The 57215-nt window shown below is 71.5% G+C and carries 54 protein-coding genes (1 of these 54 only partly in view); 14 read left to right on the forward strand and 40 right to left on the reverse strand.

Annotated elements, in window-relative coordinates:
* Positions 1–832, forward strand: the 3' portion of a protein-coding gene (locus BN1197_RS06550) for a class I SAM-dependent methyltransferase (RefSeq protein ID WP_040157476.1). Its footprint begins 446 nt before the window's first position; only the last 832 of its 1278 coding nucleotides appear in the window; its start codon lies beyond the left edge, outside the window; it ends in the stop codon at positions 830–832.
* Between the two features lie 54 nt (positions 833–886).
* On the opposite strand, the gene BN1197_RS06555 is transcribed toward BN1197_RS06550, so the two are convergent.
* From BN1197_RS06555 to BN1197_RS06565, 3 genes are all read right to left on the reverse strand, one after another.
* The gene (locus tag BN1197_RS06555; protein WP_052466125.1) at positions 887–1939 is read right to left on the reverse strand and encodes an o-succinylbenzoate synthase; all 1053 of its coding nucleotides are present in this window, start codon (positions 1937–1939) and stop codon (positions 887–889) included.
* A gap of 117 nt (positions 1940–2056) precedes the next feature.
* The gene (locus BN1197_RS06560; RefSeq protein ID WP_040157478.1) at positions 2057–4087 is read right to left on the reverse strand and encodes a phosphate acyltransferase; all 2031 of its coding nucleotides are present in this window, start codon (positions 4085–4087) and stop codon (positions 2057–2059) included.
* A gap of 124 nt (positions 4088–4211) precedes the next feature.
* Positions 4212–4712: an NUDIX hydrolase gene (locus tag BN1197_RS06565; RefSeq protein WP_040157480.1), complete on the reverse strand. Its 501-nt coding sequence runs from the start codon at positions 4710–4712 to the stop codon at positions 4212–4214.
* A gap of 131 nt (positions 4713–4843) precedes the next feature.
* Between BN1197_RS06565 and BN1197_RS06570 the strand changes: the two genes are divergently transcribed.
* Positions 4844–5836 carry a 1,4-dihydroxy-2-naphthoyl-CoA synthase gene (locus tag BN1197_RS06570; RefSeq protein ID WP_040157484.1) on the forward strand — a complete coding sequence of 331 codons (993 nt, stop codon included), beginning with the start codon at positions 4844–4846 and terminating at the stop codon, positions 5834–5836.
* 25 nt (positions 5837–5861) lie between these two features.
* Positions 5862–7028 (forward strand): acyltransferase family protein, encoded by a 1167-nt coding sequence (locus BN1197_RS06575; RefSeq protein ID WP_176489720.1) that lies wholly within the window; start codon positions 5862–5864, stop codon positions 7026–7028.
* Between the two features lie 106 nt (positions 7029–7134).
* Here the strand turns inward: BN1197_RS06575 and BN1197_RS06580 are convergent, their stop codons facing one another.
* Both BN1197_RS06580 and BN1197_RS06585 read right to left on the reverse strand, forming a co-directional pair.
* A complete protein-coding gene (locus tag BN1197_RS06580) occupies positions 7135–7971 on the reverse strand; it encodes an alpha/beta fold hydrolase (protein ID WP_040157488.1) in 837 nt (278 codons plus the stop codon).
* 96 nt (positions 7972–8067) lie between these two features.
* The gene (locus tag BN1197_RS06585; protein ID WP_040157492.1) at positions 8068–8808 is read right to left on the reverse strand and encodes an SDR family NAD(P)-dependent oxidoreductase; all 741 of its coding nucleotides are present in this window, start codon (positions 8806–8808) and stop codon (positions 8068–8070) included.
* Between the two features lie 29 nt (positions 8809–8837).
* On the opposite strand from BN1197_RS06585, the gene menE reads away from it, so the two are divergent.
* From menE to BN1197_RS06600, 3 genes are read left to right on the forward strand one after another with little or no spacing between them, the layout of a single operon-like run.
* Positions 8838–10067 carry an o-succinylbenzoate--CoA ligase gene (menE, locus tag BN1197_RS06590; protein WP_052466126.1) on the forward strand — a complete coding sequence of 410 codons (1230 nt, stop codon included), beginning with the start codon at positions 8838–8840 and terminating at the stop codon, positions 10065–10067.
* Between the two features lie 3 nt (positions 10068–10070).
* On the forward strand, positions 10071–10361 hold the full coding sequence (locus tag BN1197_RS06595) for a PLD nuclease N-terminal domain-containing protein (protein WP_040157495.1): 291 nt from the start codon (positions 10071–10073) through the stop codon (positions 10359–10361).
* A 3-nt stretch (positions 10362–10364) separates the two neighbouring features.
* Entirely contained in the window at positions 10365–11249 is an 885-nt protein-coding gene (locus BN1197_RS06600) for a 1,4-dihydroxy-2-naphthoate polyprenyltransferase (RefSeq protein WP_040157498.1), read from the forward strand.
* 110 nt (positions 11250–11359) lie between these two features.
* On the opposite strand, the gene BN1197_RS06605 is transcribed toward BN1197_RS06600, so the two are convergent.
* From BN1197_RS06605 to BN1197_RS06715, 23 genes are all read right to left on the reverse strand, one after another.
* Complete coding sequence (locus BN1197_RS06605) at positions 11360–11632, reverse strand: DUF4229 domain-containing protein (RefSeq protein WP_052466127.1); 273 nt, start codon at positions 11630–11632, stop codon at positions 11360–11362.
* Positions 11632–12747 (reverse strand): c-type cytochrome biogenesis protein CcsB, encoded by a 1116-nt coding sequence (ccsB, locus tag BN1197_RS06610; RefSeq protein WP_040157501.1) that lies wholly within the window; start codon positions 12745–12747, stop codon positions 11632–11634. Before ccsB ends, BN1197_RS06605 begins: the two co-directional genes overlap by 1 nt.
* Complete coding sequence (gene resB, locus BN1197_RS06615; RefSeq protein WP_217991164.1) at positions 12744–14459, reverse strand: cytochrome c biogenesis protein ResB; 1716 nt, start codon at positions 14457–14459, stop codon at positions 12744–12746. Before resB ends, ccsB begins: the two co-directional genes overlap by 4 nt.
* Before the next feature lie 158 nt (positions 14460–14617).
* Positions 14618–15391, reverse strand: coding sequence for a cytochrome c biogenesis CcdA family protein (locus BN1197_RS06620; RefSeq protein WP_040157504.1), 774 nt, complete (start codon positions 15389–15391; stop codon positions 14618–14620).
* 4 nt (positions 15392–15395) lie between these two features.
* On the reverse strand, positions 15396–16016 hold the full coding sequence (locus BN1197_RS06625; protein ID WP_040157507.1) for a TlpA family protein disulfide reductase: 621 nt from the start codon (positions 16014–16016) through the stop codon (positions 15396–15398).
* A complete protein-coding gene (locus tag BN1197_RS06630) occupies positions 16013–16621 on the reverse strand; it encodes a histidine phosphatase family protein (RefSeq protein WP_040157510.1) in 609 nt (202 codons plus the stop codon). Before BN1197_RS06630 ends, BN1197_RS06625 begins: the two co-directional genes overlap by 4 nt.
* Entirely contained in the window at positions 16618–17976 is a 1359-nt protein-coding gene (hemL, locus tag BN1197_RS06635) for a glutamate-1-semialdehyde 2,1-aminomutase (protein WP_040157512.1), read from the reverse strand. Before hemL ends, BN1197_RS06630 begins: the two co-directional genes overlap by 4 nt.
* Positions 17977–17991: 15 nt before the next feature.
* Positions 17992–18546, reverse strand: coding sequence for a MarR family winged helix-turn-helix transcriptional regulator (locus tag BN1197_RS06640; RefSeq protein ID WP_082043695.1), 555 nt, complete (start codon positions 18544–18546; stop codon positions 17992–17994).
* Between the two features lie 22 nt (positions 18547–18568).
* Positions 18569–19636, reverse strand: a complete 1068-nt coding sequence (gene hemB / locus BN1197_RS06645; RefSeq protein WP_082043696.1) for a porphobilinogen synthase — start codon at positions 19634–19636, stop codon at positions 18569–18571.
* Entirely contained in the window at positions 19636–21261 is a 1626-nt protein-coding gene (locus BN1197_RS06650; protein WP_052466213.1) for a bifunctional uroporphyrinogen-III C-methyltransferase/uroporphyrinogen-III synthase, read from the reverse strand. The genes hemB and BN1197_RS06650 overlap by 1 nt, the downstream gene beginning before the upstream one ends.
* 32 nt (positions 21262–21293) lie before the next feature.
* On the reverse strand, positions 21294–22301 hold the full coding sequence (gene hemC, locus BN1197_RS06655; RefSeq protein ID WP_052466129.1) for a hydroxymethylbilane synthase: 1008 nt from the start codon (positions 22299–22301) through the stop codon (positions 21294–21296).
* Positions 22298–23623, reverse strand: coding sequence for a glutamyl-tRNA reductase (locus BN1197_RS06660; RefSeq protein ID WP_040157518.1), 1326 nt, complete (start codon positions 23621–23623; stop codon positions 22298–22300). Before BN1197_RS06660 ends, hemC begins: the two co-directional genes overlap by 4 nt.
* Before the next feature lie 230 nt (positions 23624–23853).
* Entirely contained in the window at positions 23854–24129 is a 276-nt protein-coding gene (locus BN1197_RS06665; RefSeq protein ID WP_040157995.1) for a glutaredoxin family protein, read from the reverse strand.
* Between the two features lie 184 nt (positions 24130–24313).
* Positions 24314–25270 carry a lysophospholipid acyltransferase family protein gene (locus BN1197_RS06670; RefSeq protein WP_040157521.1) on the reverse strand — a complete coding sequence of 319 codons (957 nt, stop codon included), beginning with the start codon at positions 25268–25270 and terminating at the stop codon, positions 24314–24316.
* Positions 25267–26310, reverse strand: coding sequence for an NAD-dependent epimerase/dehydratase family protein (locus BN1197_RS06675; RefSeq protein ID WP_052466130.1), 1044 nt, complete (start codon positions 26308–26310; stop codon positions 25267–25269). Before BN1197_RS06675 ends, BN1197_RS06670 begins: the two co-directional genes overlap by 4 nt.
* 174 nt (positions 26311–26484) lie before the next feature.
* A complete protein-coding gene (locus BN1197_RS06680) occupies positions 26485–26583 on the reverse strand; it encodes a 30S ribosomal protein bS22 (protein ID WP_003792170.1) in 99 nt (32 codons plus the stop codon).
* A gap of 325 nt (positions 26584–26908) precedes the next feature.
* On the reverse strand, positions 26909–28099 hold the full coding sequence (locus tag BN1197_RS06685) for an acetoin utilization protein AcuC (protein ID WP_040157523.1): 1191 nt from the start codon (positions 28097–28099) through the stop codon (positions 26909–26911).
* A 75-nt stretch (positions 28100–28174) separates the two neighbouring features.
* Positions 28175–28684, reverse strand: a complete 510-nt coding sequence (locus BN1197_RS06690; protein ID WP_040157526.1) for a GNAT family N-acetyltransferase — start codon at positions 28682–28684, stop codon at positions 28175–28177.
* Between the two features lie 126 nt (positions 28685–28810).
* A complete protein-coding gene (gene proC, locus BN1197_RS06695; protein WP_052466131.1) occupies positions 28811–29641 on the reverse strand; it encodes a pyrroline-5-carboxylate reductase in 831 nt (276 codons plus the stop codon).
* A gap of 204 nt (positions 29642–29845) precedes the next feature.
* Positions 29846–30415: a proline dehydrogenase family protein gene (locus BN1197_RS06700; RefSeq protein ID WP_082043697.1), complete on the reverse strand. Its 570-nt coding sequence runs from the start codon at positions 30413–30415 to the stop codon at positions 29846–29848.
* Positions 30390–30824 (reverse strand): hypothetical protein, encoded by a 435-nt coding sequence (locus BN1197_RS06705; protein WP_052466133.1) that lies wholly within the window; start codon positions 30822–30824, stop codon positions 30390–30392. Before BN1197_RS06705 ends, BN1197_RS06700 begins: the two co-directional genes overlap by 26 nt.
* A 131-nt stretch (positions 30825–30955) precedes the next feature.
* Entirely contained in the window at positions 30956–31756 is an 801-nt protein-coding gene (locus tag BN1197_RS06710; RefSeq protein WP_040157528.1) for a sugar phosphate isomerase/epimerase family protein, read from the reverse strand.
* Positions 31757–31781: 25 nt separating this feature from the next.
* A complete protein-coding gene (locus BN1197_RS06715) occupies positions 31782–32756 on the reverse strand; it encodes a Ppx/GppA family phosphatase (protein ID WP_052466214.1) in 975 nt (324 codons plus the stop codon).
* Between the two features lie 186 nt (positions 32757–32942).
* Here BN1197_RS06715 and BN1197_RS06720 point away from each other — a divergent pair, with 186 nt between their 5' ends.
* From BN1197_RS06720 to BN1197_RS06750, 7 genes are all read left to right on the forward strand, one after another.
* Positions 32943–33749 (forward strand): DUF3109 family protein, encoded by an 807-nt coding sequence (locus BN1197_RS06720; RefSeq protein ID WP_040157531.1) that lies wholly within the window; start codon positions 32943–32945, stop codon positions 33747–33749.
* A 188-nt stretch (positions 33750–33937) separates the two neighbouring features.
* A complete protein-coding gene (gene radA, locus BN1197_RS06725; RefSeq protein ID WP_040157534.1) occupies positions 33938–35344 on the forward strand; it encodes a DNA repair protein RadA in 1407 nt (468 codons plus the stop codon).
* 110 nt (positions 35345–35454) lie between these two features.
* A complete protein-coding gene (disA, locus tag BN1197_RS06730; RefSeq protein ID WP_040157537.1) occupies positions 35455–36525 on the forward strand; it encodes a DNA integrity scanning diadenylate cyclase DisA in 1071 nt (356 codons plus the stop codon).
* Between the two features lie 58 nt (positions 36526–36583).
* Positions 36584–37492 carry an HhH-GPD family protein gene (locus tag BN1197_RS06735; protein WP_245851844.1) on the forward strand — a complete coding sequence of 303 codons (909 nt, stop codon included), beginning with the start codon at positions 36584–36586 and terminating at the stop codon, positions 37490–37492.
* A 329-nt stretch (positions 37493–37821) separates the two neighbouring features.
* Positions 37822–38616 (forward strand): ABC transporter permease, encoded by a 795-nt coding sequence (locus BN1197_RS06740; RefSeq protein WP_040157541.1) that lies wholly within the window; start codon positions 37822–37824, stop codon positions 38614–38616.
* 1 nt (position 38617) lies between these two features.
* Complete coding sequence (locus BN1197_RS06745) at positions 38618–39439, forward strand: ABC transporter permease (protein WP_040157544.1); 822 nt, start codon at positions 38618–38620, stop codon at positions 39437–39439.
* Complete coding sequence (locus BN1197_RS06750) at positions 39436–40440, forward strand: ABC transporter ATP-binding protein (protein WP_040157547.1); 1005 nt, start codon at positions 39436–39438, stop codon at positions 40438–40440. Before BN1197_RS06745 ends, BN1197_RS06750 begins: the two co-directional genes overlap by 4 nt.
* 5 nt (positions 40441–40445) lie before the next feature.
* Here the strand turns inward: BN1197_RS06750 and BN1197_RS06755 are convergent, their stop codons facing one another.
* The 5 genes from BN1197_RS06755 to BN1197_RS06775 form a co-directional block, all read right to left on the reverse strand.
* On the reverse strand, positions 40446–41273 hold the full coding sequence (locus BN1197_RS06755) for a siderophore-interacting protein (protein WP_052466134.1): 828 nt from the start codon (positions 41271–41273) through the stop codon (positions 40446–40448).
* A 336-nt stretch (positions 41274–41609) separates the two neighbouring features.
* Positions 41610–42071 carry a hypothetical protein gene (locus tag BN1197_RS06760; RefSeq protein ID WP_052466135.1) on the reverse strand — a complete coding sequence of 154 codons (462 nt, stop codon included), beginning with the start codon at positions 42069–42071 and terminating at the stop codon, positions 41610–41612.
* A complete protein-coding gene (locus BN1197_RS06765) occupies positions 42068–42565 on the reverse strand; it encodes an amino-acid N-acetyltransferase (protein ID WP_040157550.1) in 498 nt (165 codons plus the stop codon). The genes BN1197_RS06760 and BN1197_RS06765 overlap by 4 nt, the downstream gene beginning before the upstream one ends.
* 59 nt (positions 42566–42624) lie before the next feature.
* Positions 42625–43461 (reverse strand): ammonia-dependent NAD(+) synthetase, encoded by an 837-nt coding sequence (gene nadE / locus BN1197_RS06770; protein WP_040157553.1) that lies wholly within the window; start codon positions 43459–43461, stop codon positions 42625–42627.
* 441 nt (positions 43462–43902) lie between these two features.
* Positions 43903–46500: an ATP-dependent Clp protease ATP-binding subunit gene (locus BN1197_RS06775; protein WP_040157554.1), complete on the reverse strand. Its 2598-nt coding sequence runs from the start codon at positions 46498–46500 to the stop codon at positions 43903–43905.
* Positions 46501–46802: 302 nt separating this feature from the next.
* Between BN1197_RS06775 and BN1197_RS06780 the strand changes: the two genes are divergently transcribed.
* On the forward strand, positions 46803–47048 hold the full coding sequence (locus BN1197_RS06780; RefSeq protein WP_040157555.1) for a DUF6767 domain-containing protein: 246 nt from the start codon (positions 46803–46805) through the stop codon (positions 47046–47048).
* A gap of 17 nt (positions 47049–47065) precedes the next feature.
* On the opposite strand, the gene BN1197_RS06785 is transcribed toward BN1197_RS06780, so the two are convergent.
* From BN1197_RS06785 to ku, 7 genes are all read right to left on the reverse strand, one after another.
* A complete protein-coding gene (locus BN1197_RS06785; protein WP_040157557.1) occupies positions 47066–48073 on the reverse strand; it encodes a bile acid:sodium symporter family protein in 1008 nt (335 codons plus the stop codon).
* Between the two features lie 102 nt (positions 48074–48175).
* Entirely contained in the window at positions 48176–51580 is a 3405-nt protein-coding gene (lysX, locus tag BN1197_RS06790; protein WP_082043699.1) for a bifunctional lysylphosphatidylglycerol synthetase/lysine--tRNA ligase LysX, read from the reverse strand.
* Between the two features lie 141 nt (positions 51581–51721).
* Positions 51722–53041 carry a TrpB-like pyridoxal phosphate-dependent enzyme gene (locus tag BN1197_RS06795; protein ID WP_040157559.1) on the reverse strand — a complete coding sequence of 440 codons (1320 nt, stop codon included), beginning with the start codon at positions 53039–53041 and terminating at the stop codon, positions 51722–51724.
* A gap of 128 nt (positions 53042–53169) precedes the next feature.
* Complete coding sequence (gene panC, locus BN1197_RS06800; protein ID WP_040157561.1) at positions 53170–54042, reverse strand: pantoate--beta-alanine ligase; 873 nt, start codon at positions 54040–54042, stop codon at positions 53170–53172.
* Positions 54039–54875, reverse strand: a complete 837-nt coding sequence (gene panB, locus BN1197_RS06805; protein ID WP_040157564.1) for a 3-methyl-2-oxobutanoate hydroxymethyltransferase — start codon at positions 54873–54875, stop codon at positions 54039–54041. The genes panC and panB overlap by 4 nt, the downstream gene beginning before the upstream one ends.
* Before the next feature lie 38 nt (positions 54876–54913).
* On the reverse strand, positions 54914–55786 hold the full coding sequence (locus tag BN1197_RS06810) for an Fpg/Nei family DNA glycosylase (RefSeq protein ID WP_040157567.1): 873 nt from the start codon (positions 55784–55786) through the stop codon (positions 54914–54916).
* A 2-nt stretch (positions 55787–55788) separates the two neighbouring features.
* Positions 55789–56847 carry a non-homologous end joining protein Ku gene (gene ku, locus BN1197_RS06815; protein ID WP_040157570.1) on the reverse strand — a complete coding sequence of 353 codons (1059 nt, stop codon included), beginning with the start codon at positions 56845–56847 and terminating at the stop codon, positions 55789–55791.
* Between the last annotated feature and the right edge of the window lie 368 nt (positions 56848–57215).

The following is a 57215-nucleotide window of genomic DNA, read 5'->3' on the forward strand; positions in this document are numbered from 1 at the left end:
GGGCCGCGAGGAGGCGGGGCTCTGCTCGCACGACTCCCCGGCCGTGACTCACCGAACCGCCGAGGATGCGGTGGCGCACGTCGAGACGACCGACGGAGTCTGGTTCGACCCCGCCCGACGCACTCCCGGTCGCACCGACGCCCGGGGACGCACGCGCCGAACCTTCCGTCTGGAGGATCTGACGCCGTCGTGGGACCTCGTGGTCGCGACCGCCGATCGGGCGCCGGCGACGGCCGCCAAGCTCTCCCCCGGCTTTCCACACCCGGCGATCCCGGCCGGTACCGAGGCCGAATGGGTCTCGACCGCAGGGGATCTCGTCGAGTGCGCGGTGTGGTGGGGTCCGCTGGTCGGCACCGCGGGCCGGACGGCGACGATGCTCCGGCCGGCAGCGGATCTGGTAGGTGTGACGGAGGCCGACGCGGTCGGCGCTCCCCCACCCGGCCTGATCGGGCCGACTCCCGGCGGGCTGGTCTACGAGCCGGACCTCGCGGTGCTGCAGGCCGGGCTCGTCGGAGCCCTCGCCCGGGCGGTCGACGGGTCGGAGCTGGCGCCGGGCGTCGGTTACGTCGCCGCCGAGCGCGTGACGGACGTCGAGTTCGCGCGTCGTCACCGCGTCGTCGAGGTGCTTCCTGCCCAGGTGAAGGCCGTGAAGGCGTGGGCGAGGCGCGAGGGCGTCACGGGCCTCACCCTCAAACGACGTGGCGGCCCGATCGATCCCGACGACTTCAGGCGTCGCCTCGGCCTCGGCACGAAGGGTGGGGATCAGGCCACCCTCCTCCTCACCACCGGCCCCGAGGGCCCCCTCGCCCTCGTTCTCGACCGCGACGACTGATCTCGGCGCGAGACCGGAAAACGACGGCTGTCTCGGCGCAGACGCCGGCTTCGTTCAGGCTCCCGACCGGAGAACGGCGTGACAGCGAGCCAGGCGGACGTGCCACCATCGCGTCCGCTCCGGGGGCGCGGCGTGTGCCGTGACGAGCTCGTCGCTCACCTCGGGCGTCGCGGCGGCGGGCAGGACTCCGTGCTCGGGCAGCAACGAGTCGACGACGACATCGCCGTCGAGGAGCGCGAGGGTGCCGAGCCCGCAGGCGTACGGCAGCTCGGGAAGGGCGCCCGCGAGGGCGAGGCCGGCGGCGATGCCGACCGACGTGTCGATCGCGCTCGACACCACCGCGGGCAACCCGACCCGCTCGATGACGTCGAGCGCCGCTCGTACTCCCCCGAGTGGGGCGACCTTGACGACCATGACGTCCGCTGCCCCGAGGCGTCGCACGCGTTCGGGGTCCTCGGCCCGGCGGATCGACTCGTCCGCCGCGACCGGCACGTCGATCCCCGCGCGAGCCAGTCGCGTTCGCAGCCGGGCGAGATCCTCGACGGCTCGGCACGGCTGTTCGACGTACTCCAGCTCGAACCGTGCGAGGGCCTCGACGGCGTCGATCGCGTCGTCGATGCTCCAGGCGCCGTTCGCGTCGACCCGAACCCGTCCGGAGGCGCCGAGGACCGCCCGCACCGCCGCGACCCGCGCGACGTCGTCGGCGAGCGACTGGCCGGCCTCCGCGACCTTGACCTTGACCGTCGTCGCCCCGGGGTATCGCGTGAGGATCTCCGGTACCTCGTCGGGGGTCACGGCGGGCACGGTCGCGTTGACGGCGACGACCTCGCGCACCGGCTCCGGACGCCCCGCCCACGCCGCCTCGATCGCGGCAGCGAGCCACCGGGACGCCTCCCGGTCGTCGTACTCGGGGAACGCCCCGAACTCCCCCCAACCGGCCGGCCCGCGGAGCAGCACGGTCTCGCGCTCGGTCAGGCCGCGGAACCTCGTCCGCATCGGGATGCGCACGACCCGGGCCGTCGACAGCAGCTCCTCCTGGCAGGGCAGCTCGCGGCCGGTCGACACCGGCGGCACCTCGTGTTCACAGGGGCGTTCGCGCGCGCTCATCGCTCCAGTATCGGACCCGCTCGTCGGCCCCGCCCGTCACTCGCCGTCCGTCACGCGCCGCCCGTCACGCGCCGCCCGTCACACACCGTCCGTCACTCGCCGTCCGTCACGCCGGCGTCAGCGCAGATGCCCCACCTGGGTGGCGGTGCCGACGATGACGTCGGACACGTCGTACGCCGTCGCCGTCGGAGGAAGGAGGTTGACGGGGTGCCGGAGGCCGAGCAGCACCGGGCCGTAGACCGACGCCCCGGAGCTGCGGCCCACGGCGCGGATCGTCACCTGGGCGGTCGCGTGGTCGGTGAACACGAAGATCGTCGCGTTGCCGCCGGCGTCCCCGCCGGCCGATCGCCTGGCGGCCGCCTCGAGGAGGACGGGGCCCTCGACGGCGAGATCGGGGCGCCGGTCGCGGATGCGGTCGCCCGCCGCGGCGATGCGCTCGTGCTCGTCGCTGCCGGCCTCGGTGCGGCGGCCGGTGACGAGCGCGACGCGGGGGGTGATCCCGACGTTCTCGGCGGCCTCGACGGCGTTGAGCGCCATCGTCACGAGCGTGTCGGTGGGACGCTCCTCGTGGAGCAGGCAGTCGGTGTACAACACGGTCTCGTCGGGCAACGCGAGCACGTGCGCCGAGGTGATGACGGGAACGTCCTCACGGAGTCCGACGATCTTCTCCGCGAGCCCGATGACCTCCTGTTCGCTGCGCCCGAAGCCGGTGACCAGCCCGTCGGCCACCCCGCGGTCGACGAGGTCCAACGCCACGACGAGCGGATCGGCCGGATCGACGTCGGCGGCCCCGGATCGCGTGAGGATCTGTTCGAGCCGGCGCCGGTCGGCCGGCTCCTGGGCGGCGGGGTCGACGATGCGGATCCCCAGCGGCAGCGTGAGGTCGAAGGTGGCGGCGACGGATTCGATGTGCCCCGGGTCGCCGACGAGCAGACACTGCTGGACCCCGCGTTCGTACAGCGCGCACACCGCGCTGAGCACCCGGGGATCCTCGGCGTCGGTGACCGCCATGCACGTGTCCAGCCGCGTCGCCTCGCTGACGAGCCGTAGCCGGAAACCGGCCGGGGTGACCCGCTGAACCCGTTTGATCCGGGGCACCTCGTCGAGCCACGCCTCGTCGAACGCCGCCGCGGCGCCCTGCATGACGAGTCGCGCGCGGTCCTCGTCGTCGGCCGGGATGTCGGGGTCGAGGCCCACGACGAGTCCCGTCGCCTCGAACGTCAGCTCGTCGGTGAAGAGCAGGGGCAGGCCGTTCTGCAGGGCGGGACGGCAGAGCCGCAGCACGTCGGGGTCGGGACGCACCCCCGCGGTGATCAATAGCGCCGCCAGACGAGTGCCGTTCTGTTCGGCCAGTGCCGCCGAGAGCAGCACCTCGTGGCGGTCGCCCGGGACGATGACGAGCCGCCCGTCCTCGAGGTGCGGCAGGAAACCGGGAATGCTCTGGGCCGCGACGACCGATCCCGTGACGCGCCGGCGTCCGTCGCCGGGATTGAGGACCTCGAACCCCAGATGATGCACGAGGTCGGTGACCCGCGGGTGGGTGAACTCCGGGCGCTCCCGCAGGACGGCGACGACGCGGTGCCCGGCCTCCTCGAGTGCCTGCTCGAAGCGTCCGTCGTCCTCGCCGGCGGGCACGCGGTTGAGCATGACCCCGAGCACCCGGGTGCCCCCGGAGACGCGGTAGTCGTGCGCCACGGCCGACACCTGCTGCACGAGACGATCGGGGGTGAGGCCGGCCGTGGAGACGACGAGGACGACGTCGGCGTCGAGCGTGCGCGTCACCTCGACGTTGAGGTGCCGCGCATGCACCTGGCGCAGGTCGGGCGCCACCCCCTCGACGACGACCACGCGGTGGGCGCCGAGGGTGTCGGAGGCCATGGCGAGGACCTCCTCCATGAGCTCCTCCTCGCGCCCGTCGGCGAGCATCTCCTCGACGTGGGAGAACGGGATCGGCGGCACCGGCCGCAACGGCGTCGCGAGCCGGAACAGCTCGGCGGCCGGATCCTCGCCACTCGTCATCGACCGGCCGAACGGCTTGACGTACCCGACCGACACCCGACGCAGATCGAGCGCGTGGGTCAGGCCGAGACAGGCCGTGGTCACCCCCGCGTTGTGGTTGATCGGGACGACGACGATGCGCAGCGACATGTGGCTCCTCCCGCGCCGGAACGCACCGGCACGTCGACGGACATCCGCGAGCACCCCGGCGCGGCCGGCTCGCGAACACCTGGTCGATGCCCTATCGACCGCGAAGAGCCCGGTCGTAGCCGACTCACCGCTGCGCGGAACGGAACTCCACGTGCGCGGGCGGGTCGAGTGCGAGGCGCACGGTCTCGGCCTGACGGGCAGGCATCGGCGGCAACGCGTCGACCGGCCACCACCCCGCCTCGGTGGACTCGTCGTCGCCGACGCGGGGCTCGCCTTCGACCCAGCGGCAGCGGAACGCGTGGTCGAGGTAGTCGGAGACGTCGCCGTTGGGGTAGGTGACCGGACCGACGACGCGCACGGCGACGAGTCGCTCGACCTCGATCCGCACGCACGCCTCCTCGGCGGCCTCGCGCACCGCGGCCTCCGACGGCAGCTCGCGCGGATCCACCAGGCCCGTGATCGGCGTGTAGGTGCCGTCGTCGCTCCGCCGGACGAGCAGCACGAGCGGCGGGCCGTCGGGACGCTGCGGATCGTCCCTGAACACCACCGCCGAGGTTCCGATGAGCCACAGCGGCGCGGTGCCGACGTGCGATCGCAGCCAGGCGACGTACTCGGGGATCGGCATGACTCCACCTTAGGACCGGCTCACCCTCGGGCCCGGCGTCGACACCGCGCGCTCGCGACACCACGTGCACCCGACACCCGCCGGTGCCGCGGTCGGACCGGGTGTCGGTGCCCGCTTGTACGCTGAGGCCCATGGACACCACCCCTGCCGACGAACCCTCGATCAACCCGTTCGATCCGCAGGCGTGGCAGCAGGTGCCGGGGTTCGATTTCACCGACGTCACCTACCACCGCAGCGTGCTCGAGGGCCCCGTGCCGGGGCGCACACTGGGCGCGGTGCGTATCGCCTTCGACCGACCGGAGGTGCTCAACGCGTTCCGCCCGCACACCGTCGACGAGCTCTACCGGGCGCTCGACCACGCACGCATGACGCCCGATGTCGGTGTCGTGCTCCTCACCGGCAACGGGCCGGGCCCCGAGGGCACGGGGGCCGCGGGCCAGTGGGCCTTCTGCTCGGGTGGGGATCAACGTATTCGTGGGCGCTCGGGCTATCAGTACGCTTCGGAGGAGGCCACGGCCACCGGTGACGAGACGGGCAGCAGCGTCGACGAGGCCCGGGCCAAGGCCGAGGGCGGGCGGCTGCACATCCTCGAGGTGCAGCGCCTCATCCGCACGATGCCCAAGGTCGTCATCGCCGTCGTCCCCGGCTGGGCGGCCGGGGGCGGTCACTCCCTGCACGTCGTGTGCGACCTCACCATCGCCAGCCGCGAGCACGCCCGGTTCAAGCAGACCGACGCCGACGTGGGCAGTTTCGACGCCGGGTACGGCAGCGCCTACCTCGCCCGCATGGTGGGGCAGAAGTTCGCCCGCGAGATCTTCTTCCTCGGCCGCTCGTACTCGGCCGAGCACATGCACCACATGGGAGCCGTCAACATCGTCGCCGACCACGCGGCGCTCGAGACCGAGGCCATCACCGTCTCCCGCGAGATCCTCGGCAAGTCGCCGCAGGCCCAGCGCATGCTCAAGTTCGCGTTCAACCTCGTCGACGACGGGCTCATGGGCCAGCAGGTGTTCGCCGGGGAGGCGACCCGTCTGGCGTACATGACCGACGAGGCCGTCGAAGGTCGCGATCAGTTCCTCGAGAAGCGCGACCCCGACTGGTCTCCGTTCCCCTGGTACTTCTGAGGCCCGAAGTCCGATGCCGTCGGCGATGGAGCCCAGGAAGGCGCTGAAGACCCGCCGTTCGCGCGATTCACGGCTGGCCCGCCTCGAGTCGTTCGGCCGCCCGAGCCCCCGGCCGGGGTCCACCAGCGCCTCCCGCCTCGACTGGATCGACGCCGCGCGCGGACTCGCGATCGTCGCCGTCGTGCTGCTGCACGTGAGCATCGGGCACTACTACGCGCTGCCGCAGGCAGAATCCTGGGTCGTCCCTCGCTGGGACCGCATCAACCAGGTCGTGTCGGTCATCCGGATGCCGTTGCTGTTCGTCGTCTCGGGCATGCTCGCGGCCGGCAAGATCAAGCGGGGGTTCCTCGGCGGCAACGCGATCCTGTCGATCGTCACCAACTACTACCTGTACCTCGTGTGGCTCGCGGTGTACGGGTTCCTCTTCGTGGTCTCCGGCCCCGTGGTCGTGCCGTTCCAGCCGGCGCGGGTCGAGGACTTCTTCATCCAGATCGTCCAGCCGCGCACCCCGCTGTGGTTCGTGTTCGGGCTCGCGGGGTACACCCTCGTCTTCACCGCGCTACGCAGAGTGCCGTCCGGCGTCATCCTGGCCGCGACGGCCGCGATCACCGTCTGGTCGGGAATGACGTGGACCGTGGAGTCACCGTTGTGGACGCGCATCTTTCTCTACGTCTTCTACTTCGCGGTCGGTGTCCACGCCAAGCGGGTCATCGTGCGCGAAGCGCGCTCGTGGTGGTACCTGCTCGTCAGCGGCGTGCTCACCGTCGCGTTCTTCCAGACCCTCGGCCTGGTGACGCTCATGACACCTCGCCCCCTCGCGTTCGGCGACTCGGTGGTCTCCCTGCTGCTGCAGCTCGCGGCGAGCGTCTTCGGCATCACCGCCTCCGCGCAGCTGTGCCGGTGGAAGCCGTGGAGCGCGGTCGCCACGTGGATCGGACGGCGCACCCTCGGCATCTACGTCATGCACGTGCCGGTCATCGTCGCCGTGCACTTCGCCGTGGAACTCGGGCCACTCGCGGTCGTCGAACAACTCACGGCCCGGTCGTTGTGGTTCGATCTGCTCTACCCCGTGGGCCTGACGGCGTTCGTCATCGTCGTCTGCGTGTGGATCGAGAAGCTGCTCGGCATGGTGCGACTCGGCCACCTCTTCCGGCTGCCCAGCCGCTACCGCCGCCGCCTCTATCGGCGCTGACCGGCGCCCGCTCGGGCCGGCCACTCACACGACCCCTCGATGCGGACGCCACCCCCGGCACGACAGAGCCCGGGCCTCTCGTCGAGGGCCCGGGCTCCACGGCGCGTCAGTCGCGGCAGAAGTCGACGAGCAGCGTGTTCACGGTGCTCGCGTGGCTCACGCCCAGCCCGTGCGGTCCCTGCTCGATAACCTCCAGGCGGCTGCCCGGGAGCGCCTCGTGCGTGCGCAGACCCGAGCCCTCGAACGGCACCGCGGCATCGCTGTCGCCGTGGACGACGAGCGTCGGCACGGTGACCGAGGGCAGGTCGCCGCGGAAGTCGGTCGTGCCCCACGACTGCATGGTGGCCAGCGCCGCCGCCTTGTCCGACAGTTTGGCCAAGGCGAACGCCTGCTGACGCTCCTGTTCCGTCACCATGAACCGGTCGCCGGCGGAGAAGAACATCGTCGTGAACTCGTCGTAGAAGTCGTCCTCGTCCTTGGTGAGCTTGGCACTGAACTCGGCGGCGAGCTCCGGCGTGAGCGGGCCGTCGGGGTTGTCGGGACCCTTCATGAGGTACGGCGGCACGGCCCCGAGCAGCACGGCCGAACGCACACGCTCGGTGCCGTGCCGGGAGAGGTAGCGCACCACCTCACCGCCGCCCATCGAGAAGCCCACGAGGGTGACGTCACGCAGGTCGAGATCCTCGAGGACGGTGGAGAGGTCGTCGGCGAGCGTGTCGTAGTCGTAGCCCTTCTTGGGCTTGTCGCTGCGCCCGAACCCGCGGCGGTCGTAGGTCACGACGCGGTGCCCCGCCTCAGTGAGCGCCGGCACCTGCGGAGCCCAGGACGCACCCGACAGCGGCCAGCCGTGGATGAGCACGACCGGCCGACCGGATCCGCCGGTGTCGTCGACGTGGAGCCCGACCTTGGAGAACAGGCCGTCCTTGGTGGTCACTTCGGTCATCGTGGTCGCCTCCGAGGGTCTCGATGAGCAGAGCACCCCGAGCGGGCGCCGTGCCGTGCGTGTGTCCCGTTCCCACGAGGCCCGGAGGCCAAACCCTCAGGACGTGCGGTGCACCTTGTACGACGCGGCCTGCGCCACCGGCTTCACCGTGAGCTTGTCGACGTTGACGTGCGCCGGAAGGGAGACCACCCACCGGATGCACTCGGCCACGTCCTCCTCGGTGAGCGGGTTCTCGACGCCCTCGTACACCGCGGCGGCCTTCGCCTCGTCGCCGTCGAACCGCACGAGGGAGAACCCCTCGGACTCGACCATGCCCGGGGCGACGTCACAGATGCGGATGGGCTCGCCGTTGAGCTCGAGCCGCAACGCGTCGGAGGCGAACCGCTCGGCGGCCTTGACGCCGCAGTACCCGGCGCCGTTCTCGTAGGCCGCGTCTCCCGCGATGGAGGTGACGGTGACGACCGTGCCGCCCCCGTTCGCGCGGATCGCGGGCAGCAGCGCCTTGGTCACGGCCACGGTGCCGAGGACGTTGACCTCGTACATCTCACGCCACTTGTCGATCGCCGCGTCGGCGACCGGCTCGAGCCCGAACGCGCCGCCGGCGTTGTTGACGAGCACCGCCACGTCGTCACCTGCCTCCGCGGCGAGCCGTTCGACGTCCTCGGGCTTCGTCACGTCGCACGTGACCGCCACCCCGCCGAACTCCTGCGCGATCCCGGCGAGCTTCTCGCCGCGACGCGCGGCCAGCACCACGCGGTATCCGTCCCCCGCGAGGGCCCTCGCCGTCGCCTTGCCGATGCCGCTGCTCGCACCCGTCACCACTGCCGTTTTCGTCATGATCCGAGTATCGGGGTTACGTTGCGGGCGTGGACCTCCGACCCCTCCCCCTGACCGCCGACCCCACCGCGCAGCCCGGCGTCCTCGACCGCCTCGCCGACGCCGTGGCCGGCCGTGGCCCCCTGCTCCTCCCCCACGCGTCGGGTGAGGACACCGGACTCGCCGGCGAAGACGGCGCAGGTGAGACGGCGACACTCGACCGCGAGGCGGTGCCCGCGGGCGGTGGAATCGCGGTCGGGACCTCCGGGTCGACGGGCGCGGCCAAACGCGCGGTGCTTCCGGGGGACGCGCTCGTGGCCTCCGCGGACGCGACCCACGCCCGGCTCGGCGGGCCGGGGCAGTGGCTGCTCGCTCTCCCGGCGCACCACATCGCCGGGCTTCAGGTGCTTCTGCGGTCCCTTCGGGTCGATCAGACTCCGGCAGTCGTCCCGCCCGGATCGTTCACCCCCGAGGTGTTCGTCGCCGGTGTCGAGACGATGACCGCAACCCGGCGTTACGCCTCGCTCGTCCCCACCCAACTCGTGCGCATCCTCGACGACGACGCCGCCCGGCGTGCCGCCCGCTCGCTCGACGCGATCCTCGTCGGCGGCTCGCAGGTGCGCCCCGCCCTGCTCGAATCGGCGCACGCACACGGTCTTGCCGTCGTCGTCACCTACGGCATGAGCGAGACCGCGGGCGGCTGTGTCTACGACGGCGTGCCCCTCGACGGGGTCCACCTGCGCCTCGAGCGCGGTCGGGTCCATCTCGCCGGGGCCGTGCTGTCATCGGGCTACCTTGTGCGACGCCCCGAGAGCCCGTTCGTCGAACACGGAGGTCTGCGCTGGTTTCGCACCGGCGACATGGGCCACATCGACGAGGCCGGCCGGCTCGTCGTCGCCGGCCGCATCGACGACGTCGTCGTCAGCGGCGGCCTCAAGGTGTGGCCCGCAGAGGTCGAGCGCGCCCTCGCCGCGCATCTGCCGGGCGGATGCGACCTCGCGGTCGTCGGCGTCCCCGATCCGGAATGGGGACAACGCGTCGCGGTCGTCGTCGAGTACGGCGAGACCGCCCCGACTCCGAACCTGCTCACCGACCTCCTCGACGACGCCAAGCGCCTGCTGCCCGCACACGCCCGCCCCCGGCTCGCCCGCCTCGTGCGCGAAATCCCCCGGCTGGGGCCCGGTAAACCCGACCGCACCCGGCTCACCTCGATGCTCATGGAGATGGAGAGCGAATCGGAGTGGGATGATGAGTCCGTCACCGTCCACGAGGAGGGATGAGGGGTGCTCCGGGTCGTCGCCGCCGTCGCGTTGCTCGCGTTCACGGTCTACACGCTGATCGACTGCGTCCAGACCGAGGACTCGAAGGTCAAGGGGCTGCCCAAGCTCGTGTGGGTGTTCGTCATCCTGCTCTTCCCCCTGGCCGGAGGCGCCGTGTGGTGGATCGCGGGACGAGCGGACGGGTTGCCGTTCGCAGGCCCGCAGTCGCGGCCGCAGCGCGGACCGCAGGACCGGCCTCCTCGTCGCGGGCCCATCGGCCCCGACGACGACCCCGACTTTCTCGGCCGGCTCTGACCCGTGGCCACGTTCTCGCAGTGGGTCGACGGGGCCCGTCCTCGCACCCTGCCCGCGGCGCTCGCGCCCGTGTTCCTCGGCACCGCCTGCGCGTACGCCGTCGAGGCCGGACACCTCGGTCGTGCGCTGCTCGCGCTCGTCGTCGCCCTGGCGCTGCAGGTGGGCGTCAACTACGCCAACGACTACTCCGACGGCATCCGCGGCACCGACGACGACCGCAGCTCCGGCCCGGTCCGGCTCGTCGGGCAGCGGCTCGCCCCCGCCCGCCAGGTCAAGTTCGCCGCCTTCGCCGCGTTCGGGGTCGCCGCTCTTGCCGGTCTTGCGCTCGTGGCGTGGTCGGGGGCGTGGTGGCTGCTGCTCGTCGGCGCCGCCGCCGTCGTCGCCGCCTGGTACTACACGGGCGGACGCAAGCCGTACGGCTACCTCGGCCTGGGCGAGATCTTCGTCTTCGTCTTCTTCGGTCTCGTCGCCACGCTCGGCACGACGTACACCCAGGCGCACGTGACGACCCTCGCCTCGTGGGCCTCGGCCGTGGGCGTGGGCGCGCTCTCGTGCGCGATCCTCATGGCGAACAACCTGCGTGACATCCCCACCGACGGCCCGGCCGGCAAGAAGACCCTCGCCGTGCGTCTCGGCGACCGTCGCGCCCGGGCCGCCTACATCGCGCTCGTCGCGCTCGCGTTCGCGATGTGCCTCGTCGCGGCGGTCCAGCACCCGGGCGCTCTGCTCGGGCTCGCCGCGATCCCGCTCGCGATCCGACCCGTCCGCGACCTGCTGCGCGGCATCTCCGGCCGTGCGCTGGTCGCCGTCCTCGGAGCCACCGGCCGGCTCACCCTCGTCTACGCGCTCGTCCTCGGCATGGGGATCGTCCTCGTCACGGCGTGGTGACGCGAGGAGAGCGCACCGAGGCAGCCGGCGATTCCGGCCTTCGACATCCGGTCTTCGTCGCGCCTGTGTGCACGGCCGGAAACGCCGGCCGTCTCGGCGCTCGGGGGGCGTCAGCGGAAGGCGTCGTCCTCGACGTCCTCGTCGGTGAGGGTGCCGCGGGCCCGAGCGGCCTTGTCGGAGTCGTGCTGCCGACGCCGTTCGACGATCTCGGCGCTCATGCGGTCACGCATGCCACTGAGGGCGAACACCGAGATGAGCATCGAGACGGTGGCCGCGACGAGCAGCAACAGCAGGGGGTCCTTGAGGCCGACGAGCCAGAGGACGCCGAGCGTCGCGAGGAAGATGAGGATGCGCAGGAGCGAGTAGCGGACGGTGTTCGACATCAGAGCCCCGAGTAGGAGTGCAGACCGGAGAGGAAGAAGTTGACGACGGTGGTGTTGAGCAGGATCCCGACGTAGCCCGCGATCGCGATCCAGTTGGACGTGCGGCGCTTCCACCCGCTCGTCGCGCGGGCGTGGAGGTAGGCGGCGTAGAGCACCCAGATGACGAAGCTCCACACCTCCTTGGGATCCCAGCTCCAGTACGTGCCCCAGGCACGCTGGCCCCAGACGGCGCCGGCGATGATCGTGAACGTCCACAGCGGGAACGCGAGGACGTTGAGCGAGTAGGCGATCCGGTCCAGCCGTGCCGCGCTCGGAAACACGTCGAGCAACCCGGAGGCGCGGCCGCCGTCGGCGCGGCGCTGCTCCCGCCGCTCCTTGGCGAGCTGGACGAGCAGCACGAAGAACGCGACCGTGAAGATGCCGATCGAGATGATCGCGATCGGCACGTGGATGGCGATCCAGTAGCTCTGCAGCGCCGGTGCGAGCTCCGCCGCCGGCACGTACCACGCGACGAGCGCGAGGCCGAGCACCGAGAGCACCGGCACGACGACGAAGAGGCCCAGCCACCGCAACGGACGGCGCTGCGCGAGGACGAGGTACGTGAGCAGCGTAGCCGTGGCTCCGGCGACCGCGAACTCGAACAGGTTGGCCACCGGCGGGCGTGAGACCGCCAGCCCGCGCAGGGTGATCGAGGCGATGAGCAGCAGCCCGGCCAGCCAGCTCATCGTCAGCCCGACGCTGCCCGACGCGCCGCCCACCGCGCGGGAGGGTCCGTCGTGCGCGGGAGTCGTCGCCTCCGCACCGCCGGGACGTGTCTCATCAGCGCCCTGGTCCGAGACCCGACCGGTCATTGCGGCGCTCGTGCCACTCGGGCCGTCCCGGTCCGCGACGCCCGTGCCGCCCCGGGAGCTCGAGTCGTTCCCGGCCGCCGCGGCGACGAGCACCCGTGAACCGGTCGCGTCGTGGGACGTCGTCACCTCTCCCGCGGCCCGGCTCGCCCGCCCCGGCGCGAGCCGCGCGAGGTGGAGCGCGAACGCCACCATCGCAACGGTGAGCGCGGCCATCGCCCCGTAGAGCGCGTAGGTGGAGAGTTGGGCCATCTGCAGCGAGGTCATGAACGATCCGTTCGCGAGTCGGTCTGGTCGATGATAGTCGTGCCGGGCAGCCGTTCGGCGAGGTCGTCGGCGAGCTCCCGCAGCATTCCGGCGAGCCCGGCGTCCTCCCGACGCGCGAGACCGGCGAGGACGACCTCGGTCGGGCCTCCCGACGAGGGCTCGGCGGGCTGTGGGCCCCGCTCGACGCTGCGCGGTTCCTGGTTGCGCGAAACCCACCCCGGAATCGACGGCTGTCTCGGCGTCGGTTCGCCGTCACCGTCGGCGCCGGACCGTCGAGCACGGGCGAACACCCGCCGTCGCGGGATGACGAGAGAGGCGAGCAGGCCGGCGAGCATGGCCACCGACGACCACAGGGCGATGCCCTTGACGGGGTCGTAGCGCGTCGAGATGCCGGCCCACCGGTCGATCGAGGAGAACTCGACGCTGCCGCGACCACCGGGGAGCGTGACGACGTCGCCGGGTCTCATCTCCAGTCGCAGCGGAGCCCCCGAGGCCCCGGGTATCGGTTTCATCCCCCGCGTGTCGAGGCGGTACACCGACTGGGGCTCCGAGCTCGGGAACAGCTCGCCCTCGTACGCCGACAGCACGAGCAGCGGGTCGTTGAGCCCGGGAAAGCCGGAGCGGTACTCGACGGTGTCGCCGCCCCCACCCGAGCCGTCGCCGCCCTCGACGACCGCGGTCGGGAGGAACACCCCCGAGAAGCCGAGGTGGGCGGGCGTGGCGGCGGGGATCTTGACCGCGCCCGTCGAGCGGTAGTTGCCGTCGTCGGGCAGGAACGGCGTGGCCTGCCGGTAGAGGATCTGCCCCTTCGCGTCGCGCACCGTGAGCACGGGCGCGTAGCCGTTGCCGAGGAGGTAGACCTCGGCGCCGCGAAAGTGCAGCGGCGAGTTGACGGCGAGGGTCTCCTGGCGCGGGGCGCCGCCGGGTTCGTCGCGCACGGTCGTGTCCACGCGGAACTCCCGTGGCGCGCCGAGCTGACCGGTGCCGACCCGGTCCTCGAACCGGGCGACCATCGAGTCGAGGGTGACGACGAACGGCTGCATACGGGTGTCGTCGACGAGCGGGCCGCCGGAGAACGTGTGGTAGGCCGAGCGCGCGTTGGCGAAGCTCTCGCCGATGGGCACGATTCGGTCGCCCTTCCATCCGACGAGGTACCCCGCGGCGAGGCTGAGGATGACCGCGACGACCCCGTAGTGGAAGAGGAGGTTGCCGGCCTCGCGCAGGTAGCCGGTCTCGCCGGCGACCTCCCGCACTCCCGGCCGGGCGTCGCCTCCGGATGCCCGCAACCGGTAGCGCCGACGACGCAGCAGGCTGCGAAGTTCGCTCTCGACCTCCTCGGGAGTCGCCTGGGTCGCGAGCGTCACGCTCGTGCCGAGCCGCTCGGGGCGGCGGGGCACGGCGGGCGGCGGCGCGGTGAGCGTGCGCCGGTACTGGCTCGTGCGCGGCAGGATGCAGCCGACGAGTGAGATGACGAGCAGCAGGTAGATCGCCGAGAACCACGCCGAGGTGTAGACGTCGAACATCTGCAGGGCGTCGAGCACTCCCCCGACGACCGGCCGCTCGGAGATGAACTCGTCGACGGCGGAGACGTCGATCGTGCGCTGCGGGAACACCGATCCCGGGATCGCCGCCAGCGCGACGATGAGCAGCAGCACCAGCGCGGTGCGCATGCTCGTGAGCTGGCGCCACAGGAACCGCAGCCACCCCCGCACGCCGAGACGCGGGCCCCGCAGGCGGTCGTCGCCCCGCGTCGAACCCTGCTCCCGGCCGCCGGGCAGGGAGTCGAGACTCGTGGGTTCCGGCGTCGCCGCCCCCTGAGCGGATGTCGATCCGCCGGACGACCCCGGGCCGGTCGGACGATCGGACCGGCTCACAGCGGGGTCTCGAATCGGCTGACGAGGGCGGCCTGCACCCACGTGACGAGGACGGTCCATCCGCCGGTGACGAGCAGGATCCCGACGAGCAGGAGCAGCGCGCCCCCCGCGAGCTGCACGCCGCGGTGGTGTCGTCGCAGCCAGGCGGAGGTGGTCACGGCCCTGGACCAGCCGGCGGCGATGAGCAGGAACGGCATCCCCAGGCCCAGGCAGTAGGCGAGGCCGAGAGCCGCGCCGCGCGCGATGAGGCCGTCGTCGCCGCGGAGGTTGGTGGCGAGGGTGTAGATCATCGCCAGCGTCGGGCCCATGCACGGGGTCCAGCCGAGGGCGAAGACGACACCGAGCAGCGGGGCCCCGGCGAGACCCGCCGCCGGTCGCCACGACGGGGTCAGCGCGCGCTGGGAGCCCATCCGGCCGCCCACTCCGAGGAAGACGAGCGCGAGCACGATGACGAGGACTCCGCCGAGGCGCATGAGCAGGTCCCCGTACCGCGTGAGGAACGACCCGGCGTAGGCGACGAGCAGGATCCCGACCATGAACACCACGGAGAACCCGAGGACGAACAGCGCGGTGCCGAGCAGCACTCGGCCGCGCGGGCGGTCGGCGAGCGGTTGTTCGGTGGCGCCGGTGACGAACCCGAGGAACCCGGGCACGAGCGGCAGCACGCACGGCGAGGCGAACGAGACGAAGCCGGCCGCGAGCGCGACGAGGATCGCGAGCAGCAGGTTTCCGTCGGAGACGATCCGGGTGACGATCTCGGTGACGCCCATCGCGTCAGCCCTCGGCGAGGACGTCGTCGACGAGCCCGGTCACCGTCGGCGCGGTGGTCTCGCCGGTGATGCGCGCCGCGATGCGGCCCTGCTTGTCGAGGACGAGCGTCGCGGGCGGCGTCGACGCCTTGTCCTGGAGGGCGATGAGCGCGGCGCCGCCGTCGTCCTTGAGCGAGGGGTAGGTCGTGCCGACCCGCCGGAGGAACGCGAGCGCGTTCTCCGGGGTCTCACCGACGTCGACGCCCATGAACTCCACCGGCTTCTTCTCGGCTCGCAGGGTCGAATACGCCTTCTGCAGCTCGGGCATCTCGGCGACGCAGGGTGGGCACCACGACCCCCACACGTTGAGCACGACGATGCGGCCGCGATGGTCGGCGCTCGACCACTGTGCGCCGTCGAGTGTCGTGCCGGTGAGCTCGACCGGCTCCCCCCGCTGGTCGGCGGTGAGCTGCTCGATGCGGCCGTCGCCGCTGACGTAGGCGCGGTCTGCTCCGTCGCGGGCCTGGCCGGCCACGGTGTTGTCACCCGCCGTGCTCGTCGAGCACGCGGACAGGCCGAGGGCGCCCACGCACAGCGCGGCGGCCACGAGGCGGCGGGGGCGGAACGGTGAGGTACGGCGGGTCATAGGTCGGCGCAGGGCTCCACGTAGGTGAGCGAGGTGAGGTCCTTGCCGTGGTAGGCGAGCGTCGTGACCGAGGCGAGCGTGCACTCTCGACGGCGCGGGTCGTGCCACAGGCGCCGGCCCTCGACCGAGCTGCGCAGTGTCCACACCGGCAGTTCGTGTGAGACCAGGACGATCTCGTGCCCCGCGGCGAAGTCGCGGGCGGCCTCGACGGCGGCCGTCATGCGGCGCGCGACCGACTCGTACGACTCGCCCCACGACGGCAGGAACGGGTTGAGGAGCATCCCCCAGTACTTGGGGTGCAGCAGTTGCCGGGGGTTCGAGCCGATGGTGGAGCCCTCGAAGTGGTTGCCGGCCTCGATGAGCCGGGAGTCGGTGCGCACCTCCAGCCCGTGATCGCGCGCGGTGGGCGCGGCGGTCTCCTGGGCGCGCTCCATCGGGGAGGCGGTGACCGCGGCGAGGTCGGCCCCGTGGAAGTACTCGGCGAGTCGCTCGGCCATGCGTCGGCCCCGCGCCGACAGGTGGTAGCCGGGGAGCCGGCCGTAGAGGACGCGTCCGGGGTTCTCGACCTCGCCGTGGCGGACGAGGTGGACGAGCGTGCGGGTCATCCGGTCATCCTGGCACGGTTCTCTGAGGCCGCCCTGGCAGCGCCCGGCAACGCCTCGAGCACGTGCGAGACGGCGTCGTCGTCGTGCGAGGCGCCGACGAACCAGGCCTCGTACGCGCTCGGCGGCAGGTGCACGCCCGCGTCGAGCATGGCGTGGAAGAACGCGGAGAACGCGGGGATGTCCTGCGCCCGGGCGTCGTCGTAGTCGCGCACCGCACCGGTCTGCGCGGGCCGGCTGCCCTCGGAGACGAAGAAGACGCTGAACATGCTGCCGGCCCACTGCACGACGTGCGGCACGCCCTCGGCGGAGAGCGCGGCGGACGCCGCGTCGGCGATCGTGTGCGCGACCACGTCGAGACGTTCGTACACCTCGGGGGTGCAGCCGCGCAGGGTCGTGAGCCCGGCCGCCGTCGCGATCGGGTTACCCGAGAGCGTGCCGGCCTGATACACCGGGCCGAGCGGGGCGAGGTTGCCCATGACGTCGGCGCGGCCGCCGAATGCCGCGGCCGGGAACCCGCCGCCCATGACCTTGCCGAACGTGAACAGGTCGGGCGCGCCGCCCTCGTAGGGGCCTTCGAGCCCGTACCAGCCGGAGCGGCTGCAACGGAAGCCCGTCATGACCTCGTCGGAGATGAGCAGCGCTCCGTGGGCGGCGGTCACGCGACGCAGTGCCTCGGTGAACCCGGGAGCGGGCGGAACGACGCCCATGTTGCCGGGGCTGGCCTCGGTGATGAGGCAGGCGATCTCGTCGCCGTGCTCGGCGAACGCCTTCTCGAGCGCGTCGACGTCGTTGTACGGCAGGACGATCGTCTCCCCCGCCGCCGAGGTCGGCACCCCTGCCGAGTCGGGCAGCGCGAACGTCGCGACCCCGCTGCCCGCGTGGGCGAGGAGGGCGTCGACGTGGCCGTGGTAGCAACCGGCGAACTTGACGACCTTGCTGCGGCCGGTGAACCCACGCGCGAGACGCACGGCGCTCATCGTGGCCTCGGTGCCGCTGCTCACGAGCCGCACCTGCTCGACCGGCTCGACGCGCGCGACGATCTCCTCGGCGAGCGCCACCTCGTTCTCGCTGGGCGTGCCGAAGCTGAACCCGCGGGAGGCGGCATCCTGCACGGCGGCCATGACCTTGGGGTGGGCGTGGCCGAGGATCATCGGCCCCCAGGAGGCGATGAGGTCGACGTAGCGTAGGCCGTCGACGTCGGTGAGCCACGGCCCCTTCGCCTCGCGGATGAACCGCGGCGTGCCCCCGACGGCGCGGAACGCGCGCACCGGGCTGTTGACGCCACCGGGGGTGACCGCGAGGGCGCGGTCGAGGAGGCGGGCCGACTCGGCTACGGAGGTCGTCTCATCACTCATGCCGCCCATCCTCGCTCAGTGCGCCGGGGCGGGGGCATCGGGGTCCGGACCACCCGGGGCCGAGGTGTGTTCGGCCTGGATCCCGTCCCGGATCATCGCCATCGACTCTCCGAGCCGAAGGAACCGCTCCGCCCCCAGGTGCTCGATGAGGTGCCGGCGCACGCTCTCGACGTGCGAGGGCGCCACCTGCTCCACGAGTTCCAGCCCCGCGTCGGTGAGCCACAGTTCCACCCCGCGCCGGTCGTCGAAGGCGGGTCGGCGCTGCACGAGTCCACGCTTCTCCAGCCGGCTCGCCGTGTGCGTGAGGCGGCTGCGGGACTGCACCACCGAGTCGGCGAGGGCCGACATGCGCAGGTGCCGCTCCTCGGACTCCGAGAGCAGGGCGAGGATCTCGTACTCGCTGAGCTGCAGGCCGTGCTTCTGCACGTCGTCGTCCATCGCGTCGTCGAGTAGGCGCGACGCGGCGAGGTAGGCCCGCCAGGCGCGTTGCTCGTCCTCGGAGAACCAGGCGACGGAGTCGTGCGGCACTGCGGTGCCGGAGCCACGATCGTCGGGACCCTCTGCCGTCATGTCTCTCGCCGTTCCGGTCGCGTCACGCCTGCAGGCGGCGCGCCACCTCGAGTGCGTAGTAGGTGAGCACCGAGCCTGCGCCGGCGCGTCGGATCGAGGTGAGCGACTCGAGGACGACGCGGTCGCGGTCGATCCATCCGCGTTCGGCCGCGGCCTCGATCTGGGCGTACTCGCCGGAGACCTGGTAGGCGGAGGTCGGCACCCCCGCCTCGTGGGCCACCTCCGAGACCGCGCGCAGCACGTCCAGGTAGGGCAACGCCGGCTTGACCATGACGATGTCGGCACCCTCGGCGATGTCGAGACGCACCTCGCGCAGCGACTCCGAGAGGTTGCCCGGATCCTGCTGGTAGGTGGACCGGTCGCCCTCGAGCGTCGATTCGACGGCCTCGCGGAACGGGCCGTAGAAACCGGAGGCGTACTTGGCGGCGTAGGCGAGGATGACGACGTCGGCCCGGCCGTGGGCGTCGAGCGCGTCGCGGACGACCCCGACCTGCCCGTCCATCATTCCCGACAGCCCGAGCACGTGGGCGCCGGCGTCGGCCTGGGCCCGCGCCATCGACGCGTACCGCTCGAGGGTGGCGTCGTTGTCGACGACGGTCTCTCCGCGCGCACCGGTGGTGAGTACGCCGCAGTGGCCGTGATCGGTGAACTCGTCCAGGCAGAGGTCGGCCATGACGAGCGTGTCGTCGCCGACCGCCTCGCGCACGCGGGCCAGGGCGACGTTGAGGATGCCGTCGGGGTCGTCGGCGCCGCTGCCGATCGCGTCGCGGGTCTGCGGTACGCCGAAGAGCATGACCCCGCCGACACCCGCCGAGGCGGCCTGCCGCGCGGCCTCGACGAGGGAGTCCAGGGAGTGCTGCACGACTCCGGGCATCGAGACGATCGGCACCGGCGAGTCGGCGCCCTCCTTGACGAACAGCGGCCAGATGAGCTCGGCCGGGTGCAGCCGGGTCTCGGCGACGAGCGCGCGCATGGCCTGTGAGCTGCGCAGACGGCGCGGGCGTACCCGGCCGGCACCCTCGAGACCGACGACGCCGTCCTCGCGGGACGTGGTGGCCGCCCCGCCCGTCGTCGTCGGTCTCGTGCTCATCAGCGTGCCTTTCGTCGTCCGGCCGGGCGCTTGTCGCTCGGGCGTTGCACCGTCTCACCGGCCTCGATCGCGGCGGCCCGCAGTTGTCGGCCGTAGTCGGCGAGGCCGTCGACGAGGCTCGCCGAGGACGCCTCCTGCGCGAGCACCGAGACGGTGAGCCCGTGGTCCTCGGCCGTCTTGGCCGTGGCCGGGCCGATGCAGGCGACGACGGTCGTCGGGTGCGGCTTGCCGGCGATGCCGACGAGATTGCGCACCGTGGAGGAGGAGGTGAAGACCACCGCGTCGTAGGCGCCCTGCTTGATCGCGTCGCGCACCTCGACCGCGGGCGGTGCGGCCCGCACCGTGCGGTAGGCCGTGACGTCGTCGACCTCCCAGCCCATCTCCTGCAGGCCCGCGACCAGGGTGTCGGTGGCGATGTCGGCCCGCGGGAGGAAGACGCCGTTGATGGGGTCGAGCACCTCGTCGTACGGCGGCCACACCTCGAGCAGGCCCCTGGCCGACTGCTCGCCGGTGGGCACGAGGTCGGGCTCGAGGCCCATCTCGCGCAGCGCGTCGGCCGTCACGCCGCCGACCGCGGCGAGTTTGAGACCGGCGAACGCCCGCACGTCGAGCCCGATCTCCTCGAGCTTCTCGCGCACCGCGCGCACGGCGTTGACGGAGGTGAACCCCACCCACTCGTACCGGCCGGTGACCAGGCCCTTGATGGCCCGCTGCATCTGCTGAGGAGTACGCGGCGCCTCGACGCTGATCGTCGGCACCGTCTCGCCCCGAGCGCCGTACTCGGCGAGGCGGTCGATGGTGGGACCCGCCTGATCCTTGGTGCGGGGCACGAGCACGCGCCAGCCGAAGAGCGGCTTGGTCTCGTACCAGGACAGCTCGTCGCGCAGGGCCACGGTGGCGCCGACGAGGGCGACGTCGGGCGTGAGGCCGCCCGCGCGCAACAGGGCGGGCGCCTCGGCGAGCGTGGTCGTCGTCGTGCGCTGTTCGGTGGTCGTGCCGTTCTCGGTGATCGCGACGGGCGTCTGCGGGTCGCGCCCGGCCGCCTCGAGGCGCTCGAGACCGTCGGCGAGCTGGTCGGCGTCACCGAGTACGACGACGGTGGTCGTGGGCGCGGTCCCACCGGCCCAGTCGGCCGTGGCCGCCCCGGCGTCGACGATGTGGACCGAGCCGGACTCACGGGAGGTCAGCGGGATGCCCGCGTACGCGGCGATGCCGGCCGACGTGCTCACGCCAGGGACGATCTCGGTGAGGTGGCCGGCCTTGTGGCAGGCGGCGAGCTCGGCCGCGAGTCCGTGGAACGCCGTCGGGTCGCCGGTCATGAGGCGTACGAGCAGCCCGCTGCCGCCCGGTGTCGTGTCGTCGCCCTCGGCCTCCTTGGCGACCTGCGTCGCGGCGCGGGCGACGATCTTGGCCCACGACGCCTGGGTGAGGGTGCTGGCCCGGTCACCGTCGGTGGTCTCGATGATGCGCACCCCGGGGCGGCCGTACTGGCGTGCGAGGTCCTCGGCGGCGGGGTCGTCGACGACGACGGCGTCGGCAGCGGCGAGAAGTTCGGCGGCGCGCACCGTCAACAGCGAGTGATCGCCGGGCCCGGCGCCGACGAAAGCGACACGGGCCGAGGGCATGGCGATGCCGTCGGGCGTGCGGCTGGGGGTGGTCACGGTGTCTGCTCCTTGCTGGCGCCCGCGTGACGCGGGCTGTCCGGGCGGTCGTTCGGCTGCGCCGTCGTCCGCGGTGCTTGCCTGGTTCGGGCGAGCATGCTCGCCGGGATGCGGTCGGCTCCTGCGGCGAGGAGCTCCTGCGCGAGGGCGACTCCGAGGGCCTGCGGATCGGCCGGGTCGCCGGTGTTCTCTTGGCGTAACGCGATCGAGGCGTCATCGCTTCCGGCGAAGGCCTCCAGCCTCAGGTGGCCGTTCTCGACGCGGGCGTACGCGCCCACCGGGGCGGTGCAGCCGGCCTCGAGAGCCCGCAGCAGCGCCCGCTCGGCCGTGACGGCGGTGCGAGTGGTCGCATCGTCGAGGCCGGTGACGATCTCGACCACGCGCGGGTCGGTCTCGCGGCATTCCACGGCCAGGGCGCCCTGCCCGGGGGCCGGCAGCATGACCGCGGTGTCGATGACGTCGGTGATCTCGTCCTCACGCCCGAGGCGGCGCAGCCCCGCGCCGGCGAGCACGACGGCGTCGAGCTCGCCGGAGGTCGTACGACGGATGCGGCCCTCGACGTTGCCGCGGATCGCCACGATGCGCAGATCGGGGCGGTGAGCCATGAGCTGGGCGGCGCGCCGGGGCGAGCCCGTGCCCACCGAGGCGCCCTGCGGCAGGTCGTCGAGGCGGAGGCCGTCGCGCGCGATCAGCACGTCGCGGGGGTCCTCTCGCGGCGGGATGCCCGCGATGACGAGCCCCGGCTCGGGCAGCACCGGCAGATCCTTGAGCGAGTGCACCGCGAGGTCCACCTCGGCGGCGCGCAGGGCCTGACGCAGCGCGGAGGCGAACACACCGGTGCCGCCGATCTGCGTGAGCGGCGCGTAGTTGACGTCACCCTCGGTGACGACCTCGACGATCTCCACGTCGATCCCACGCGCCCGCAGGAGGTCGGCGACCCAACCGGACTGGGTCGTGGCCAGCCGGCTGCGGCGGGTGCCGAGACGCAGGACGGGTCGACTCACCGCAGGTCACCCGCTCCCCCACGCCGCGGCGGACGGGTGACCGTGGCGACGTGGGCGTGATCGAGGTCGAACAGCTCCCGCAGCGCCTGGGCGTAATCGCCACCAGCCCCTCGGCCGGCGGCCGCGAACTCCTTGACCCGCACGGTGGGCGTGTGCAGGAGCTTCTCGACGACGCGGTGCACGGCGAGCTTGACCTCGCTGCGCGCCTGGTCGTCGAGCCCCGGCATCCGGGAGTCGAGCCGCTCGAGCTCGGTGCGCACGACCGCGGCGGCGTGCTGGCGCAGCGCGGCGACGGCCGGGCCGACGGACTCCTGACGGCGGGCGAGAAGGAACGCGGCGACCTCGGCGACGACGAGATCCTGCACCTGCTGCAGTGCCTCACCACCGAGCGAGACCTCCGAGAGGTCGCGGCCGAGATCCTCGAGGGCGAGGACGAGGCAACCGGGCAGGTGGGCGACGGCGGGGTCGATGTCGCGCGGCAGGGCGAGATCGACGAACGCCATCGGGCGGCCGTCGCGGGCCTCGACGGCGCGGGCGACGACCTCGGCCTCGACGACGTGGTCGGTCGCGCCCGTGCAGGACAGGACGACATCGGCCTCGGCGAGCACGGCGGGCAGATCCTCCCAGGCACACGCGGTGGCTCCGGTGGCGGCGGCGAGCCGGCTCGTGCGTTCGGGCGTGCGGTTGACCACGGTGAGCGCGGTGATGCCCCGGCGGGCGGCGGTGGTGGCGACGAGCGAACTCATGGCCCCGGCTCCGACGACGAGGACGGAGGCGCCGGTGAGGTCGCCGACGTGCGCCTGTGCGCGGTCGAGGCCGGTCTCGACGAGCGAGGAGCCGTACCGATCGAGCTCGGTGTCGGAATGGGCTCGCTTGCCGACGCGCAGAGCGTGTTGGAGCAGGAGATTGAGCTGGTGGCCCACCGAGCCCGTGGCCTGACCCCGCGCGAGGGTCTCGCGCACCTGGCCGAGGATCTGTGCCTCGCCCACGGCCATGGCGTCGAGGCCGCACGTGACCGAGAACACGTGGGCGATGGCCCGGTCCTCGTAGTGCACGTAGAAGGCGGTGTTGAGCTCCTCGCGATCGACGCCGGTGACGGCGGCGACGGCGTCACCGATGTGCGCGACCGCCCCGTGGAACGTCGAGGCCTCGGCGTACACCTCGATGCGGTTGCAGGTCGAGATCAACGCGATCTCGTCGACGTGCTCGCCGGCGAGCAGGAGGTCGGTGAGAGCCTGCTTGTGCGAGGTGTCCAGTGACAGGCGTTCGAGCAGCGACATCGGCGCGCTGCGATGGGAGATGCCCATGACGATGAGGCTCATCGACCCACCCCCCGAACCTCGCAGAGGACGGGCGCACTACGATGGCGGCGTCGCCCGTCCGTGGCCGATGCGGCATGAACGGTCAACGGTGTCTCCGACTCCTGATCGAACGTGGATGACGAGGGTGTCTGACTCAGGACGTCGTTCACCTTAGTTCCACCCTCCGTCCGGGACAAATGCCGAGCGGGTCGTACTCGTCACGCGAGACGGCCCACACGGGCCAGGTGCGCTCACGCGCTGCGCGCCGCCCCCAACCGCTCCGACAGCTCGCTGCGCAGGCGGCGCTCGCTCACCCGCCAGTAGTCGTGGATCTCACCGTCGATGAGTGTCACCGGAATCTGTTCCCACCACATCGGATCGGGATCGACGATGTCGGGCAGCGACCGTTCGTCGAACGTCACCCCGAGCTCTCCGGTGACCCGGACGACGACGTCACGGGCCAGCGTGCACAGGTGGCAGCCGGGCTTCGTGATGAGCGTCACGGTAGGGGTCTGCGTGCTGTCCATGGCGACCACTGTATGACGGTCGTCCTGATTCTCCGTCATCGTTGAGATGGAACGACCGTCCTGGTCGGGGTTCGCAGGCCGTTGACGTGCACCGTTGCCGGGCCACCCGTCGATCGGCCTCGATTCGGGTCGCGTTTCGGGCTCGGGTTTCGGACTCGGGTCTCGGGCTCGGTTCCGGGCCGGTTCAGAAGGGCGATCCGCGCTGCGCGAGCAACGTGTGCAGGGTGCGTTGGATGGTCTCGCGCACGTCGTCGGCCAACTCGAACACCGTCAACGGGTCGTCGGCCGCGTCGGGCCCGAGGTGGCGGGTGTCCAGCGGCTCACCGAAGTCGATGATCCACCGCGTGGGCAACGGGATGACGCCGAGGAGCCCCAGGTGGGGAAAGGTGGGCGTGACCGGCAGGTACGGCAGGCCGAACAGCCTCGCCAGCGGGGCGAGGTCGGCGAGCATCGGGTACGCCTCCTCGGCACCCACCACCGAGCACGGAACGATCGGCACACCCGCGCGCAGGGCCGTCGCGACGAATCCGCCGCGGCCGAAGCGCTGCAGGCGGTAGCGCTCGGAGAACGGCTTGCCCAGCCCCTTGAACCCCTCCGGCCACACCCCGACGACCTCGCCCGACTCGAGCAACCGGGCAGCGTCGAGCTGACTCGCGAGGGTCGTCCCCGCGCTGCGCGCGATCTCGCCGACGACGGGAGAGGCGAAGACGAGGTCGGCGCCGAGCGGACGCAGGAACCGGTGCGCCGGGTGCGCGTCATGGACGGCCACCGCCGTCATCAGGGTGTCGACGGGAATCGTGCCCGAGTGGTTCGACACGACGAGCGCCCCACCGGAGCTCGGGATGTTCTCCACCCCCCGCACCTCGACCCGGAACCACCGGCGGTACAGCGGCCGCAGGACGGGCAGGTAGACGTGCTCGGTGAACTCGCGGTCGAACCCGAACTCGTCGACGACGTAGTCGCCCTCGAGTCGCCGCCGCAGGAACGCGAGGGTCTGCGCGACGGCCTCCTCACTCTGTTCGGCGTCCAGGCCGGCATGGCCGGTGAGCCACCGGAGCACACCCACGAGGATGCCCACCGCCTCCTGCGGGCCCGTCCCCGGCGGCAGCACGGTCAGCAGTCGACGCACGAGTTCGTTCATCGACCCTCCTCACGACGGGGCAGGTCGGGCACGACGGTGAGCCGCGGGGTCTCCGGACGGGCGAGATCGCTCGCGGGACGCGAGGGGACGACGCCCCACGTCTCGCGGGCGTACCACTGCACGGTCTCGCGGGTCGTCATGCGGGGGACGAAGCCGAGCACGTCGCACATGCGGCTCGTGTCGAGACACCGGCCGAACATCACGTAGTCGATGTGATCGGGTTCCACCCCCGCGATGCCGGCCCAGCGCGCGAGGCGCCCGAGTGCCCGGCCGGTCGTGGTGAGCACGGGCACCGACGGCCGGTGCGCGAGCCGCAGGAGCTGACGCAGGGTGACCACCCCGTCCCCCGCGACGTTCAGCGTGTCGACGGGCTCTCCCGACGCGGCGGCGACGAGCACGTCGACCGCGTCGTCCTCGTGCAGTGCCTGGATCCGGGCGTCGAACCCGAGCGGCACCGGCACCACGGGCGCACGAAGGTAGTTCGTCATCGCGCTGTGCGAATGCCGCCCGAAGAGGTGGGTGAGGCGCAGGATGCTGATCCCGACCTCGGAGCGGCGGCGCGCCACGGCCCGCACGTACGACTCGACCTCGATCGCGTCGCGCACGTGGCCGCCGCGGGCGAGCGTCGTCGTCGGGGTCTGCTCGGTGACCACCGCGGGAGAGGACGCCGACGAGCCGTACACCGAACCGGTCGAGGCGAGCACGACGTGCCGCAGTTGCGGCACGGCCTGGCACACCCCGAGCAACTGCATCGTGCCGATGACCATGGCCTCACGCGCCGCCACCCGCGCCGAGCGGCCCGTCGCGGCGGAGGGTTCGGGGACGTGGACCAGGGTGTCGATGCCCGCCTGGCGGACGACGCGACCGAGCAGGGGGTTGCGCGCGTCCGAACGCAGGAACTCCGCCTCCCCGAGGGGGAACTCCGGGGCCATGACGTCGACGCCGACGACCCGTTCGACGCCCTCGCTCGCGGCGAGCGCGCGGGCCACTCCCGCACCCAGGTACGTGGACACGCCGGTGACCAGGACCGTCGTCGGCATCGCGTCTCCTCCCGCGCCGTGGTGCGTCGATCCTAACGAGGGCCGCGGCGGCGCGTCGCGGGCACGACTCGGGGGGATGGACGGGCCTCGTTGCGCCCGGCCGGGATCCGGATACGCCTCGGGCCGTGGTCGTCGCGTGACGACCACGGCCCGAGGCGGTCGGGCGTTGCCGACCTACTTCTTGTTACGACGCTGGTGGCGGGTCTTGCGAAGCAGCTTGCGGTGCTTCTTCTTCGCCATGCGCTTGCGGCGCTTCTTGATGACAGAACCCATGGGCAAACCTCATCGCTCGCACCGAGGTCGTCCCCGGTGACTGGGGTGGAACGGGCCGGATGCGCGAGGCGAGCGGCCCGGAGGAAACGGTCGAGCACGCTCGGCCGACTCCGGCGGTCGTGCTCGACGCGCGTCGGGCCCGTCGCGCCCGGGGCGCGAGGATGCGCGGCCGGACACGACAGACGATCGCCCCAAGACTACCGTGCCGCGCGGGGTGACGAAAACGCAGCGAGAACCCTGCTCTGCCGGACGGGGGGCCAGGTGTAGCTCCGACGCCCGGGCCGGCGTACACCGGATGCCGTACACCCGATGCTGCAGGCGGCCCTCAGTCGAACCACAGATCGAGGCCGTGGTGGGGGAAGACGGACTCGCGCGTGCGCATGACGGCGCGGTCGACGGGATTCTCCGGGTCGTAGCCGACCTCCCACGAGCGCCACCAGATGCGGCCTCGCTCGGACGTGCCGTCGCCCATCACCGGCGGCGGCTCCTCACCGAGACGCTCGGCGACGTCGTCGAGCCAGCCCGCGGGGACCTCGGTCTCGACCGGGATGGGGCGGTGCATCGCGATGGCCGTGAGGTGGGTCCATGTGCGCGGCACCACCTGCACGACCTCGTACCCCCCGCCGCCAAGCGCGACCCAGCGGCCGTCGCACAGTTCGTGGGAGAGGTCGTGCAGGGTCTCGGCCACGATGCGCTGGGCGTCCACCGAGACCGAGAGGTGGGCGAGCGGGTCACGAAAGTGCGAGTCGGCGCCGTGCTGGGTGACGAGCACCTGGGGACGGAACGCCCGCAGCACGGCCGGCGCGACCGCGTGGAACGCGCGCAGCCACCCGGCGTCGCCCACGCCGGGCGGGAGAGCGAGGTTGATCGCGCTGCCCTGCGCGTCGGGGCCGCCGAGATCGCCGGGAAAACCGGTGCCGGGGAACAGGACCGTGCCCGTCTCGTGTATCGAGAACGTCAGCACCCGCGGGTCGTTCCAGAACATGCGCTCGACGCCGTCACCGTGATGGGCGTCGACGTCGACGTAGGCGATGCGTTCCACACCCTGTTCGAGCAACCAGTCGATGGCGACGCCCGCGTCGTTGTAGATGCAGAAGCCGGACGCGGCGCCCGGCATGGCGTGGTGCAGGCCGCCGGTGAAGTTGACGCCGTGCCCGACCTCGCCGCGCCAGACGCCCTCGGCCACGGCACGGCTGCCCTCGGCGATGCGAGCACTGATGTCGTGGATGCCGCGAAAGGCGGGATCGTCCTCCGTGCCGAGACCGAAGCGGGCGTCGGCGTGGTCGGGATCCTTCGAGGCGCGCCTGACGGCGTCGATGTACTCCGGGGTGTGGACCCGGGTGAGCAGCGCATCGTCGGGGGTGTCGGGGGCGATGATCTCGGCCTCGTCGTCGAACAGACCGAACGAGCGGCACAACCTCGCGGTGAGGTCGAGCCGGATCGGGTTCATCGGGTGCCCGACACCGAAGTCGTAACCGGTGAAGGAGTCGTCCCAGACGATGCGGGCTTGTGCCATGCACGAACGCTATCGGGCCGCGCAGCGGTTGACGGCCCAAGGGGCCGCCCGATTAACGGCCCACCGACGGTGCGATCAGCGCCGCAGCGCCAGCACCATCGCGATCTCCTCCTCGATGCCCTCCGACCGGGCGGCGTCGGTGCGCGGCTCGCGGCGGTGCTCGGTGGGGCGGAACCCGTAGCTGCTCGCGAACGCGACCGCGGGCACGTTGTCGGTGCCCACCCAGTAGACGAGCTGGGAGGCGCCCTTCTTCTCGGCGACCTCACCGGCCACGACGACGAGTCGCGCGGCCACACCCTCGCCGCGCAGCTTGGGGTCGACCCACAGGCTGAAGAGCTCGGCGGCGTTGTCGAAGAGGTCGTCCTTCATACGGACCGACGCGATACCCACCGGCGTGGAGTCTCTGGTGACCACGAGGCGGTCGGAGCGGTTCATCCGATCGCGCCAGAGCTGCTCGTCGTAGGCCTCTTCGGTCTCGATGTCGGCGACGAAGGCATCCGGCGACTCGCGGAGGGCCCGCAGGCGCATGTCGCGGTACTGCTCCCATTCGTCCTCTGAGAGCACTCGAACGGAGAGATCCGACATGAGGTTCCTTTCCTCGCAACCGACCTATCGGCCCCCGGGGCCCAGAACACAGTAACAGCGCTCGGCGGCCGCCCGCTGCCCTCCGCCGAAGGGCGAGAGCCGCTCCCCGTCAAGAAGATCGAACGTTCAATCACCCAGCTCGGCGGACCTGCGCGTGGCCGCGCCGACGGCCTCGATCAGGTGGTAGCGCACGGCTCCCCGGTCGAGGGCCCGCAGGGCGGCGGCGGTGGAGCCACCGGGGCTCGTGACCTGCTCGCGGAGTATCGCGGCAGGGGTGTCGCCGTCGCGCAGCATCGTCGCCGCGCCGAGCAACGTCTGCTCCGCCAGCCGGGTCGCGACGGGGCGCGAGAGGCCCTCGAGGACGCCGGCCTCGATGAGTGCATCCGCGACGTAGAAGACGTACGCCGGCCCCGACCCGGAGAGGCCGGTGGCGGCGTCCTGCATCGACTCCGCAACGACCTCGGTGTGACCGCAGGCCTGCAGCAGGCGGTCGACGGTGGCGACCTGCTCGTCGGTGCAGTGCGCGCCGGGGCTGACGACGAACATCCCCTCACCGACGAGCGCGGGGGTGTTGGGCATGACGCGGACGACGGGCAGCTGCGCACCCGCGTGCTCCTGCAGGGTCGCGAGCGTCACCCCGGCGGCGAGCGAGACGACGACGGTGTCACGGCCGAGCGATCCGGCGACCTCGTCGAGCACCTCGGCGACGAGGTAGGGCTTGAGGGCGACGACGACGATGTCGGCTCCCTCCACGGCCGTCTCGTTGTCGGCGGTCGCCTCGACGCCGCGCTCGCTCCAGCGGGCACGGGCCTCCTCGCTCGGATCCGTGACCGTGACGTGCTCCGGCGGCAGCCCCGCCTCGAGCAGCCCCGAGAGCACGGCGCCGCCCATGACCCCGGCACCGAGGAAGACGATGCGGCCGTCGAAGTCGGAGAGATCGGGAGTGTCGGTGGTCATCGTCGTCTCCTGTCGGTTCGACCGGGTGGTCGGGGGCGGGCGAGTCGGGCGGGTCTGGCGCAGAACGGGATCGGCCGGATCGGTCGTCCGGGACGCGACCGCTCGGAACGCGCCGGTTCAGAACCGGGCGGGTCTGGCGCAGAACGGGATCGGCCGGATCGGTCGTCCGGGACGCGACCGCTCGGAACGCGCCGGTTCAGAACTTCAGAATGTCGTGGCGCGGACGAGGGCGAGGATCTCGCGAGGGCTGTCGGCGACGCGGCGGGCGATGTAGGGATACCACTCCTCGCCGAACGGCACGTAGACCCGCAGCCGGTCGCCGCGGTCGGCGATCTCGGCCTGCTTCTCGGGGCGGACCCCGTACCGGAGTTGGTACTCGATTGTCGACGGGTCGCGGCAGAGGCGGCGCGCGAGGGTCTCGGACAACTGCAGCAGCCGCTCGTCGTGGGTGGCGACCACGACCGGGCCGCGCCCTTCGAGCAGGTGCTGGACCGCGCGGACGTACGCGCGGTCGACGTCGGCGCCGCGGCGGAAGTGGTCGGCGTCGTGGGCCGGGGCGCCCTTGGTGAGACGTACCCGAGCACCCGTGGCCGCGAGTGAGCGGCAGTCGGACTCGGTGCGTCGCAGGCAGGCCTGCAGCGAGAGGCCCAGCGTGGGGTGCTCGGCCCTGACCTCGTGGAACGCGGAGATCGTGGCGTCGGCGGGCACGGCGGGTTCGACCTCGACGGTGAGGCTGACGCCGTGCTCGTCACCGATGCGGGCGAGCTCGCGCAGGTGGTCTCGGGCGCTCGCCCGCCCCTGCCCGCAGGTGGTCTCGGGCGCTCGCCCGCCCCTGCCCGCCCAACGCGGCGCCGAACGCCGAGAGCCGCACGCTCACGTCGGCGAACCCGTCGTGGGCGAGGCCGGCGTCGGAGAGCCTGCGGACGAGTTTGCGGATGCGCTTGACCCGCTTCTCGGTGCGTACGAGGTCGTGCGGCTCACTGACCAGGTGGGTGATGCTCACCCTGCGGCCGCGCTCCTCGAGCCAGGAGGCCACGTCCATCGCCGAGGAGATCGACTCGCCGGCGACGTAGCGGCGCACGATCTCGTGGCTCATCGTGCGGTTCTCGGCGGCACGCCGCAGACGCGCATCGGTCGCCACCCGGATCAACGTGTTCTGCACGGTCAGACGAGCGGCCTCCACGCCGTCCCCTTCCGAGTCGGCCCCGCAGGGCATCTCTTCACCACCGGCTCTTCGCCACCGTCAGGCTAACCGCTGGCCCGCACCGGGACAGCGGTGGATTCGGGCGCCTCCTCGCGCGGCGGGACGCGGCGTCAGGCCGGGGGCAGGCCCTCGGCGAGGTGGGTCCGTGCGAACTCGAGGGACTCGCGCAACGCCGCCTCGCGGCCCTCCGGCTTGAACCGGCGGGTGCCCACCTCGACGACGACGTCTCCGGTGTAGCCGGCGGGGCCCAGCCGGCGGAGGAACTCCGCGCACGGCTGCTTGCCGCGGCCGGGCACGAGGTGCTCGTCCTTGACCGAGCCCGAGCCGTCGGCCAGGTGCACGTGGGCGAGGCGCCCGCCGAGATCGGCCTGCATCGCGAGCACGTCGGAACGGGCCGTCGCGGAGTGCGAGAGATCGAGGGTGACGTGCTCGTAGGGCTGCGGCACCGGGTCCCATCCGGGCAGGTAGGCCTGCACGTGCCGGCCCGCCCGCCACGGGTACATGTTCTCGACGGCGAGCGTGATGCCGGTCGTCTCCTCCCGATGCGCGACACCCTCGGCGAAGGACGAGGCGTACTCCTTCTGCCACCGGAACGGCGGGTGCAGCACGACGACGTCGGCGTCGAGGTCGTGGGCCAGCTCGATGGAACGGTCCACCTTGTCCCAGGGCGAATTGCCGTAGACGCGCTGGGTGACGAGCAGCGTGGGGGCGTGGATCGAGTGGATCGGGAGGCCGTGCTCCTCGACGAGCCGGGTGAGCTGGATCGCGTCCTGGGTGGTGGGGTCGGAGAAAATCATCACCTCGATACCGTCGAAACCCAGCTTCTTCGCGAGCTGGAAGGCGGCCGCGGGTCCGAGGGGGTAGACGGACGAGGTCGACAGGGTCACGTCCACGCCGGGCTGTCCACTCATACGACTCAGCGTAGGGGGTCGGCGATCAGGCGTCTGCCGTGTCCGGGTCGTGCGAGAGCACGAACGCCTTCGGTGCCGGGATGAGGTCGAGCTGCTGAAGGATCACGCCCTCGCGCAGCGCCCACGGGCACACGACCATCTCGTCGATACCCGCGAGGTCCATCACGGCCTCGACGACCATGGCTCCGGCGAGCACCTGGCGCGAGCGGGTGTTCGAGACGCCGGGCAGCGCCGCGCGCTTCTCCTGCGGCATCGCGGCGAGCTGGGGCAGCACCTCCTTGAGGCCCGTGCGCGAGAGGGTGCGCCGCGTGTAGATGCCCTCGCCGCTCGGGGCGGCTCCCGTGAGCCGGGCGAGGGAACGAATGGTCTTGCTCGTGCCGACGTACAGGTCGGGCGAGCCCACCTTGTTGAGATCGCGCATGACCCGGGCGATCTCGGTGCGGATCATCTTGCGCACCACCTTGAGCTGGGCCGGTTTGGGCGGGTCGCCGGGCAGGTACTCACGGGTGATGCGCCCTGCCCCGAGCGGGAGCGACAGTGCGACGTCGGGGTCCTCGTCGATGCCGGAGGCGAGCTCGAGGGAGCCGCCGCCGATGTCGACCATGAAGATGCGTCCCGCCGACCAGCCGTGCCAGCGACGCGCCGCGAGGAAGGTCAGCCGCGACTCGTCCGAGCCGGAGAGCACGACGAGTTCGACCCCCGTCTCGGTGTGGATGCGGTCGAGGATCTCGTCGCCGTTGGGCGCCTCGCGGATCGCGCTCGTCGCGAACCCCATGAGCGTCTCGACCCCGTACTCGTCGGCGACGTCGAGGCACTCACGCACGAACCCGAGCAGCCGCGCCGCCCCGTCCTCGCTGATCACGCCCTTGGCGTTCATGTAGTCGAACAGGCGCAGATCGACCTTGTACTTGCTCGCGGGGATGGGGTGCGCGCCCCAGAACGCATCGACGACCAGCAGGTGCACCGTGTTCGACCCGACGTCGATGACTCCCATCCGCATGTGCCGAAAACTACCCGCCGCCTCCGACACGCGCCGAGACAGCCGCCGTTTCCGGCCGCGTCTCATCCTCCGCCGAGCAACGCGCCTCCCGAGGGCCGAAGCGGCGGCTGTCTCGGCGCAGTCCACGCGTAGCCTGGCGCGGTGACGTCAGCAGAGCGCGGAGGGCGCGGAGAGCCCGGCGACGCCGTGGGGAACGGTGCCGAGCGGGAACTCGGCGAGCCCGACTCGCGCACGTGGGTCGAGTTCGACGATCCGGCCGAGGACGGGCAGCGGTTCCGGTGCGACCTGACCTGGCTCACCTCCGACTACCACTGCATCTTCGGCGCCGGATGCCCCGGCATCGACCGTGACCGACCCGACGACGGATGCTGCGTGCTGGGCGCGCATTTCACCGAGGACGCCGATCGCGACCGCGTCGAGGCCGTGGTCCGCGATCTGGGCGCACAGGAGTGGGAGCTGCGCGACGAGGCCCTCGCCGACGGCTGGATCGAGGTCGAGGACGGCGCCGAGAAGACCCGCGTCGTCGACGGCGCGTGCATCCTGCTCAACGGGCCGGGGGCACCGATGGGGGCCGGGTGCGCGCTGCATCAGTACGCGCTCGCCCGGGGTCTCGAACCGCACACCGCCAAGCCGGAGGTGTGCTGGCAGCTCCCGCTGCGGCGCACCTATCGCACGGTGACGCTGCCGGACGACACCGAGTACCTCGAGATCTCCATCGGCGAGTACACGCGCGCCGGGTGGGGACCGGGGGGCCACGACCTCGACTGGTACTGCACCTCGTCCCCACTCGCGCACACCGGTCGCGCACCGTTGTACGTGACGTCGGAGGCCGAACTCGTCGAGCTCATGGGCCGGCCCGCGTACGACGTGCTCGTCGAACGGTGCGAGGCGCACCTCGCGGGAGTGCGCGCGGCGCGGGCGATGCCCGAGGGAGCCCGCATGCTGCCGCTGCTCGTGCATCCGGCGACGCTCGCGGCCCGGGACGAAGCCTGAGGGGTGTCCGTCGTCGAACTCTGCTGGGGTGCGGTCTTCGAGGCACGTCTCCGGCACGCGAGGCACCCCTCGCATGACGTGTTCACCGTCATCGTGCCGTGCACGGATTCACCGCGAGCTCACCTGGGGCGAGCCTGCGCGGCCGCGGGTCGCAAGGGTTGTCGGCGGCTCGGTCTAGCGTCTCGGGCATGACGACGAGCGCCTCCTCCACCCGCCGCAAGGGCGGCCGCGCCCCTGCACCCGCCGGGCATCGCTGCACCGAGTGCGGCTGGACCTCGGTCAAGTGGGTCGGCCGGTGCGGTGGGTGTCAGGCCTGGGGCACGGTCAGCGAGATCGACGGCGCGCCGGCGGGTCGTACGCGACCGGCGGGCAACGTCGCCCGACCCGCGCGGCCCATCGGCGAGGTCGACGCCACGGCCGCGCAGGCGACGAGTACCGGGGTGCCGGAGTTCGACCGCGTGCTCGGCGGCGGGCTCGTCAAGGGCGCGGTCGCGCTCGTCACCGGCGAGCCCGGCATCGGCAAGTCGACACTGCTGCTCGACGTCGCCGCCCGTGCGGCTCGGCTCGGGCAGACGGTCCTCTACGTCACGGGCGAGGAGTCGGCCGCCCAGGTGCGCCTTCGAGCCGAGCGCATCGACGCCGTGGCCGACAACCTCTATCTCGCAGCGGAATCCGATCTCGGCACCGTGCTCGCCCAGATCGATCGGCTCTCCCCCGACCTCTTCGTCCTCGACTCGGTCCAGACCATCAGCTCCACCGAGGTCGAGGGGGCGGCCGGCAACGTGTCGCAGGTCCGCGAGGTCGCCGCGGCGGTCATCGGGGCCGCGAAGGAGCGTGATCTGTCGACGCTGCTCGTCGGGCACGTCACCAAGGACGGGGGCATCGCCGGGCCGCGCGTGCTCGAGCATCTCGTCGATGTCGTCGTCCAGTTCGAGGGCGACCGGCACACCCGGCTGCGCCTCGTTCGCGCGGTGAAGAACCGGTACGGGCCCACCGACGAGGTCGGCTGTTTCGACCTCGGCGAGCGCGGCATCCTCGGCCTCACCGACCCGAGCGGGCTCTTCCTCTCCAGCCGAGACATGGAGGTGCCGGGCACGAGCGTCACGGTCACGCTCGAGGGCAGGCGTCCCCTCGTGTGCGAGGTGCAGGCGCTGCTCTCCAAGGCCGGTGGCGGATCGCCGCGTCGCACGACCAGCGGCCTCGACAACTCCCGCATCGCGATGGTGCTGGCCGTGCTCGACAAGCACGTGCGCATGCCCGTCGGCGAATGCGACTGCTACGTCTCGACGGTCGGCGGTGTGCGGCTGACCGAGCCCGCGTCCGACCTCGCGACGGCCATGGCCATGGCGAGCTCGCTCGCCGACCGGCCCATCCCCCGCGGCACCGTCGTCATCGGCGAGGTCGGTCTCGCGGGCGAGCTGCGCCCGACCGCCGGTGTGGCCCGCCGCCTCGCCGAGGCCGGCAGACTCGGCTTCACCCAGGCCCTCGTGCCCGCCGGGTCGGTGGAGGCGGGCGACATGCCGCGCGGACTCCAGGTGCATCAAGTGCAGCGCCTCGCCGACGCGGTGCGGGGCCTCATCGGATCCGGCCGGTAGACTTCGGCATACGACCAGCTCAACGGCCCGCGGCCACGCGCGACGCCGTGAGGCGCCACACAGACGCGGCCAGGCCACCCGAGGCCGCGTCCCCCGCGTGAGGAGAGCTCGTGGCCGAGATCGACGAGGAGCTTCGTCAGGCCCTGGCCGCCGTCGCTCCCGGCACCGAGTTGCGCGACGGCATCGAACGCATCCTGCGCGGTCGCACCGGCGCACTCATCGTGCTCGGGTACGACAAGGTCATCGAGGACATCGCCACCGGCGGGTTCCCGCTCGACATCGAGTTCTCCGCCACCCGGCTGCGGGAGCTGGCCAAGATGGACGGCGCGGTCGTCGTCGACGGTCAGGTCTCTCGCATCGTGCGGGCCGCGACCCAACTCCTGCCCGACGCCTCGATCGAGACGAACGAATCCGGCACCCGCCACCGCACGGCCGAGCGGGTGTCGATCCAGTCGGGTTTTCCGGTGGTCTCGGTGAGCCAGTCGATGCAGATCGCCGCCCTCTACCTGGCCGGGCGCCGGCATGTGCTCGAGAACGCCGCCACCATCATCAGCAAGGGCAACCAGGCCCTGCAGACCCTCGAGCGGTACAAGAACCGCCTCGACGAGGTCATGGGCACGCTCTCGGCCCTCGAGATCGAGGATCTCGTCACCATCCGCGACGTGGCGGCCGTGCTGCAACGACTCGAGATGGTGCAGCGCATCCGCGACGAGATCTCCGGCTACGTCGTCGAACTCGGCACCGACGGCCGGCTGCTCAGCCTGCAGCTCGCCGAGCTCACCAGCGGCATCGACCGCGACCGCGACCTCGTCATCCGCGACTACCTCAGCCCGATGTTCGAGCGCACGCCCGAGGACGTCATCGAGTCCCTCGGCTCGTTGTCGCAGACCGCGCTGCTCGACGTCGCCTCGGCCTCCGCTGCGCTCGGTTACTCGACCCTGCCCGAGACCCTCGACGAGTCCACGAGCCCCAACGGCTACCGGATCCTCTCGAAGGTCCCGCGCCTGCCCGGGGTCATCGTCGAGCGCCTCGTCGAGCACTTCGGAGGTCTGCAGCGCCTGCTCGCCGCCAACCTCGACGAGTTGCAGCGCGTCGACGGCGTCGGCGAGGGGCGTGCGCGCGCCGTGCGCGACGGGCTGTCCCGGCTCGCCGAGTCGAGCATCCTCGAGCGCTACGTCTGAGAGGCTGACAGCAGGCGTGGCCGCCGGCCGGGGTCGGGCTCTGGCAGACTCCCGCAGCGTGGCACCGCTCTCCCCTGCTCCACCGGCCGTCGACGACCTGCATCGACGCATCCTCGACTGGTACTCCCGGGCCGGTCGAGACCTCCCGTGGCGGCGCGCCGGCTCCACCCCGTGGGGCGTGTTCGTCTCGGAGGTGATGAGCCAGCAGACCCCCGTCGCGCGCGTCGAACCGGCGTGGCTCGCGTGGATGGACCGCTGGCCCACGCCGGCCGATCTCGCTGCGGACTCCCCGGGCGAGGCGGTGCGCCTGTGGAACCGGCTCGGCTATCCACGCCGAGCCCTCCGACTACGTGAGGCAGCGCAGGCGATGGTCGAGCGCCACGGCGGAGAGGTGCCGCGCGAGGTGGAGGCGCTGCTCGCGTTGCCGGGAGTCGGGGCCTACACGGCGGCCGCCGTCGCCGCGTTCGCCTTCGGCACGCGCAGCACCGTGGTCGACACGAACGTGCGCCGGGCCGAGGCCCGCCTGGTCACCGGCGTCGCGCTCCCTGCACCCACCCTGACCAGGGCGGAGACCGCTCTCGCCACCTCGCTGCTGCCCGCCGACGATGCCGACGCCGCGACCTGGAACGTCGCCGTCATGGAACTCGGCGCCCTCGTCTGCACGGCGCGCGCACCGCGGTGCGCGGCCTGCCCCGTCGAGGACCTCTGCGTCTGGCGGGCCGCCGGGTCGCCCGCCTACGGCGGCCCGCCGCGTCGGGGCCAGTCCTGGGCCGGCACCGATCGGCAGGTGCGCGGGCGCATCCTCGCGCTGCTTCGCGAGTCGGCTCACCCTCTCTCGGCCGCCGACCTCGTGGCCGCCTGGCCCGACGACGACGCGAAACGTGCGCGCTGCCTCGCCGGTCTCATCGAGGACGGGCTCGTCGAGCCGGTTACCGACGGCCTCGAACAGTACCGACTGCCGGTCTGACGCAAAGTCACGCAACAAAGACCGGTCACGCGACCTCTCCGCGACGCGGCGACCGGCATCGCCCCAGGTCACAGGCGCGCCGCCTCGTACGACCGCGCGCGTGACCGGTCTTTCTTGCGCGAGTTCGGGGACGACCCGCCCAAGGCCCCGACGCCACCACGCCTCGTGGCGGCACAAAAGCACGACACGCGTCGCTCGTGAGTTAGGTTGAGCGACTGTGTCCAGTGCCGCGCCCACCCGCCCGCGCGAACACCAGCCCTCCTCTGCCGCCGCCCTGTTCGCGTTCGCCGCCTGGGTGCGGGTGTTCGTCGTTCGCGTTCGCCGCCTGGGTGCGGGTGTTCGTCGTGCTCGTGGTCGCGGGCTTCCGCCGCTTCACCGCCTACCGGCTCGCGGCTCTTGCGGGCGTCGTCGCGAACGTGACGTTCGGGTACATCCGCGGCGCGGTGCTGCTCGCGATCGCCGGCGCGGCGAGCGTTGCGGCGAGCGGCTATTCGGCCGACAGCCTGATGACCTACAACTGGCTCACGCAAGCGTCGATCGGCGCCCTGGCGATCTGGGGGACGAACGAGATCACCGAGCGAGTGCGCACCGGGGACATCGCGGTGGACCTCGCGCGCCCGTTGGATCTCATGACGACCTACCTCGCCCAGGACCTCGGCCGGGCGGGTGCCGCCGCGGTGCTCCGCGGACTCCCGACCCTCGCCGTCGGTGCGCTCACCGTGGGTCTCGCTCTGCCCGCGGCCCCGAGCTCGTGGATTCTCGGCGTGGCCGCGGCGGTCACGGGGGTCGTCGTCTCGTTCCTCTCGCGCTTCCTTCTGCAGCTCACGTCGTTCTGGATCGTCGAGACCCGGGGACTTCAGACGCTCTACATGGTCGCCTCGGGCTTCTTCTCCGGGCTCGTCTTTCCACTCGCGCTCATGCCTTCGTGGCTGCAGACCCTCGCGGCCCTCACCCCGTTCCCGGCGATGTTGCAACTCCCGGTGGATGTCCTCTCCGGCCGCGTGACCGGCGTCGATGCATGGAACCATCTCGGCGTCCAGATGCTGTGGCTCGCGGGCCTCACGGTCGCCGGACGCCTGATGCTCGCTGCCGGCACTCGCCGACTCGTCGTGCAAGGAGGCTGACGTGACCGATCTCGCGCGCTCGGCCCGCGCCTACCGGGCGCTGCTCGCCTCACGAGTACGCAGCCAGAGCGTCTACACGACCTCCTTCGCGCTCGACGTCCTCGCGTCGGTGCTCACCGGCGCCGTCGAGTTCGCCGAGGTCTGGATCGTCTTTCACAACGTGCGCAGCCTCGGCGGATTGACGTTCCCCCAGATCTGCCTGCTGTTCGGCATCGCGCACGTCGGATTCTCGTTCTCGCAGGTGTTGTTCGGTCACGTCGACCGCATCACCCGCTACCTGCGCGCGGGCACGCTCGACGCGTTCTACCTGCGTCCGCTCTCGGTGCTGGGGCAACTCGTGACGAGCGAGGTCGCGCTGCGTCGCGTCGGGTGGGCCGCGCTCTCGGTCGTCGTCCTGGGATGGGCTCTCACCGCCGTCGACATCGCGTGGTCGCCGGCCACGGTGCTGCTGCTCGTGCTCGCGCTCATCTCGTCGATCGCCCTGTTCGGAGCCCTGTTCGTCGCGGCCGCCGGCCTGCAGTTCTTTCTCGTCGACGCCGAGGAGATGACCAACGCCTTCACCTACGGCGGGCGGTACGCCTCCCAGCAGCCGGCGTCGATCTTCGGTCCCGGGCTGATCGTGGCGTTCGTCTTCGCCGTGCCCGTCGCCTTCACCGGGTACGTGCCCATGCTCGGGCTGCTCGACCTGCCCGCGCCCGCCGCGTTGCCGTGGCTCGGCCCCCAGTTCGCCTGGGCGGCACCGCTCGTCGCCGTGTGGACGTGGGTGCTCGCGCTGGGGTGCTGGCGCCTCGGAACCCGTCACTACCAAGGAGGCGGCGGATGAACACCCCCGTCATCGAGAGCATCGCCCTCACCCGCGAGTTCACGGTGCGCCGGGCCGGAGCCCGGTTCGCCCGCCGCGTCGTGCGCGCCGTCGACGAGCTCACGTTCACCGTCGCCCGCGGCGAGGCCGTCGGATACATCGGCGCGAACGGGGCGGGCAAGTCGACGACGATCAAGATGCTCGCGGGCATCCTCACCCCCACCTCGGGCGCCGTGCGCACGTGCGGTCTCGACCCGAGCCGGCAACGCCGTGACCTGGCCCGTCGTATCGGCGTCGTCTTCGGCCAGCGCAGCCAACTCTGGTGGGATCTGCCACTGCGCGACACCTACCCGATCCTCGCCGCCGTCCACGGCCTCACCTCCGCCGACGAACACCGACGCACGGCCGAACTCGTCGAGGCGCTCGAACTCGGCGGATTTCTCGACACCCCGGTGCGGCAACTCTCCCTCGGCCAGCGGATGCGGGGCGAACTGGCCGCCGCGCTGCTGCACTCCCCCGAACTCGTCGTGCTCGACGAACCGACGATCGGCCTCGACGTGCTGAGCAAGGCGCGACTACGCGCGTTCCTGCGTACCGAACGCGAACGCCACGGCACGACACTCCTGCTCACGACCCACGACATGAGTGACATCGCCCACCTCTGCGACCGGGTGCTGCTCGTCGATTCAGGGCGGCTCGTCTATGACGGCGACCTGCCCTCGCTGGCCCGCTCGGTCGGGGCTCGGCGGATGCTCGTCGTCGATCTCGAACTCCCGAAACCCGATTCGATCGCCCTCCGCGGCCCCGACGGCCGTGCGCTGGACGGTGTCGACCACCTGGGCTCGGAGGCCGACGGCCTGCGTCACCGGTTCGCCTTCGACGCCGAGCGGGTCTCCGCCGCCCGGCTGCTCGACGCGGTCTCCGCGCACGCCGAGGTGCGTGACCTGTCCATCGAGGAGCCCGACATCGAGGACGTCGTCCGGCACGTCTACCGGCAGGCGGCGTCACACGACGAGGCGTGACGCGGTCAGGGACGCGGGGCGCCCACTCGCCAGAATCCACTGGCCATGACGGCGCGTCGTGACACGCCCCGCTGCTTGACGAGGTGACGCCGGCATGCGGCGATCGTGCCGGCCTCGGCACAGACCCACGCGTAGTCGATCGGCGCGACGATCGCCTGTTCGAGCTCGGCGAGCAGCGCCGATCCGGGGGCGGAGTCACCGCGCAGAACCACCGGCACACCGGCAGCGACGACCTCGTCGTGGACGAACTCGGCCGTCGGCACCTCGACGAGCGCGGTGAGAGCGCGATCGGGGTGGGCCTCGAGGATCGCGAGCAGGCCGGGCAGGCCGGTCTCGTCGGCGAGGAGTACCTGATGGCCGCCTGCCGGTGCGCCCGCGTACAACGCCCCCTGCACTCGCACTCCGACCTCGTCGCCGGGCCGAACGGCGCGGGTCCACCGCGCCCCCGGCCCGTCGTGGGCGCTGTTGACGATGTCGATGTCGATCTGCGAACCGCGTTGGGCGCGAATGGTGTACCACCGCAGGTCTGGCCGCACGTCTTCGGGGACGCGGGTGAGCTCACCGCGGGGGTTGTCGCCGGCCGGCGGCAGCTGCACCGGGACGCCCGGTCGCGGCATGAAGAGTCCGACGTACTCGTCGGCGCCGAGCCGCTCGAGCGTCTCGAGCTCGGGGGCGTCGAGTGTCACCCGCCGGAACATCGGCGACAGATCCCGCACGCCGGCCACCCGCGCGACGAACTGCGGACACGAGGTGCGCTTCGGCGGCACCGCCATCGTCGCCGACGCGACGGCGGAGTACGCCGCCACGACCCCACGCTCGAGCACCGACCCCATGAACCGACCCTTCGTCGCAGATTAGGTGCGCCTAACCTAACACCGCGGCAGGCGGCCGGGACCGGCGTTTGCTCGGAGAGGGTGACGGACATCGACAGCGTGCTCGATCCGTGCACGGGTTCGATACATCCGGCACGCCGTCGAAGACGTGCATCGAGAACTGAAGACGGACATCGAGACCCGAAGACGTGCATCGATGAGCGAAGGGGTGCATGGAGGGTCGGCGGGTCGTACGGAGAGCCGGAGGGGTGCACCGACCACGGAACGTGTGCCCGCCGTGCTCGCCGAGCGACCGTCGCACTGTTCGGCCGGCGCGAGGACTCGGGCGGTGTGTCGTCAGTCCTCGTGTTCCACCCGGACGCGGCGGGGCGGGGTGAAGGCGTGGATGGCGATGACGTCGGGTTCGTCGGCGATGCCCGGACCGCCCTCGTCGAGCCACGTGGACAGGGCGGCGCGCACGTCGGGATCGTGCGTGTCGCGCAACCAGCAGGGGCGCCCACCCGCTCGACGACCGGCGGGCGAGGGCTGGACGACGGTGACGCTGTCGCCCTCGCACACGTCGAAGCACTCGACGGATCGGGAGCGGACGTCGGCCCGCGTGCCCAGCCCCTCCAGCGGCACCCGACCGACGACCTCGTAGCCGTCACCGGCCCAGCACTCTCGGCACACGGTGATCCCCACCTGCGACGACTCCGCCGCCGCAGAGGTCTTGCGCCCGGAGGCTCGCCGGGTGCCCTGGTCGGTGGCAGCCTTCTGCTGCGCGGATTCCGCCGCCGCGGACTTCTTGCGCCGGCTCACAGGATCTTCAGCATCCGGGTGTTGCCGAGGGTGTTCGGCTTGACGCGTTCGAGGTCGAGGAACTCGGCGACACCCTCGTCGTAGGAGCGCAACAGCTCGGCGTAGACCTCGTGCTCGACGGGGATGCCCTCGATCTCGGCGAAGCCGTGGCGACCGAAGAACGCGGTCTCGAACGTCAGGCAGAACACCCGGGAGACGCCGAGGTCGCGGGCGTCGTCGAGCAGTCGTCGCAGGATGGCGGCGCCGACGCCGGTGCCCTTGTGGTCGGCGCGCACCGTGAGCGTGCGGACCTCCGCGAGGTCCTTCCACATCACGTGCAGGGCGCCGCACCCCACGACCTCGCCCGCGTCGTCGTGCACGACCCGGAACTCGGGAACGGTCTCGTAGTAGGCGACGCGTTCCTTGGCCAGCAGCACGCGCTTGCCGGCCTGGGGCTCGACGAGGGCACGGATGCCGTCGACGTCGCTGGTGCGGGCGGGGACGACCTCGATCATCGGGACAGTATGGCGAGGAGCCGTACCCGGCACGCGCCCCGGGGCGTCGGAGAGGGTGGTCATGCGCGGCCCGGGGTGACCGGGAGCGCCCGCTTGTGCGCGGTGCGGTGGTACCAGCCGGTGATGGTCGCCTCCGCCTCGGCGGAGACGTCCTCGCCCTCGAGGTAGTCGTCGATCTCGGCGTACGTCACGCCGAGCGCGACCTCGTCGGCGAGCAGAGGCCGGTCGGATTCGAGGTCGGCCGTGGGAACCTTGTCGACGACCTGGTCGGACCCACCGAGGTAGCGCGTGAGCTCACGCACCCGCCGCTTGGGCAGCCCGGTCAGCGGCGTGACGTCGCAGGCCCCGTCGCCGAACTTGGTGTAGAAGCCGACGACCGCCTCGGCCGCCTGGTCGGTGCCGACGACGAGCATTCCCCGGGCGCCCGCGACCGCGTACTGGGCGATCATGCGCTCGCGCGCCTTGACGTTGCCGCGGACGAAGTGGGCGTTGGCGGGCTCGGTCATGCCGGCACTCACGCACGCCTCCCACATCGCGTCACTGGCCGGTGCCACGTCGACGGTGAGCGTCTCGTCGGGGCGGATGAACTCGAGCGCGGCCCGGGCGTCGGACTCGTCGGCCTGCACCCCGTACGGCAGGCGCATGGCGACGAACCGCACGTCGGCCACGCCGTCCTCGTCGCGCACCCGCTCGACGGCGAGCTGGCACAACCGGCCTCCCAGGGTCGAGTCGACCCCGCCGCTGATGCCGAGCACGTATCCCTTGGTCTTCGTGCGTCGCAGGTAGTCGGCGAGAAAGCCGACCCGCTTCTCGACCTGCTCGGCCGGGTCGAACCGCTCGGGTGGGGTGACCTCGAGTTCGATCGCGATGCGTCGCTGCAGCTCTGGATCGTTCATCGGGCGCCTCCGTGGGTGACGGCGTGCTGTGGGCCTGGGGTGCTGTCGTTCCGGCCAGTCTAGAAGCGCCCTCCGGCAACCCTCCGCCTCATCTGTCACGTGCGCCTCGCACGTGACCGTTCCGCGGCGACGTCGAGCAGAAACCGCAGGTGGGCGGCCTGGTCCGACGCCACCCGTGCCGCGTCGGACGCGCACGAACTCTCGCGGACTCATGCCGGACTCTCGCGAACTCACGTGGCCTCCTGTGGGACTCGCGCGACTCCCGCGGTCTCCTGTTCGACTCCCGGGACGGGGCGCCGGCCCGCCGAACACGACGAGGGGCCGGAGGACACGATGTCCTCCGGCCCCTCGTCACTCTGCGCACCCCGTGCACCCCGCGCACCCCGCGCACCCCGGCCGACCCGATCACTCCAGCGAGCGCCGGCCGGCCGGGTCGGCGGGTCAGTTCGCGCCGGCCTCCGGCTCCGCGGCGCCGGCGGCGGATCCGCCGCCACCACCGTGGGTGGTCTCCGGAGCGCTCTCGCTGGCGCTGCCGGCCGCGTGCTCGGGCACGGGCGTCGGGTCGAAGTCCTTCTTCGTCCCTTCGAACGTGAACTTCACGTCGTCACCCTCACCCTCGACGTCGACCGAGACGAGCTCGCCCGAGCCGATCTCTCCGTAGAGGATCTTCTCCGAGAGCATGTCCTCGATGTCGCGCTGGATGGCGCGGCGCAGCGGTCGCGCACCGAGCACCGGGTCGTAGCCGCGCTTGGCGAGCAGCTTCTTGGCCGCGGGCGTGAGCTCGACGCCCATGTCCTTGTCCTTGAGGCGCTCGTCGAGCCGAGCCACCATGAGGTCGACGATCTGCACGATCTCGTCCTCGGACAGCTGCGGGAACACGACGATGTCGTCGACGCGGTTGAGGAACTCGGGGCGGAAGTGCTGCTTGAGCTCGTCCTGCACCTTGTTCTTCATGCGCTCGTAGTTGGAGCCGCTGGTCGCGTCGGGCGCGAACCCGAGCGAGACGGCCTTGGAGATGTCCCGCGTACCGAGGTTGGTCGTCATGATGATGACCGTGTTCTTGAAGTCGACGACCCGACCCTGCGCGTCGGTGAGGCGTCCGTCCTCGAGGATCTGCAGGAGCGAGTTGAAGATGTCGGCGTGTGCCTTCTCGACCTCGTCGAACAGCACGACCGAGAACGGCTTGCGCCGCACCTTCTCGGTGAGCTGACCGCCCTCCTCGTACCCGACGTAGCCGGGAGGCGAGCCGAACAGCCGCGAGACCGTGTGCTTCTCGGCGAACTCCGACATGTCGAGGGTGATGAGGGCGTCCTCGTCACCGAAGAGGAACTCGGCGAGCGCCTTGGCGAGCTCGGTCTTACCGACACCGGTGGGGCCGGCGAAGATGAACGAGCCACCGGGACGGCGCGGGTCCTTCAGGCCCGCACGCGTGCGGCGGATCGCCTGCGAGAGCGCCCTGATCGCGTCGTCGTTGCCGACGATGCGCTTGTGGAGCTCGTCCTCCATGTTGAGCAGGCGGGTCGACTCCTCCTCGGTGAGCTTGAACACCGGGATGCCGGTCGAGGCGGCGAGCACCTCGGCGATGATCTCCTCGTCGACCTCGGCCACGACGTCCATGTCGCCGGCCTTCCACTCCTTCTCGCGCTTGTTCTTGGCCTCGATGAGCTGCTTCTCGTCGTCGCGCAGCTTGGCGGCCTTCTCGAAGTCCTGCCCGTCGATGGCCGACTCCTTCTCGCGCCGCACGTGCGCGATCTTGTCGTCGAACTCGCGCAGGTCCGGCGGAGCCGTCATGCGCTTGATGCGCAGGCGGGCGCCGGCCTCGTCGATGAGGTCGATGGCCTTGTCGGGCAGGTACCGGTCGTTGACGTACCGGTCGGCGAGGTTGGCCGCCGCCACGAGGGCCGCGTCGGTGATCGAGACGCGGTGGTGCGCCTCGTACCGGTCGCGCAGACCCTTGAGGATCTCGATGGCGTGGCTCAGCGTCGGCTCCGCGACCTGGATGGGCTGGAAGCGGCGCTCGAGGGCCGGGTCCTTCTCGATGTGCTTGCGGTACTCGTCGAGCGTCGTGGCACCGACGGTCTGCAGCTCACCGCGGGCGAGCATCGGCTTGAGGATGCTCGCGGCGTCGATCGCGCCCTCGGCCGCGCCCGCGCCGACGAGCGTGTGGATCTCGTCGATGAACAGGATGATGTCGCCGCGGGTCTTGATCTCCTTGAGCACCTTCTTGAGGCGCTCCTCGAAGTCACCGCGGTAGCGCGACCCGGCGACGAGGGCGCCGAGGTCGAGGGTGTAGATGTGCTTGTCCTTGAGCGTCTCGGGCACCTCGCCCTTGACGATGTCCTGCGCGAGACCCTCGACGACGGCCGTCTTGCCGACGCCGGGCTCGCCGATGAGGATCGGGTTGTTCTTGGTGCGGCGCGAGAGCACCTGCATGACGCGCTCGATCTCGCTGCTGCGCCCGATGACGGGGTCGAGCTTGCCCTCGCGTGCGGCCTGCGTGAGGTTGCGGCCGAACTGGTCGAGGACGAGCGAGCCCGCCGGGGTGCCCTCACCCGAGGTGGACTGGCCGCCGACACCGGCGCCCGCGGTCTCCTTGCCGCCCTGGTAACCCGAGAGCAGCTGGATGACCTGCTGACGCACGCGCGGCAGGTCGGCGCCGAGCTTCTGCAGCACCTGGGCAGCGACGCCCTCGCCCTCGCGGATGAGGCCGAGGAGGATGTGCTCGGTGCCGATGTAGTTGTGGCCGAGCTGCAGCGCCTCACGCAGTGACAGCTCGAGGACCTTCTTGGCCCGCGGCGTGAAGGGGATGTGCCCGCTGGAGGCCTGCTGGCCCTTGCCGATGATCTCCTGCACCTGCTCGCGCACCGCGTCGAGCGAGATGCCGAGGCTCTCCAGGGCCTTGGCGGCGACCCCCTCGCCCTCGTGGATGAGGCCGAGCAGGATGTGCTCGGTGCCGATGTAGTTGTGGTTGAGCATGCGCGCTTCTTCCTGCGCAAGCACCACCACGCGCCGAGCGCGATCGGTGAACCTCTCGAACATGAATCTTCGCTCCTCGCTATCGAGATGTCTCGATGCTAGCCGTGCTGGTCTGCCGCCTTCATGTCATGTTGCGTGCCGCGGGACACGTGTTCCGGTGCGCCGCGACGGACATCGGGCAGTGACGTTCGTGAGACACAACGCGATCGGCGCCGGGCCTGTTCCCCGCTCGTGGAGAAGGTTGAGCCGTGTCCGCTCAGAGCGGACAGCGCCGGACTCGCTCACTCGGGGTGGTCGGGACGGGAACTCCCGGAGCGGCCGTGGCGCGTGTGCGGTGTTCGTGTTCGACGCGCGACAATGGCGGCATGGTCCCTCGCCCCGACGCCGCGTGCCCGATCCGGACGGGTGAGCCGTGCACGTTGTGTCATCACGGCGCGAGCGGCCCGCACGACTGCCCCCTGGTCTACCTCGTGATGAACGACCCCGAGCTCAAGGAGGCGCTGGCCGAGCAGCGCCGCACCATGGTCGCGGCACGTCGCACCACTCGCAGACCCGAGCGACCGTGCGCACGGGAGGACTCCGGCCGGCCCCTCACGAGCGACGACCGCTGAGGCGTGCGCGAACCCCGTCAGGCGCCCGCGCGAACCTCGTCCTGGCCGAGCTGTCGGCCGTACCTCGCGGCGAGCACCGCGCACACCATGAGCTGCACCTGGTGGAAGATCATCAGCGGCAGCACCATGAGCCCCACGGGCTGACCGGCGAACAGCACGACCGCCATCGGCAGGCCCGTGGCCAGCGACTTCTTGGTGCCGCAGAACTGGATCGCGATCCGGTCGCCCCGATCGAAGCCGAGGAGCCGGGCGCTCTCGTACGTCGCCACGAGCATGAGCGCGAGCACCCCGCAGAGGATCACCGTGAGCACGACCAGGTCACGCACGCCCACGAGGTTCCACATGCCCTCGTTCATCCCCTTGCTGAACGCCGCGTAGACGACGAGCACGATGACGAGGCGGTCGACCTGCTTGAGCCAGGCGTGGTTCTCCTTGAGCCACCGGGCGGTCCAGCGGCGAGAGAGCTGGCCCAGCACGAACGGCAGGAGGATCTGCCCGAACAGGTCGAGCACCGAGCTCGCGTCGATACCGGACGACGCGCCGGAGGTCGACATGACGAACGCGACGAGCAGCGGCGTGAGCACGACACCGAGCAGGTTCGACGCCGAGGCCGAGACGATCGCGCCCGCGACGTTGCCGCCCGCGGTCGAGGTGAAGACGATCGAGCTCTGCACGGTCGAGGGCACGAGCGCGCAGAACAGCACTCCGGCGTAGAGGGCGGGCGAGAGCACCGGTCCCGACAGCGGTCGTAGCGCGAGCACCACCAGCGGGAACACGACGAACGTGAACGCGAGGATGACGAGGTGCAGACGCCAGTGCGTGAGCCCGGCGAGCGCCTCGGCCGGTGCCAGCCGGCCGCCGTACATGAAGAAGAGGAGGAAGATCGCGGCCGTCGTGACGACGCCGAGCACGTCCTCCCCCACGCCGCGAGCAGGCACGATCGCCGCGACGACGACGGCCGCGATGATCATGAGGATGAACGGGTCCGGCTTCAGCCGGTTCCACAACGAGGGGGACGCACTCACTGGCCCATCCTCCCCCACCTCCATACCCCGCTGGCCGGGGTCCTGGTTGCGGTCGGGGCATCGGCTACCAGGAAGCACCGGCTGTCTCGGCGAGTCGGGGCCTCAACCCCGGCCGAGCGGCCGGACGAACGGGAACGTCAGCACCCCACGGATGTTCGTGCCGATGAGCAGCATCGCGAGGCGGTCGACGCCGATGCCGAGCCCGCCGGCGGGCGGCATGCCCGTCTCGAGGGCACGCAGAAAGCTCTCGTCGACCTCCATCGCCTCGAGGTCACCGAGCGCGGCCTTGAGCGACTGTTCGGTGAGCCGCCGGCGCTGCTCGATCGGGTCGGTGAGCTCGGAGTAGGCGGTGCCGAGTTCCATGCCGTCGACGACGAGGTCCCACCGCTCGACGAGCCCGGGCTCGCTGCGGTGCGGACCCGTCAACGGTGAGGTCTCGACGGGGAAGTCGACGTAGAACGTCGGGAACGTCGTGGTGGCCTCGACGAGCTCGGCGTAGAGCTCCTCGATGACCGCGCCGGGCCCCATGCCGTCGTGGACGGCGATCTCGTGACGACGGGCGAGGTCGAGCAGGGTCTCGAAGTCGGTGTCGAGGCGCACCTCGCGCCCCACGGCCTGCGAGACGGCGTCGAGCACCGTGACGACCGGCCATTCGCCCGAGACGTCGACGAGTTCGCGGGTCTCGACCGCCTCGTCCGTGCCCTCGCCGCCGCGTGCGATGGTCGTGCGCAGTGGGATGACGGCCGAGCCGTGGACGGCCGTCGCGGCCTCCTTGACGAGGCGCTCGGTGAGGTGGCGCATCGTCGTGTAGTCGCCGAACGGCTCGTACGCCTCGAGCGAGGTGAATTCCGGGTTGTGTGTGGCGTCGGCGCCCTCGTTGCGAAAGTTGCGGCCCATCTCGAACAACGGCCCCATGCCGGCGACCATGAGCCGCTTGAGGTAGAGCTCCGGGGCGATGCGCATCGACAGGTCGACGCCGTAGGCGTTGCTGAACGTCTTGAACGGCCGGGCCGAGGCGCCGCCGTGCACGGTGTGGAGGATCGGGGTCTCGACCTCGAGGTACCCGGCGTCGTGCAGCGTGTCGCGCAGCGAGCGGACGACCGCGCTGCGCACCCGCAGCATCCGCACGGCCTCGGGGTGGACGATGAGGTCGGTCGATCGCTGTCGCAGCCGTGCCTCCGGGTCGGTGAAGGCCCCGAAGGGGATCGGATGCAGGGCTTTGGCGACGATCCTCCAGGAGTCGACGAGCACCGACGGCGTGCCGGTGCGCGAACGTCCGGGTCGGCCGTCGACGACGAGGATGTCGCCGCCGTCGATCGCATGCGTGAACGAGCGCAGGTCCTGGGCCCCCTGCCCACCCTCCGGCGCGTCCAGCCTCGCCCGGTCGAACAGCATCTGGACACGGTCCTCGCCGTCGACGAGGTCGACGAAGATCACTCCACCGTGGTCGCGCACGGCACGCACCCGGCCGTAGATCCGAACTGACGTACCGGTCGCGTCGTCCCAGGCCTGCGCGGGCAAGGCCGTCACCGTCGAGAGCTTCTCCGCGGGTGCCACCCCGATGGCGTAGGGGTCATGTCCCTCGGCGCGGAGGCGGGCGACCCGGTCGAGCCGCACGCGCGTCTGGTCTCCGCGGCGGGGAGCCAGGCTCGCCGCGTCGATCGCCGGGCGGGCGTCGATCTCGCGGACCTCGGCGAGGTGCTCGGCGTCGAGGCGGCCGGGGTGGTGACGATGGAGAAAGGTCGGGAGGAACCCCTCGGCCTTGCCCATCGCGACGAGCACCTGCGGCATCGACAACCGCGAGTCGAGGCAGACGAAGCGCGGCACCCATGACGGCTCGAACTTCTGGTTGGCGCGGTAGAGCCGTTCGAGCTGGAAGAAGCGGTCGAGGCCGCCGAGCACCGAGGAGTTGAACCTCGTGATGACCCCGGCACCGAGTTGTTCGGCGTCGACGAACACCCCACGCAAGAACGCGAAGTTGAGCGAGACGCGCCGCACCCCGATGTCGGGTCCGGCCTCCATGAGCGCGGTGACCAAGAGTTCGGTGGTGCCGTTGGGGGCCTGCGGGTGGCGGCGCATGGTGTCGAGCGAGAGGCCGGTCGCGCCCCAGGGCACGAACGACAGCAGCCCGTAGCACTTGCCCTCGGGATCGTGGGCCGTCACCCACACGACGCGTCCGTCGGCGGCGTCGCCTCGTCGGTCGAGGGCCATCGAGAAGCCGCGTTCGGTACCGCCCTCGCGCCAGGCGTCGGCCATCGCGACGAGCTCGGCGAGCTCGATCTCGGGGATCTCGCCCTGGCGACGGATCTGAGTGGTGAGGCCGGCGCGCCGGGCGTGGTGCACCGAGCGCCGCAGTCCGGTCATCGACGTGTTGTTGATGCGGTAGGTGTCGGGCCGCAGGACGGCCTCGTCACCGAGGGAGACGACGTCGAAACCGGCGGTGATGTAGGCCCTGGCTCCGGCCTCACTCACGCCGATGATCGCGGGCACCCAGCCGTACCACCGGGCCTGGGCCTTCCACCGCTGGATCGCATCCGCCCACGACGACGGGTCGCCCAACGGGTCTCCCGAGGCGAGCGCGACACCGGCCACGACGTCGTAGGCGACCACCGCCCGCCCGTCCTGGGCGAACACGAGCGACTTGTCGCGGCGGGTGGCGAAGTAGCCCAGGGAGTCGAGGTCGCCGTACTCGCGCAGCAGCCGGCGCAGCGTCACCTCGCCGTCCTGGGTCCAGCCCGTGCGATTGCGGGTGGAGCGGGTGAAGAGGTAGACGGCGAGGACGATCGTCGCACTGACGATGAGCGCCGCCACCTGGCTGACGATGGGCGGTACCGAGGTCACCGAGCGCGCCCACAGGCCGCTGAATCCGAGCGCGTGCAGCACGATCGACCGCACGACGCCCGGGTCGGTGGCGTCGCTGTCGAAGAACGACAGCATCAGCCCGGCGACCAGTGCCGCGAGGCCCAGGCCGACGAAGATGGTGAGGACGAGCGTCGCCCACGAGCCGGGGCGCAGCCGTCCGGGGAACGCCGGTCGCACCCACCAGCACACCCACAGGATGAGGACGGCCGGGACGATCGCGCCGAGGTCGAGCAGCGGGCCCAGGAACCGCCAGTCCCCCCACAGGTGCAGCTCTCGATGCCCGCTCATGAGGGCGTAGAGCACCTGCAAGCCGATGAGGACTCCGACGACCTCGAAGAACGCCACCGCGATCAGGCCGATGCGCTTTCGGCCGAGCAGGGCCCGCGTCATGAGCGCGAGGATGACGACCGAGACGAGGGAGTTGGAGACCGGCAGGTTGAGGAACGTGAACGTCAACTCGACCCAGGAGGCGTGCCGACGACCCCAGCGTTCGACGAGCCACAGGAACAACGACATCACCGCGGCGAGCGCATAGGCCCAGACGATGACCCGCGCGACCAGCTCCTGCCGCGGCGTCGACGTGCGCAGCGTCGGCTCACCCCGCTCCGTCGGTGACGAGTGACGCGAGAGGGTCGAGCTGGGCATCCGGTCTCCTGAGGTCGGATCGACGGCGAACGGGCGTGATTCAGCGTCGCACGATCTCAGGGGCGAGCGTCGCAGGCCCGAGGCGGGTGGGGGCCGACGAGACTGCCGGATGCGTCCATGCGAAGCGGGCTCGCACGGGGATCAGGTGTCGCGCAGCCCTCCGGAGAGGAACGCGTCGTAGGCCGGGAGGTCGAGCTGGCCGTGACCCGAGAGGCCGATGACGATCGCGGCGCCGTCGGCCTCGCTCGTGCGGGTGCGAGCGTCGGCGAGCGCGGCGGCGATCGCGTGGCACGACTCCGGGGCGGGCAGCAGGCCCTCGGCCCGAGCGAACTCGATTCCGGCCTCGAACGCCTCGTTCTGCCCCACCGCCATGGCCTCGACGAGCCCGGTGTGCACGGTGTGCGAGAGCAACGGCGCCATGCCGTGGTAGCGCAGACCACCGGCGTGGATGGGGTCGGGCACGAAGTCCTTGCCGAGCGTGTACATCTTGAGCAGCGGGGTGAGACCGGCGACGTCGCCGTGGTCGTAGTCGTACGTGCCCTCGGTGAGGGAGGGGCAGGCGGCGGGCTCGACGGCGACGAACCGGGTGTCGGTGCGGCCGGCGAGCTTCTCGCGCAGCAGCGGAAAGCTCAGCCCGGCGAGGTTGGAACCGCCGCCGGCGCAGCCGTAGACGACGTCGGCCTGCTCCTCGCCGAACATCGGCAGCTGGCGCAGCACCTCCTCGCCGATGACGCTCTGGTGGAGCACGACGTGGTTGAGCACACTGCCGAGGGCGTACTTGGCCACCCCACCGCTGGTTGCCGCGGCCTCGACGGCCTCACTGACGGCCATCCCGAGACTGCCGGTCGTGTCGGGATCGTTCGCGAGCACCGCACGCCCGGCCTGGGTGAGCTCCGACGGGCTCGAGTGCACCGTCGCCCCGAAGGTCTGCATGAGCATGCGGCGGTAGGGCTTGCCCTCGAACGAGGCCCGCACCTGCCACACCTCGCACTCCATGCCGAAGACCTCGCACGCGAACGCGAGTGCACTGCCCCACTGGCCGGCGCCGGTCTCGGTGGTGAGCCTGCCCACCCCTTCGGCGGCGTTGTAGTACGCCTGCGGCACCGAGGAATTGGCCTTGTGACTGCCGATCGGGCTCGTGCCCTCGTACTTGTAGTAGAGCCGCGCGCTCGTGCCGATCGCCTGCTCGAGGCGCCGAGCGCGCACGAGCGGTGAGGGTCGCCAGATGCGGTAGACCTCCCGCACGGCCTCGGGGATGTCGATGTACCTCTGCGTCGAGAACTCCTGCTCGCACAGCTCGCGCGCGAAGATCGGCGCCATGTCGTCGACGGTCAACGGTTCGCGCGTCCCCGGGTCGAGGTGCGGCGGCGGAGGCTCCGGCAGGTCGGGGACGATGTTGTACCACTGCGTCGGCATCTGCGACTCCGGGAGCAGGGCCTTGACGAGGTCGGGGCGTCCCATGCGGTCCTCCTGGTCGGTTCACCGGTGGTTCGGGCGGGTGAGGTGGTCCGAGGCTAACCGCGGGGATGAGCCGATGGCGTCTCGCGCGGGCCGCGGATCGGGTCATGCCTGGGCTCGTCGGCCACGGATCAGGCCGTGCTCATCGGTCGGTCGAGCTCCGGATCCGGGTCGTGGAGCAGGGAGTTGTCGATGAGCCGAGGAACGCCGACGCGCACGGCGAGGCTCGCAGCGGCCCGGGTGACCTCGCCGTCGAGCTCGACCAGGGTGTCGGGGTCGGCGAGGCTCACGTAGTCGACCTCGGCACGCGGCTCGGCAGCGAGCACGTCGTGCATGATGCGGCGCAGCGTCACGGCGTCGCGTTCCCCGTCGCGGTAGGCGGCCCGGGCGGCGCGCAGCGCGGTCGAGACGACGAGGGCGGCCCGCCGGTGTTCGGGATCCAGGTAGGCGTTCCGGCTGCTCAGCGCGAGTCCGTCGGGTTCGCGGACTGTCGGGCACACGACCACCTCGTCGGCGAGGCCGAGGTCGGCGGCCAGCCGTCGCAACACGACCGACTGCTGCAGGTCTTTGCGCCCGACGAACATCATCTGGGGTCGCACGAGAGAGAGCAGGATCGTCACGACCGTCGCCACGCCGCGAAAGTGCCCGGGACGGCTCGCGCCCTCGAGCACGCCGGTGAGGCCCTCGACGTCGACGTACGTCGCGAAGCCCGGCGGGTAGACGTCCTCCACCGCCGGAGTCCAGACGAGGTCGACGCCCGCCGCCTCGAGCCGGGCCAGGTCGCGGTCGAGGTCACGCGGGTAGGCGGCGAGGTCCTCGGTGGGCCCGAACTGCGTGGGGTTGACGAAGATCGAGGCGACGACCGCGGAGCACCGCTCCCGTGCCGCCGCGACCAGCGCGAGATGGCCGTCGTGGAGGTACCCCATGGTCGGAACGAAGCCGACCGACCCGTCGAGCCCGGCTCGTGCGGCCCGCAGCTCGGCGCGCGTCGTCACGACCTTCACGGGCCCACCTCGCGCATGACCTCGGCGAGGACTCCGGGATCCACGTCCGAGCAGTTCTCCGGGCCGGGGAACGCGCCCGCGGCGACCTGCGCCGACAGCTCCCGCAGGGCGTCGACCGCGTCGTCGCCGAGGTTTGCGAATCGGCGCGTGTGCTTGGGCACGTGGGCGTCGAACAGGCCCAGCACGTCGTGCCAGACCTGCACCTCACCCGAGCAGTGCGCTCCGGCGCCGATGCCGATCGTCGGGATCGAGAGCAACTCGGTGATCTCACGCGCGAGCGAGGCCGGCACGAGCTCGAGCACGATCGCCCAGGCCCCGGCGTCCTGCAAGGCCAACGCGTCGCGCACGAGCGCTCGGGCCGCGGCGGCGTCGCGCCCCTGCACCCGCACGCCGATCTGATGCTGCGACTGCGGCGTGAAGCCGAGGTGTCCCATGACCGGCACACCCGACTCGACGAGCAGCCGGACAGTGCGCGCCACCGTGCGTCCGCCCTCGAGTTTGACCGAGCCGCAACCGCCTTCGCCCATGATGCGCCGGGCGGCGTGGACGGCGTCCCGCCTCGTCGCGTAGCTGAGGAACGGCAGGTCGCCCACGACGAGCGGCGTCTCGCAACCGCGCACGACGGCCTGGGAGTGGTGGACGATGTCGTCGACCGCTACCGGCAGCGTCGAGTCGTGCCCCTGCACGACCATGCCGAGGGAGTCCCCGACGAGCAGCAACGGGATGCCGGCGCGCTCGGCGATGCGGGCACTCGTGTAGTCGTAGGCCGTCACCATCGTGAACCGCGTGCCCTCGGCGTGGAGGCGAGCGATGTCTCGCAACGTCGTGCGCATGGCCCCACCCTAGGTGCCGCTGCGCGTGCGGAGCCGGTTCAGCGGCCTCGCTGGCAGTGCTCGCACCAGTAGAGGTAGCGCCCGGCGATCTTCTGCGTGCGGATCGGGGTGCCGCATTCGCGGCAGGCCTCGCCGGTGCGCTTGTAGACGTGGAACCGGCGCTCGAAGTGCTCACCGAGGCCGTCGCCGGTGAGCCCGGCCGTGTACTCCTCGACCGCCTGCGGGGAGCGCGCGATCCAGTCGAGGGCGTCGTCGACCTGGTCGCGCATCGTGAGGATCTGCCCGAAGGCGACGCCGAGCGGCAGCAGCAGCTCGAGATCGGCCCAGATGCCCTCCCACGCCTCGCGACTCAGCTCCTTGCCCGGGGTGAGAGGGTCGACGCGGCCGCGATGGAGGATCTCGCAGCGGTACACGTTGCCGACGCCTGCGACCACCGCCTGATCCATGAGCAGCTCGGCGACGGGCTTGCCGCTGCGACGGATACGCGCCCACGCGCGTTCGGGGTCGGCGTCGTCGCGCAGAGGGTCGGGGCCGAGGCGGGCGAGCACCGCGTCGCGGTCCTCCGGGGTGATGAGGGCACAGAGGTTGGGTCCACGCAGGTCGGCGACGTGCTCGTCGTCGCGGACGCGCAGCCGCACCGCCCCACGAACCGGAACATCCCCGTCACCGTGGTCGTGCGGCAGCACCGAGAACGCGCCGATGAGCCCGAGGTGGACGTGGACGATCCGATCGTCGTCGAAGTGGAGGAACAGGTGCTTGCCCGCCGCCTCCGAGGCGACGTACGTCGTGCCGTCGAGCAGCGCTGCCGCCTCCGCGAACCGGCCCTGCGGACTACTCACCCGCACACGCCGGCCCGCGAACGCGCGCTCGAGCCGCCGGGCCTGGGCGTGGATCGTGTGACCTTCGGGCACCCTCAGCCGGCCTTGCGATCCTGCTCGCCGGATTTCTCGGCCGACGTCGTCTTCTTCGCCGTCGCCTTCTTCGCGGTCGTCTTCGCCGTCGACTTCGCAGCCGTGGACTTCGCAGCCGTCGACTTCTTGGCCGTGGACTTCTCGCCGGTCGACTTCGCCGCGGTCTTCTTCGCCGTCGACTTCCTCGAGCTCGTCTTCTTCGCGCCAGTGTTCTCGGTCTTCTCGTCCTCGGCGTCGGATTCGGCGTCGGTGTCGGTCGTCTTCGCCTTGCTGCCCGAGCCGCCGCGGCCGGCCTTGGCGCGTTCGACCGACTTCTGCAGGGCGGCGAGCAGGTCGACGACCTGGCCGCCCTCCTCCTCGGCCTCGGGGGCGGCGACGACCTCGGCGCCCTCGATCTTGCGGTTGACGAGCTCCTGAACCGCAGCGGCGTAGTCGTCCTCGTACTCCTCGGGCTCGAAGTCGCCGGAGAGGGACTCCACGAGCAGGTGCGCCATCTGCACCTCCTTGTCGCTCGGAGCCGGCACGTCGTCGAGCACCCCGAACTCCGCGGTGCGGATCTCGTCGGGCCACAGCATCGTCTGGCAGACGATCACGTCCTCGTGGACGCGCAGCACCGCCATCGTCGAGCGGGCACGCACCGCGATCGTCGCGACCGCCACCCGGTCGGTGTCGCGCAGCGCCTCCCGCAGCAGCGCGTACGCCTTGACGGCATTGGCGTCGGGCTCGAGGTAGTAGCTCTTGTCGAGGAGCATCGGGTCGATCTGATCGACCGGCACGAACTTCTCGACGCTGATCTCCTTGCTGCTGCGGCTGGGCAGGGAGGCGAGTTCCTCCGCGGTGAGGACGACCATGCGGCCGTCCTCGGTCTCGTAGCCCTTCGTGATCTGGGCGTACGGCACCTCTTCACCGTCGGCCTCCGCGACGCGCTTGTACCGGATGCGCGACCCGTCGCTCTCACGCACCTGCCGAAACTGGATGTCGTGGTTCTCCGTCGCCGAGTACAGCCGCACCGGCACGGTGACGAGGCCGAACGAGACCGCGCCCTTCCAGATCGCACGCATGGCTACCTCCCTGAGCTGGGATCTCAGCATCCCCCACGCCCCGCCACCCCGCCAACCGCCACACCACTCGAACAGGCGTTTCCACCCCGACCACACAGCTCGAACAGGCATTTTCACCACGCCAGGACCGCGAAACAGGCGTTTTCACCACGCCCGAATCGGTCGAACCGCCTGTCTCACCGTCAGAAGGCACCTCAAACAGGCACTTTCACCACCCTCGCCGCGGCCGAACCACCTCCGCGCGCGTCCAAACCGCCTGCCTCACCGTCAGAAAGGCACCTCACACAGGCGCTTTCACCGGCCCCCACGTGGGCCCAGCCGCTTTCGCGCGCGCCCAAACGGCCTGTCCGAGCCGAAAGGGACCTCAA

This window comes from Mobilicoccus massiliensis (assembly GCF_000826525.2).
GTDB lineage: Bacteria > Actinomycetota > Actinomycetes > Actinomycetales > Dermatophilaceae > Mobilicoccus > Mobilicoccus massiliensis.

What these genes read in the sequence shown, in the direction of transcription:
- lysX (WP_082043699.1), bottom strand. Translation starts at nt 51,580, where the DNA reads ATGCCCAGCTCGACCCTCTCGCGTCACTCGTCACCGACGGAGCGGGGT.
- BN1197_RS06620 (WP_040157504.1), bottom strand. Translation starts at nt 15,391, where the DNA reads ATGGGCGTCACCGAGATCGTCACCCGGATCGTCTCCGACGGAAACCTG.
- BN1197_RS06640 (WP_082043695.1), bottom strand. Translation starts at nt 18,546, where the DNA reads ATGACGGCAGAGGGTCCCGACGATCGTGGCTCCGGCACCGCAGTGCCG.
- panB (WP_040157564.1), bottom strand. Translation starts at nt 54,875, where the DNA reads ATGCGCACGACGTTGCGAGACATCGCTCGCCTCCACGCCGAGGGCACG.
- ku (WP_040157570.1), bottom strand. Translation starts at nt 56,847, where the DNA reads ATGCGTGCGATCTGGAAGGGCGCGGTCTCGTTCGGCCTCGTCACCGTG.
- BN1197_RS06575 (WP_176489720.1), top strand. Translation starts at nt 5,862, where the DNA reads ATGGAGCCCAGGAAGGCGCTGAAGACCCGCCGTTCGCGCGATTCACGG.
- BN1197_RS06580 (WP_040157488.1), bottom strand. Translation starts at nt 7,971, where the DNA reads ATGACCGAAGTGACCACCAAGGACGGCCTGTTCTCCAAGGTCGGGCTC.
- BN1197_RS06630 (WP_040157510.1), bottom strand. Translation starts at nt 16,621, where the DNA reads ATGACCCGCACGCTCGTCCACCTCGTCCGCCACGGCGAGGTCGAGAAC.
- BN1197_RS06750 (WP_040157547.1), top strand. Translation starts at nt 39,436, where the DNA reads ATGAACACCCCCGTCATCGAGAGCATCGCCCTCACCCGCGAGTTCACG.
- ccsB (WP_040157501.1), bottom strand. Translation starts at nt 12,747, where the DNA reads ATGACCTCGCTGCAGATGGCCCAACTCTCCACCTACGCGCTCTACGGG.
- hemL (WP_040157512.1), bottom strand. Translation starts at nt 17,976, where the DNA reads ATGAGTGATGAGACGACCTCCGTAGCCGAGTCGGCCCGCCTCCTCGAC.
- BN1197_RS06710 (WP_040157528.1), bottom strand. Translation starts at nt 31,756, where the DNA reads ATGAGTGGACAGCCCGGCGTGGACGTGACCCTGTCGACCTCGTCCGTC.
- BN1197_RS06780 (WP_040157555.1), top strand. Translation starts at nt 46,803, where the DNA reads ATGGTCCCTCGCCCCGACGCCGCGTGCCCGATCCGGACGGGTGAGCCG.
- BN1197_RS06775 (WP_040157554.1), bottom strand. Translation starts at nt 46,500, where the DNA reads ATGTTCGAGAGGTTCACCGATCGCGCTCGGCGCGTGGTGGTGCTTGCG.
- BN1197_RS06560 (WP_040157478.1), bottom strand. Translation starts at nt 4,087, where the DNA reads ATGTCGCTGCGCATCGTCGTCGTCCCGATCAACCACAACGCGGGGGTG.
- BN1197_RS06585 (WP_040157492.1), bottom strand. Translation starts at nt 8,808, where the DNA reads ATGACGAAAACGGCAGTGGTGACGGGTGCGAGCAGCGGCATCGGCAAG.
- nadE (WP_040157553.1), bottom strand. Translation starts at nt 43,461, where the DNA reads ATGAACGATCCAGAGCTGCAGCGACGCATCGCGATCGAACTCGAGGTC.
- BN1197_RS06565 (WP_040157480.1), bottom strand. Translation starts at nt 4,712, where the DNA reads ATGCCGATCCCCGAGTACGTCGCCTGGCTGCGATCGCACGTCGGCACC.
- BN1197_RS06660 (WP_040157518.1), bottom strand. Translation starts at nt 23,623, where the DNA reads ATGAGCCTCATCGTCATGGGCATCTCCCATCGCAGCGCGCCGATGTCG.
- BN1197_RS06715 (WP_052466214.1), bottom strand. Translation starts at nt 32,756, where the DNA reads ATGCGGATGGGAGTCATCGACGTCGGGTCGAACACGGTGCACCTGCTG.
- BN1197_RS06765 (WP_040157550.1), bottom strand. Translation starts at nt 42,565, where the DNA reads ATGATCGAGGTCGTCCCCGCCCGCACCAGCGACGTCGACGGCATCCGT.
- BN1197_RS06670 (WP_040157521.1), bottom strand. Translation starts at nt 25,270, where the DNA reads ATGAACGAACTCGTGCGTCGACTGCTGACCGTGCTGCCGCCGGGGACG.
- hemB (WP_082043696.1), bottom strand. Translation starts at nt 19,636, where the DNA reads ATGAGCACGAGACCGACGACGACGGGCGGGGCGGCCACCACGTCCCGC.
- BN1197_RS06650 (WP_052466213.1), bottom strand. Translation starts at nt 21,261, where the DNA reads ATGCCCTCGGCCCGTGTCGCTTTCGTCGGCGCCGGGCCCGGCGATCAC.
- BN1197_RS06675 (WP_052466130.1), bottom strand. Translation starts at nt 26,310, where the DNA reads ATGCCGACGACGGTCCTGGTCACCGGCGTGTCCACGTACCTGGGTGCG.
- BN1197_RS06625 (WP_040157507.1), bottom strand. Translation starts at nt 16,016, where the DNA reads ATGACCCGCCGTACCTCACCGTTCCGCCCCCGCCGCCTCGTGGCCGCC.
- BN1197_RS06685 (WP_040157523.1), bottom strand. Translation starts at nt 28,099, where the DNA reads ATGGCACAAGCCCGCATCGTCTGGGACGACTCCTTCACCGGTTACGAC.
- proC (WP_052466131.1), bottom strand. Translation starts at nt 29,641, where the DNA reads ATGACCACCGACACTCCCGATCTCTCCGACTTCGACGGCCGCATCGTC.
- BN1197_RS06680 (WP_003792170.1), bottom strand. Translation starts at nt 26,583, where the DNA reads ATGGGTTCTGTCATCAAGAAGCGCCGCAAGCGCATGGCGAAGAAGAAG.
- BN1197_RS06605 (WP_052466127.1), bottom strand. Translation starts at nt 11,632, where the DNA reads ATGTCGAACACCGTCCGCTACTCGCTCCTGCGCATCCTCATCTTCCTC.
- BN1197_RS06755 (WP_052466134.1), bottom strand. Translation starts at nt 41,273, where the DNA reads ATGGGGTCGGTGCTCGAGCGTGGGGTCGTGGCGGCGTACTCCGCCGTC.
- radA (WP_040157534.1), top strand. Translation starts at nt 33,938, where the DNA reads ATGACGACGAGCGCCTCCTCCACCCGCCGCAAGGGCGGCCGCGCCCCT.
- BN1197_RS06795 (WP_040157559.1), bottom strand. Translation starts at nt 53,041, where the DNA reads ATGGGACGCCCCGACCTCGTCAAGGCCCTGCTCCCGGAGTCGCAGATG.
- BN1197_RS06690 (WP_040157526.1), bottom strand. Translation starts at nt 28,684, where the DNA reads ATGTCGGATCTCTCCGTTCGAGTGCTCTCAGAGGACGAATGGGAGCAG.
- BN1197_RS06570 (WP_040157484.1), top strand. Translation starts at nt 4,844, where the DNA reads ATGGACACCACCCCTGCCGACGAACCCTCGATCAACCCGTTCGATCCG.
- BN1197_RS06555 (WP_052466125.1), bottom strand. Translation starts at nt 1,939, where the DNA reads ATGAGCGCGCGCGAACGCCCCTGTGAACACGAGGTGCCGCCGGTGTCG.
- BN1197_RS06665 (WP_040157995.1), bottom strand. Translation starts at nt 24,129, where the DNA reads ATGGACAGCACGCAGACCCCTACCGTGACGCTCATCACGAAGCCCGGC.